41 protein-coding genes and 1 tRNA gene (1 of these 42 cut by a window edge) are annotated in these 41,983 nt (G+C 65.0%); 15 read left to right on the top strand and 27 right to left on the bottom strand.

The window, feature by feature from the left end:
* Window positions 1–318: 318 nt before the first annotated feature.
* On the bottom strand, window positions 319–1,224 hold the full coding sequence (locus tag BMW72_RS06945) for an HNH endonuclease (protein ID WP_166787727.1): 906 nt from the start codon (window positions 1,222–1,224) through the stop codon (window positions 319–321).
* 460 nt (window positions 1,225–1,684) lie between these two features.
* On the opposite strand from BMW72_RS06945, the gene BMW72_RS18675 reads away from it, so the two are divergent.
* On the top strand, window positions 1,685–1,996 hold the full coding sequence (locus tag BMW72_RS18675) for a chondroitinase-B domain-containing protein (RefSeq protein ID WP_166787726.1): 312 nt from the start codon (window positions 1,685–1,687) through the stop codon (window positions 1,994–1,996).
* Window positions 1,930–2,592 (top strand): right-handed parallel beta-helix repeat-containing protein, encoded by a 663-nt coding sequence (locus tag BMW72_RS06940; protein WP_166787725.1) that lies wholly within the window; start codon window positions 1,930–1,932, stop codon window positions 2,590–2,592. The genes BMW72_RS18675 and BMW72_RS06940 overlap by 67 nt, the downstream gene beginning before the upstream one ends.
* Window positions 2,593–2,658: 66 nt before the next feature.
* On the opposite strand, the gene BMW72_RS06935 is transcribed toward BMW72_RS06940, so the two are convergent.
* The 7 genes from BMW72_RS06935 to BMW72_RS06905 all read right to left on the bottom strand — a co-directional run bounded on the left by BMW72_RS06935 (window position 2,659) and on the right by BMW72_RS06905 (window position 8,801).
* Complete coding sequence (locus BMW72_RS06935; RefSeq protein ID WP_134450372.1) at window positions 2,659–3,174, bottom strand: hypothetical protein; 516 nt, start codon at window positions 3,172–3,174, stop codon at window positions 2,659–2,661.
* Window positions 3,171–4,130, bottom strand: coding sequence for a hypothetical protein (locus tag BMW72_RS06930; RefSeq protein ID WP_134450371.1), 960 nt, complete (start codon window positions 4,128–4,130; stop codon window positions 3,171–3,173). Before BMW72_RS06930 ends, BMW72_RS06935 begins: the two co-directional genes overlap by 4 nt.
* A gap of 304 nt (window positions 4,131–4,434) precedes the next feature.
* Complete coding sequence (locus BMW72_RS06925; protein WP_092108605.1) at window positions 4,435–5,640, bottom strand: tyrosine-type recombinase/integrase; 1,206 nt, start codon at window positions 5,638–5,640, stop codon at window positions 4,435–4,437.
* A complete protein-coding gene (locus BMW72_RS06920) occupies window positions 5,633–5,827 on the bottom strand; it encodes a helix-turn-helix transcriptional regulator (protein WP_092108680.1) in 195 nt (64 codons plus the stop codon). The genes BMW72_RS06925 and BMW72_RS06920 overlap by 8 nt, the downstream gene beginning before the upstream one ends.
* 195 nt (window positions 5,828–6,022) lie before the next feature.
* A tRNA-Gln gene (locus tag BMW72_RS06915) sits at window positions 6,023–6,094 on the bottom strand.
* A gap of 104 nt (window positions 6,095–6,198) precedes the next feature.
* Entirely contained in the window at window positions 6,199–7,722 is a 1,524-nt protein-coding gene (gene gltX / locus BMW72_RS06910) for a glutamate--tRNA ligase (protein ID WP_092108603.1), read from the bottom strand.
* Window positions 7,723–7,847: 125 nt separating this feature from the next.
* Window positions 7,848–8,801 carry a LysR family transcriptional regulator gene (locus BMW72_RS06905; protein WP_092108601.1) on the bottom strand — a complete coding sequence of 318 codons (954 nt, stop codon included), beginning with the start codon at window positions 8,799–8,801 and terminating at the stop codon, window positions 7,848–7,850.
* 81 nt (window positions 8,802–8,882) lie between these two features.
* Between BMW72_RS06905 and BMW72_RS06900 the strand changes: the two genes are divergently transcribed.
* The gene (locus BMW72_RS06900; RefSeq protein ID WP_092108599.1) at window positions 8,883–9,971 is read left to right on the top strand and encodes an aminotransferase class V-fold PLP-dependent enzyme; all 1,089 of its coding nucleotides are present in this window, start codon (window positions 8,883–8,885) and stop codon (window positions 9,969–9,971) included.
* A 60-nt stretch (window positions 9,972–10,031) separates the two neighbouring features.
* On the opposite strand, the gene BMW72_RS06895 is transcribed toward BMW72_RS06900, so the two are convergent.
* Window positions 10,032–11,063 (bottom strand): NADP-dependent oxidoreductase, encoded by a 1,032-nt coding sequence (locus BMW72_RS06895; RefSeq protein ID WP_092108597.1) that lies wholly within the window; start codon window positions 11,061–11,063, stop codon window positions 10,032–10,034.
* Window positions 11,064–11,164: 101 nt separating this feature from the next.
* Between BMW72_RS06895 and BMW72_RS06890 the strand changes: the two genes are divergently transcribed.
* Window positions 11,165–11,770 carry a TetR/AcrR family transcriptional regulator gene (locus tag BMW72_RS06890; RefSeq protein ID WP_092108595.1) on the top strand — a complete coding sequence of 202 codons (606 nt, stop codon included), beginning with the start codon at window positions 11,165–11,167 and terminating at the stop codon, window positions 11,768–11,770.
* A 59-nt stretch (window positions 11,771–11,829) separates the two neighbouring features.
* Here BMW72_RS06890 and BMW72_RS06885 read toward each other — a convergent pair whose 3' ends face one another.
* From BMW72_RS06885 to BMW72_RS06875, 3 genes are read right to left on the bottom strand one after another with little or no spacing between them, the layout of a single operon-like run.
* Window positions 11,830–12,549, bottom strand: coding sequence for a fumarylacetoacetate hydrolase family protein (locus tag BMW72_RS06885; protein ID WP_092108593.1), 720 nt, complete (start codon window positions 12,547–12,549; stop codon window positions 11,830–11,832).
* A 34-nt stretch (window positions 12,550–12,583) separates the two neighbouring features.
* Window positions 12,584–13,687, bottom strand: coding sequence for a branched-chain amino acid aminotransferase (locus tag BMW72_RS06880; protein ID WP_092108591.1), 1,104 nt, complete (start codon window positions 13,685–13,687; stop codon window positions 12,584–12,586).
* Complete coding sequence (locus BMW72_RS06875; protein ID WP_092108589.1) at window positions 13,684–14,754, bottom strand: 3-isopropylmalate dehydrogenase; 1,071 nt, start codon at window positions 14,752–14,754, stop codon at window positions 13,684–13,686. The genes BMW72_RS06880 and BMW72_RS06875 overlap by 4 nt, the downstream gene beginning before the upstream one ends.
* Window positions 14,755–14,877: 123 nt before the next feature.
* On the opposite strand from BMW72_RS06875, the gene BMW72_RS06870 reads away from it, so the two are divergent.
* Window positions 14,878–15,129 carry a DUF6458 family protein gene (locus tag BMW72_RS06870; RefSeq protein ID WP_092108587.1) on the top strand — a complete coding sequence of 84 codons (252 nt, stop codon included), beginning with the start codon at window positions 14,878–14,880 and terminating at the stop codon, window positions 15,127–15,129.
* On the opposite strand, the gene BMW72_RS06865 is transcribed toward BMW72_RS06870, so the two are convergent.
* Window positions 15,130–16,647: an MFS transporter gene (locus tag BMW72_RS06865; RefSeq protein WP_241983914.1), complete on the bottom strand. Its 1,518-nt coding sequence runs from the start codon at window positions 16,645–16,647 to the stop codon at window positions 15,130–15,132.
* Window positions 16,648–16,867: 220 nt separating this feature from the next.
* Here BMW72_RS06865 and BMW72_RS19495 point away from each other — a divergent pair, with 220 nt between their 5' ends.
* Complete coding sequence (locus BMW72_RS19495) at window positions 16,868–17,431, top strand: TetR/AcrR family transcriptional regulator (protein ID WP_134450370.1); 564 nt, start codon at window positions 16,868–16,870, stop codon at window positions 17,429–17,431.
* A gap of 71 nt (window positions 17,432–17,502) precedes the next feature.
* On the opposite strand, the gene serA is transcribed toward BMW72_RS19495, so the two are convergent.
* Window positions 17,503–19,095 carry a phosphoglycerate dehydrogenase gene (gene serA / locus BMW72_RS06855; protein ID WP_092108583.1) on the bottom strand — a complete coding sequence of 531 codons (1,593 nt, stop codon included), beginning with the start codon at window positions 19,093–19,095 and terminating at the stop codon, window positions 17,503–17,505.
* A gap of 86 nt (window positions 19,096–19,181) precedes the next feature.
* Here serA and BMW72_RS06850 point away from each other — a divergent pair, with 86 nt between their 5' ends.
* Window positions 19,182–19,577 (top strand): DoxX family protein, encoded by a 396-nt coding sequence (locus BMW72_RS06850; RefSeq protein WP_092108581.1) that lies wholly within the window; start codon window positions 19,182–19,184, stop codon window positions 19,575–19,577.
* Here BMW72_RS06850 and BMW72_RS06845 read toward each other — a convergent pair.
* The 9 genes from BMW72_RS06845 to BMW72_RS06805 all read right to left on the bottom strand — a co-directional run bounded on the left by BMW72_RS06845 (window position 19,574) and on the right by BMW72_RS06805 (window position 30,128).
* Window positions 19,574–19,945: a hypothetical protein gene (locus tag BMW72_RS06845; protein WP_134450369.1), complete on the bottom strand. Its 372-nt coding sequence runs from the start codon at window positions 19,943–19,945 to the stop codon at window positions 19,574–19,576. The two genes, BMW72_RS06850 and BMW72_RS06845, sit on opposite strands and share 4 nt — an antisense overlap.
* Window positions 19,942–20,457: a hypothetical protein gene (locus BMW72_RS06840; protein WP_092108576.1), complete on the bottom strand. Its 516-nt coding sequence runs from the start codon at window positions 20,455–20,457 to the stop codon at window positions 19,942–19,944. The genes BMW72_RS06845 and BMW72_RS06840 overlap by 4 nt, the downstream gene beginning before the upstream one ends.
* 30 nt (window positions 20,458–20,487) lie before the next feature.
* Window positions 20,488–21,786, bottom strand: coding sequence for an Nramp family divalent metal transporter (locus BMW72_RS06835; protein ID WP_092108574.1), 1,299 nt, complete (start codon window positions 21,784–21,786; stop codon window positions 20,488–20,490).
* 156 nt (window positions 21,787–21,942) lie between these two features.
* Entirely contained in the window at window positions 21,943–22,599 is a 657-nt protein-coding gene (locus BMW72_RS06830) for a DUF998 domain-containing protein (RefSeq protein ID WP_134450368.1), read from the bottom strand.
* A gap of 74 nt (window positions 22,600–22,673) precedes the next feature.
* Window positions 22,674–23,702 carry a ketol-acid reductoisomerase gene (gene ilvC, locus BMW72_RS06825; protein ID WP_092108570.1) on the bottom strand — a complete coding sequence of 343 codons (1,029 nt, stop codon included), beginning with the start codon at window positions 23,700–23,702 and terminating at the stop codon, window positions 22,674–22,676.
* A 48-nt stretch (window positions 23,703–23,750) separates the two neighbouring features.
* Entirely contained in the window at window positions 23,751–24,260 is a 510-nt protein-coding gene (ilvN, locus tag BMW72_RS06820; RefSeq protein WP_092108568.1) for an acetolactate synthase small subunit, read from the bottom strand.
* Window positions 24,261–24,262: 2 nt separating this feature from the next.
* Entirely contained in the window at window positions 24,263–26,056 is a 1,794-nt protein-coding gene (locus tag BMW72_RS06815; protein ID WP_092108566.1) for an acetolactate synthase large subunit, read from the bottom strand.
* Between the two features lie 84 nt (window positions 26,057–26,140).
* Window positions 26,141–27,835, bottom strand: coding sequence for a dihydroxy-acid dehydratase (gene ilvD / locus BMW72_RS06810; protein ID WP_092108564.1), 1,695 nt, complete (start codon window positions 27,833–27,835; stop codon window positions 26,141–26,143).
* Window positions 27,836–27,866: 31 nt separating this feature from the next.
* Window positions 27,867–30,128 (bottom strand): bifunctional alpha,alpha-trehalose-phosphate synthase (UDP-forming)/trehalose-phosphatase, encoded by a 2,262-nt coding sequence (locus BMW72_RS06805; protein WP_370448767.1) that lies wholly within the window; start codon window positions 30,126–30,128, stop codon window positions 27,867–27,869.
* A gap of 129 nt (window positions 30,129–30,257) precedes the next feature.
* Between BMW72_RS06805 and BMW72_RS06800 the strand changes: the two genes are divergently transcribed.
* The 7 genes from BMW72_RS06800 (at window position 30,258) to BMW72_RS06770 (ending at window position 35,934) form a co-directional block, all read left to right on the top strand.
* Window positions 30,258–30,446, top strand: a complete 189-nt coding sequence (locus BMW72_RS06800; RefSeq protein WP_092108562.1) for a hypothetical protein — start codon at window positions 30,258–30,260, stop codon at window positions 30,444–30,446.
* Window positions 30,447–30,560: 114 nt separating this feature from the next.
* Window positions 30,561–31,004, top strand: a complete 444-nt coding sequence (locus BMW72_RS06795) for a hypothetical protein (protein WP_134361363.1) — start codon at window positions 30,561–30,563, stop codon at window positions 31,002–31,004.
* 41 nt (window positions 31,005–31,045) lie between these two features.
* Window positions 31,046–32,863 carry a glycoside hydrolase family 15 protein gene (locus tag BMW72_RS06790; protein WP_092108558.1) on the top strand — a complete coding sequence of 606 codons (1,818 nt, stop codon included), beginning with the start codon at window positions 31,046–31,048 and terminating at the stop codon, window positions 32,861–32,863.
* A 45-nt stretch (window positions 32,864–32,908) separates the two neighbouring features.
* Window positions 32,909–33,517 (top strand): biotin transporter BioY, encoded by a 609-nt coding sequence (locus tag BMW72_RS06785; protein ID WP_092108556.1) that lies wholly within the window; start codon window positions 32,909–32,911, stop codon window positions 33,515–33,517.
* Window positions 33,514–34,197, top strand: a complete 684-nt coding sequence (locus BMW72_RS06780) for an energy-coupling factor ABC transporter ATP-binding protein (protein ID WP_092108553.1) — start codon at window positions 33,514–33,516, stop codon at window positions 34,195–34,197. The genes BMW72_RS06785 and BMW72_RS06780 overlap by 4 nt, the downstream gene beginning before the upstream one ends.
* Entirely contained in the window at window positions 34,194–34,787 is a 594-nt protein-coding gene (locus BMW72_RS06775) for a CbiQ family ECF transporter T component (RefSeq protein ID WP_092108551.1), read from the top strand. The genes BMW72_RS06780 and BMW72_RS06775 overlap by 4 nt, the downstream gene beginning before the upstream one ends.
* Before the next feature lie 154 nt (window positions 34,788–34,941).
* Window positions 34,942–35,934, top strand: coding sequence for an FKBP-type peptidyl-prolyl cis-trans isomerase (locus BMW72_RS06770; protein WP_092108549.1), 993 nt, complete (start codon window positions 34,942–34,944; stop codon window positions 35,932–35,934).
* Window positions 35,935–36,003: 69 nt separating this feature from the next.
* On the opposite strand, the gene BMW72_RS06765 is transcribed toward BMW72_RS06770, so the two are convergent.
* From BMW72_RS06765 to BMW72_RS06750, 4 genes are all read right to left on the bottom strand, one after another.
* Window positions 36,004–36,900 (bottom strand): glycine betaine ABC transporter substrate-binding protein, encoded by an 897-nt coding sequence (locus BMW72_RS06765; protein WP_092108547.1) that lies wholly within the window; start codon window positions 36,898–36,900, stop codon window positions 36,004–36,006.
* 126 nt (window positions 36,901–37,026) lie between these two features.
* The gene (locus tag BMW72_RS06760; RefSeq protein ID WP_092108545.1) at window positions 37,027–37,962 is read right to left on the bottom strand and encodes an ABC transporter permease; all 936 of its coding nucleotides are present in this window, start codon (window positions 37,960–37,962) and stop codon (window positions 37,027–37,029) included.
* A complete protein-coding gene (locus BMW72_RS06755) occupies window positions 37,959–39,281 on the bottom strand; it encodes a quaternary amine ABC transporter ATP-binding protein (RefSeq protein WP_241983906.1) in 1,323 nt (440 codons plus the stop codon). Before BMW72_RS06755 ends, BMW72_RS06760 begins: the two co-directional genes overlap by 4 nt.
* A 338-nt stretch (window positions 39,282–39,619) precedes the next feature.
* The gene (locus tag BMW72_RS06750; protein ID WP_092108543.1) at window positions 39,620–41,026 is read right to left on the bottom strand and encodes a cation:dicarboxylate symporter family transporter; all 1,407 of its coding nucleotides are present in this window, start codon (window positions 41,024–41,026) and stop codon (window positions 39,620–39,622) included.
* 136 nt (window positions 41,027–41,162) lie between these two features.
* Here BMW72_RS06750 and BMW72_RS06745 point away from each other — a divergent pair, with 136 nt between their 5' ends.
* A protein-coding gene (locus tag BMW72_RS06745; protein ID WP_092108541.1) for a sensor histidine kinase crosses the window boundary here: on the top strand, window positions 41,163–41,983 show its 5' end (the start). The gene runs 838 nt beyond the window's last position; the window shows 821 of its 1,659 coding nt (coding positions 1–821); the start codon lies at window positions 41,163–41,165; its stop codon lies off the right edge, out of view.

The following is a 41,983-nucleotide window of genomic DNA, read 5'->3' as shown; positions in this document are numbered from 1 at the left end:
GCGGGTTGGAGCAAGCAGCGCACGAGTGGGACCTGATCGCGGCCTGCCACAACCTAATGAAGCTGCACACCTTGCAAACTAAGGCGCTTCTGGCCGCACCGGCCGCGCTGATAGCTCGGCCAGCAACCTAAAGAGCAGGGCGGAAGCGCCCTGCCGGCGGCGGGAGCAACCGCGCCTGCGCCGTCAACGCGACCGTGGCCCTCTTTTCGATCGGCACAACCACAATTCCCCCATTGGCTACCGGGCCAGCAACACCCAACCCACGCCGAGACATGGACCCGTATTCCGCGGTATCAAGCCGAAATAGGCGTTACTGACTCACGCTCCTAGGTTGCAGGACTGGCAGAGGGTCTGGAGATTTTCCGGCACTGTCCGGCCATCCAAGCTCACTGGGATGATGTGATCAACATGCAGGTTGGTAGTGCCGTCATTCGCGGACGCACCGCACATGCGGCAGCGGAAGCCGTCCCGTCGCAAGATCTTTGTTCGGAGTCCTGGCGTCATCAGGGTCCGCTCTCGCTGACGCAAAGCTGCAGTTGTCGACTGATTCGCTCGCGCCTTCTGCGCGACCGCGAGCGAATATCGGAGTTGTTCAAAGTTCCACTCGAGTCGGCTCGAGTAGGAGTTACGCCCCTGTGGGCTCGAGTACGTCATTCTCGTGCTGACATTCGCCGCTGGCACCGGGTCGTCGAGCTTCCTGTGCAAAAACTCTTTGCGTTCGATCGATGCGAATTTTTCAGCACTGACGCGCGGATGGCTACTCCGCCCAAGGAGCCCGTACTCAAGCGCCTCGAAATCGAAGCGATACATTGCGAAACGCGCCTGCGTCGCTAACCGCAGTTGGATCTCCTGCTCAAGCCACCCCTCCGACTCGAGGATACTCAGACTCATACGGGAGGCCAGATCGAGCCGATCGAACTTGGCCTTCGAGTCGACAGAAACCGCATAGTTGAGACGAATGGGAGTTTGCGGGATGACCTGCATCCGCCATCTTGAGTTCAGGTCATCGAGCTGTGCCAACGCTTGACTCGCGCTGCTGACAAACCGGCGTCGACTGAGCACCAATAGCCCCCAAGCAGCGGCGAGCGCGAGCCCTACAAGGACGACGAGCAATGCAGGCGTCACGAGGGATGTCGCGCTTTCTAACGAGATGGCGGCATCCCATGAATCGCGAGTTCCGGAACCGCCCCAGCTGTTCGCCTGCGCAATCGACTTGCTGATCATTCCCCCTTGCGCCCCATTCGTTTCCTGCCAGTGTATGGCGGTGGGCATAACGGCTGACGTCACTCTACCGCCCCGTGACTCGCGTACCGCTCGGCAGAGACGCCCGTGGCATCACACGGCTCGCCGAGCACACAGGAGTTCGCCTAGAACGGTTCCTAGGACGACAGTGCGGCCGGGGGAACACATTGCGCTCCTAGAGAGAAACCCATCCAGTCCGAAACTGGGTGAGGCCTCGACGAAGTTCAGCGCCGAAGCCGACAATCTCAAGGAGCAGCAACTTGCCCATTCGTCACTTCTGTACTTCGGTAATCGCAGTCACGGGCGCCGCCGCTCTTTTGGGGCGATTGCACCCCTGACTCCAGCTTCCGCGGCGGTACTGACCGCCACAGCTGAAACCAGTCCCGCACCGATATTGTTCGCTCAACCGACGCCCGAAGCGCCGCGGGCTACGATCACGATTGTGACCCCGGAGCTCAACCGATCGACCGTCACGGTCACGACGTCGGAGGAGCTGACCGCGGGGCTGGAGGCAGTCCAACCCGGTCAGAGCATCGCGCTGGCGGACGGAGTGTACACCAGCGACCAGTTCGAAGCCGCGGTGGACGGCACCGCATCCACTCCCATCACCCTGACCGGTTCGCGCGATGCGATCCTGACCACCGGTGCCGCGGCATCGGGCTCCACATCACCGGCGAACACTGGAAAGTGCTTGGCCTGTCCGTCACCAACTCGGGCAAGGGCATCGTGCTCGATGGACCGAATCACGCGCTGATCAGCGGGGTCGACGTCGGCAAGACTGGCACCGTTGGCGTGCACTTTAGCACCGGAAGCAGCGACGGCATCATCGAAAACTCTCACATTTACGACACAGGAACCGTCACCCCGGACTACGGCGAAGGCGTCTACCTCGGCAGCGCCAAGAGCAACTGGTCGAAGATCATGGGGTCGTCCAGGGTGATGGACCAATCCGACCGGATCATCGTGCGCAACAACCAGATCTCCAACACCTCAACCGAGGGAATCGACATCAAGGAAGGCACCACCGGCGGCCTCATCACCGGCAACCTCTTCACCAACGCCGGCTACTCCGGCGCCAACTACGGAGACTCCTGGGTCGACGTCAAGGGTAACGCGTACACGATTACCGGCAACAGCGGATCGGGCACCAAAACGGATGCCTTCCAAGTCCACTCGCAGCTCGATGGCTGGGGAATGGACAACACCTTCGCAGAAAACACCGTTCACGGCGGGGTCCCCGGATCTGAAGTCTGGTCGGAATCACCGTCGCTTGGAACAGTCATTAGCTCCAAGGTGTCCAAGGCCCGCAGCGGCCTTTCGAACGTCCCGGTAACGGAACAGCTTCGCTAAAAACATTGCCGGGCCTCGCCCTAAGGAACCGCAAGGCAAACCCCCGCTATTCTTTCAGCCCGAGTACTAAGAGCGCAGCTCCCGGTAGGCCGCGCCAGTGCGACGCAAGCACGTCAAAATCATCGCGAACAAATGAACCATTAAAGCAACCAGGCAACCCGACAGCCAAGGCTCAACGCCTAAATGAACCCCGAACATTGTCTGAGGCTCATTTGTTGCCGCAATGAGTGCTAACCCGGTTGCCGCCAGAGCAATAACGACGGAGTAGGTGACATTCGCAAATAGTTCATCGATCAGCCGCGGCAGCTGAATTGCAGTCTGGACGCGGGGATCGTTCGTAACCCTAAGCCGAAGCTCGAAGACAAATATCACTAACGCAAAGAGGAAGCCTGCCATCAGTGCGAGACCACCGACGATTTCCCCCAAGGCGCTGAGGCGGAGACCGTACAGCCACGTCGCAACGCCAATCAAAAGCGGCAGCACATACGACAGCAATATAGACGGCCAGAGAACGCGATGGGTGCGGTCATTTCTGAGCGTGCTGAAATGTGTAAGTGAAGATGCGCGAATTGCTGTGATCACCGTGGCTCCAGTCTGACTAACAGCGCTGTTGGGGACCATTGGCCGGTCAGCCACTGATCACTCCACGTGAAGCCCATGCGGTTGAAGTAGGTCTTGGCCTCATCCGCTGCTCTTCGTGCGAGGTCGATGTCCGTCAGTGACGGTTCTCCCTCATCGGTGACGACGACCCGAATGGACGGCTGCCGTTCCTTACCGAGGACGTAGGTCTTAGTCTGGTCCCCGTTGACCAGTTCCACAATGGTCTCGTCAGCATCTTGCCCATCGAATGCGAGAAATTCGCTGGACTTGATGCGTAGATTCCGGATTCCGTCCCAGAGAGCCCGAGGGAGGAAGCTGAATCCGGGACCAGGCTCCAACGTTTGCCGAACCACCCCTGCCTTGATCGGAATCGCGGTGGTCCCATCTGCAATATTCAAGGGTAGCGTGTATCTCACTGCGGTGACGGACTTCAGCCCGGCCGCGGCCGACCACGCGTCCGATTCGACGACGGTCTCGTCGGGGAAGAAGTGATCTGGGTAGGTCGAGAGCATTGCGCCCTTGAACAGGTCGATCAATTGAGTTCCGCCGGTTGCAGACCCTTGACGCTCAACAACGAACAAAGCAACTTCCGAACCCGGCGGAACCATGAAAAAAGTTCGTGTCATGGTTGTGGCCGACTCATTGTCCCCACGTACGTGCGAAACTTGGTGCGTATTTACGTCAATAGTCTGGCCAACTTCGCCGAACGGTCCGGACTCGGTTTTAACGAGCACGCTCCGACCCGACGCAACGATCGATTCGATCTTCGTGTAACGACCTTTGGCGTGATGAACCAGCTTGTCAGCGTCCAAGTTAGTCACTAGTCCGTGGAAAAGATGGAGCATGTCAGCGCCGTCCACATCCGTCACAGCACTGAGCTTGCTCTTCTTGTCGGGTTTGAACCTAATAGCCACTAGTCCGAGCGTGCGTCTGCTCACCGTACATCCCCCTGTTTCGAAATCCAATCTAAATAAATAGTGTCACGGCGGTGATCAGACGGCGACCAACCTTTAGGCAGTTTGACATTAGGGTCAGACGACGTCGGCCTACCAAGACGGTCGGCGACACCGCTGCACGGCGACAAGACTGACCGCCTCTAGGTGAAGCCCAGCGTCGCCACAGGCAACGTCATTTCGGTCGAAGCGTCATTGGGACCGACACGGTTTGAACACCCGCCCTCCCACGGGATGATGGTCAGCCCAGCTGCCCCTGCGGGCTCTCCGCTCCGCACCATTGAAGTGCTCAACCGCCGAGGACGGCGTCGAGGATCTCCGCCGTCACCGGGTCGACCATGTCGGCCGTGACCACGTAGCTGTTTCGGGTGGTCTGCTCGTTCGCGTGACCGAGCAGTCGGGAGGCCAGCGTGATGCCCGCCGCCCGCTCAATCAGCGTGGCGGCCGTGCGCCGATAAATGTGGGTCGTGTACTCGTCAACGTCGACACCCAGGTCAACAAGGTGTGTGCGCTCATCTTCGACGAACGCGCGCAGCAGTCGCTCGTAGTTGCTCACGCTCAACGAGCGACCGGTCTTGGTGGGAAACAGGAACGCCTCCGGATCCGCCTCGGAAAGGGCCAGCCGGCGCCGCACGGCCGCGGCGGCCATCGACGGCAGCGCGATGCTGCGCCGCTGCCGTGACCGCTTGGGCGAGTTCTTGCGGTGCGTTCCCTGCGCCTTGGTGCTGACGATCGTGCCGCTCACAATGAGGGTCGGCGGCAGCGTCGTCATGTCAACGTCACAGCGGCGCAGACCGATGCATTCACCGACGCGCAGCGAGGTTCCGATCATGATGTCCATTCCGTCGATCAGGGCACGATAGTTGGGCCGTGGGCCGTCGTCGCGGGTAATCCGCCACACCTGCATGCGCCCGCGGATGGCGGTGATTTGCGCGGGCGTAAGGGCGGATTCCTTGCGCGGTGACATCGGCAGGCGCTGTACGTCCCGCACAGGGTTCTGCATGAGAGCGTCGTCTCGAACGGCGTAGCCACACACGAGACTAAGCACCGCGCGCGCACGACGTGCTTTCGAGATCGTCTCTTCCTCCAGAATCCGCTGCAGAATGCGGTCGCAGCGACCGACGGTCAGGTGCTCGAGCCGTACTCCCCCGCAGCGCGGCACGATGATCACGCGGGCCGTGGTCTCATACGATTCGTAGGTCGAGTACGACAAGCTGCCAGCCTTGGCGCGGGTGAGCACCTGGGCCAGCCAGAGTTCTACTGCATCGGCGATCGTGCTCGACGGCGAGAGTGCCCCGCCGCCACCGGTGGCCATCGCCCTCGCTTGTCGATGGATCTCGGCGATGGCTTCGTCGCGGGTATCAGCCGTCACGGCATGGCGATGCCGGGTCCCACTGTCGTCACGGCTGGTGCCGCGGGCGCGGTATCGACCGCTCGCCAACTGTTGCACGTCGATTGAGCCCACTTCGCCAGCCGCGATCTGTGGCCTAGCCATGCCGGTGCTCGTGAACCCAGGTGAGCACGTCACGCACGTCGTATCGCACGAGCCGGCCGAGCTTTATATAGGGCGGCCCAGTCTGCGTCAGGCGCCAGTCCTCGAGCGTGCGCTCCGGCATTCGGAGCAGCTCAGCGAGTTCCCGCTGGGTGAGAAACGTGGGGGTGATTTGCGTCGTCGCGTCCATACACAACAGGTGCACCACGGGAGCCGTGAGCAGACCGATCAGGCCGGGACAGCCCCGTAAGGGGCCGGGCACAACGACGACCAAACAATCCCCGATAGGGTTTGTGGTGTAGTTTGTGGTAATTTGGCCCGTTTGGGCCTACTCGACAGGGTGGGCGATAAGTGATTTCGCCGCGGAATCCTGCGCCTTTTAGTGCTGGGGTACCTGGACTCGAACCAAGAACAAATGAACCAGAATCATCCGTGTTGCCAATTACACCATACCCCAATGCCTAATCCGAAGATCGGGCCGAGTAGTAGCCTAGCCCACTCGGGCCGGAGAGGCCAAACCGAGGTGTCCCCCGGCGAGTCGAAGCCCCTCCGGCCCCGCGATCACGCGGCCGCTACGACCGCGAGGGCCCGATCGAGGCGATCCAGGGTCTCGGCCTGTCCCAAAATCTCCATGGACTCAAATAGCGGCGGTGAGATCTTGCGGCCCGACAGCGCGACGCGCAACGGTCCGAAAGCGACGCGTGGCTTCAGCCCCAGTCCCTCGATGAGCGTGTCGGCGAGCAGCGCGTGCACCCGATCGGTGTTCCATTCCACTGACGGAATATGTTCGAGTGCGGTGCGCGAGGCGCCGAGAATGTCGGCGGCGTTCTGCGGGAGCGAGGCGAGGGCATCCGCTTCGAGAGTGAGGTCAGCGCCGGTCACGAAGAGAAAACCGAGCATGGCGGGTGCTTCGCCGAGCAGGGCGATGCGCTCCTGGATGAGCGGTGCGCCCTGAGCGAGCAGCGCCAGGTCTGCGTCGGTCGGCGTCTCGCCGAGCACGCCGGCCGACACCAGGTAGGGAATCAGGCGAGCGGCGAAGTCGGCTGCGTCGAGCTGACGAATGTGGTCGCCGTTGATCGATTCGGCCTTCTTGAGGTCGAAGCGGGCCGGGTTCGGGTTGACGTTCACGACGTCGAACGCGGCCGTGAACTCGTCGATCGAGAACACGTCGCGGTCGTGGGTGAGCGACCAGCCGAGCAGGGCGAGGTAGTTGAGCAGGCCCTCGGGGATGAATCCGTGGTCGCGGTGCAGAAACAGGTTCGCCTCGGCGTCGCGCTTGCTGAGCTTCTTGTTCTTGTCACCCATCACGTAGGGCAGGTGGCCGAAGCGGGGCACGAAGGTGGTCACGCCAATGTCGATGAGCGCGTGGTACAGCGCGATCTGGCGCGGGGTCGACGAGAGCAGATCCTCGCCGCGCAGCACGTGGGTGACGCCCATGAGCGCATCGTCGACGGGGTTGACGAACGGGTAGAGCGGATGCCCGTTCGGGCGCACCACCACAAAGTCACTGAACGAGCCGGCCGGAAAGGTGATCTCGCCGCGCACGAGGTCGACGAAGGAGAGCTCGGTGTCCGGTACCCGCAGGCGGAGCGCCGGGGACCGGCCCTCCGCGCGGTAGGCGGCCTTCTGCTCGTCGGTGAGGTCGCGTTCGAAGTTGTCGTAGCCCATTTTGGGGTCGCGGCCGAGGTCGCGGTTGCGGGTCTCGATCTCTTCGCCGGTGACGAAGCTCTCGTAGATGTGGCCGCTGGCCTTGAGCTGGTCGATGACACCGCGGTAGATGTCGTAGCGCTCGCTCTGGCGGTATGGCGCCTGGGGTCCACCGACGTCGACGCCCTCGTCCCAGTCCAGTTTCAGCCAGCGCATTGCCTCGACGAGCTGCAGAAAGCTCTCTTCGCTGTCGCGGGCGGCGTCGGTATCTTCGATGCGAAAGATCATCTTGCCACCGGTGTGCCGGGCGTAGGCCCAGTTGAACATGGCGGTACGAACGAGGCCCACGTGGGGGGTTCCGGTCGGCGAGGGGCAGAACCGCACGCGAACGTCGGATCCGGTGGCGGTGGAAAACGGGTGTGCAGTGGTATCAGACATTACTCACGATTCTAGTTGCGCGAGCCCTGCCCTACTTCTTTCCGGGCCCGGGCCCGGAAAATGGGCCCATGATCAATCGTGGTCCCGGTTCCGTAAGGTGGGCCCGAGATTCGGGCAGGCTCGACCTAGCCGACCTGCGCGATGGCGGCGATGGCGCGCAATGCCGCAGCCAGGGCGGGCACGCGCTCGGCCCGAGCCGCCGTCACGGCGTGCAGGGTGCGATGATCCTGCCCGGTTGTGGCGCGAATTGCGACGCCCGCGCGAACGCCGGCCGATTCGATCGCGAGCGCCGGCAGCAGTGCCACGCCGATGCCGGCCTCGACCAGGCCGAACACGGCGGCGACATTGTCGGTCTCATAGCTGATGCGTGGCGTGAATCCGCGGCGATCACACAGGTCGAGCAGGTGGCCGCGGCAGCGCGGGCAGCCGGCCACCCAATTCTCGTCGGCGAGGCCGCCCAGGTCGACTGGCGCACCGGTTTCGGGCTCAGCGCCGGCGAGCGGATGCCCGACCGGCAGCACGAGCATCATCTCGTCTCGCCGCAGGGTAGCCACCCGCAGCCCCTGCGCGCTCTCCCGGTGTGGATCCACCCGGTCTCCCGGGTAGCTGAACGTGATGGCCAGGTCGGCGCGGTTCTCGCGCACGGCTGCAACGGCTTCGGGTGGTTCGGCCTCGAGATAGGTGATGCTGATCTGCGCATGCTGCTGCTTCATGCGCGCCAGCAGGCTCGGCACGAGCGTAGCGGATGCCGACGGGAACGCCACCAGACGCACGAGCCCAGAACGCAACCCCTGCAGCTCGGCGATCTCCCCCGCCGCCGCATCGAGCGCGGTTTCCACGGTCACGGCGTGCCGGGCCAGCACGAGACCGGCCTCGGTGAGGCGAACGCCTCGTCCGACCCGCTCAACCACGGCGAGTCCGAGCCTCTGCTCGAGTCGTTTGAGCTGCTGGCTCACCGCCGGCTGGCTGTAGCCGAGGGCGGCTGCGGCGGCCGTGATGGAGCCGGTTTCGTGCACCGCCCGCACCACGCGCAGGGCAAGTGCGTCGAGGTCGGGGCCCTGGCCAGGGAGATGACTCATGCACCAATCATAACGGCGGCTTATGCGTTGCATCGAATACTGGCCATTGTCGCATGAATAGCCTCTGGCCAGACTGGAATCATGACTCCAGCACCGCTTCGCACCAGCAGCCCCGCTGTGAGCACCCTGACTCTCGCCGAAGCCCGTACCCGATATACCTCCGGTCGCGGTTACCTCGCTGCCTGCACCCTCGGGCTGCCGACGATCGACACAATCGCCGCGATGCGCGCCGACACAGAGGCCTGGGCGCGCGGTGAGTCCTGCGCCTCCCGCTACGGCGAGGTGGTCGAGCGGGTGCGCGCGGGATACGCCGACCTGGTCGGGGTCACGCCCGACCGCGTCGCGATCGGCTCGCAGACCTCGGTCATGGCGGGCTTGGTCGCGGCGAGCATTCCCGACGGCGCCGAAGTCGTGCTGCCGCGGGGTGACTTCAGCTCGATGGTGTTCCCGTTCCTCGCCCAGGCGCACCGCGGTGTGACCGTGCGGCAGGTAGACCTGGCAGACCTGGCCGCGAGCCTCACCGAGAACACCTGGCTCGTGGCGTTCTCGCTCGTGCAGTCCGCCACCGGAACCCTCGCCGACAGCGCCGCCATCCGGGCCGCCGCCCGTGCAACGAGCACCTTTACGCTGTGCGACACGACCCAGGCGGCGGGGTGGATGCCGGTGGACGCATCCGTTTTTGACGCCACCATCTGCCACAGCTACAAGTGGCTCGGCGCCCCGCGCGGAGTGGCCTTCTTCACCGTCTCCGACGCGTTCGCAGCGAAACTGCACCCGGTGTATGCCGGCTGGTACGCGGGAGACGACCTGTGGGCATCCTGTTACGGCCCCGAGATGGCGCTGGCCGCCGATGCCCGCCGCTTCGACGTGTCGCCGGCCTGGCCGGCCTGGGTCGGTGCCGAACCGGCCATCGACCTGTTCCGCAGCCTCGATCTGGCTGCGGTGGCCGCCCACAATGCGGGCCTCGGCGATGCCCTGTGCGACGGGCTCGGCCTGCCGCGACTCAGCCAGGCCATCATCAGCTGGCCGGATGCCGGTGGTCGCGACCTCGCACGCCTCACCGCCGCCGGCCTCACAGCTTCGGGTCGGGCCGGCCGCGCCCGCGTCGCATTTCACCTCTTCAACGACGAGGACGACGTGACCCTGGCTCTGAACGCGCTTCGTCCCTGACGCGAGCGGACGAGGAGTCCCCACAATCACCTCGGATGTCCGCGAGGTCGATGGTTCAGATCAGTTGACAACCAAATTGCCGGTGCGCACGATCATCTTGCCGGTGTTCTCGCCGCGCATGAGGCCGAGGAACGCGTCGACTGCGTTCTCGACGCCGTCGACGACTGTCTCGTCGAAGACGATCTGGCCGGATGCGAGCCAGTCCGCCATCTCAGCGGAGAATGCCGGGAGGTGCGACCAGAAGTTGCCGATGGTGAAGCCCGTGAGGGTCAGGCCGCGGGTGACGATGTTAGTCATGTTGTTCGGGCCGACCGGAGCATCCGTGCTGTTGTACAACGAGATCGCGCCGCACAGCGCCGCACGCCCGCCGTCGTTGAAGGAGGCCAAAGCTGCCTCGAGGTGCTCGCCGCCGACATTGTCGAAGTAGACATCGATTCCGTCGGGCGCTGCAACGGCCAGCTGATCCGTGATAGAGCCGTTCTTGTAGTTGAACGCGGCGTCAAAGCCGTACTTGCTCGTGAGCAGGGCCACCTTCTCGGGCGATCCGGCCGAGCCGATAACGCGCTTGGCGCCCTTGAGCCGGGCGATCTGTCCGACCATACTGCCGACGGCACCCGCTGCGCCGGAGACGAACACGGTGTCGCCTTCCTTGAGCCTGGCGACCTCGAGCAGGCCGACGTAAGCGGTCAGGGCGGTCATTCCGAGCACCCCGAGATAGGCGGAGAGCGCGACATCCGGAAGCTCGGGAACGACGCGGAATCCGGCGGCATCCTCCTGCACCAGGTCACGCCAGCCGTAAGCGTGGGTGACGACGTCGCCGACGGCGAACGCATCGGTAGCGGAGGCGACGACCCGGCCGACCGCCGCGCCGGTCATGGTCTCACCGAGCGCGAACGGCGGCACGTAGCTCTTCACGTCGTTCATCCGACCTCGCATGTACGGGTCAACGGATACGAATTCATTGGCGACGCGAACCTGGCCGGCCGTAAGCTCCGGCAGGTCGACGGTCACGGTGCGGAAGTCCGCATTCGTCGGCCAGCCGACGGGACGGTTCACGAGTTGGATCTGGGTGCTGACGGTGGATGAGGCCATGCTGGGCTCCTCTGCTAGTTTTAGAACGATCGTTTTACTATATATTGGACCAATCGGTACACAAAATTTGCCGATCGTCGAAGCGGATCCGAGGAGCGAACATGGGGCGGCTGCAAACCTTCGACAGCGGCGTGGTCGTGCAGGCTGCACGTGACCTGTTCTGGGATAAGGGGTATGACGGTGTATCCCTGGCTGAGCTGGAGTCGGCGACGGGCGTGGGCCGCTCCAGCCTCTACCACGCCTTCGGCAGTAAACGCGGGCTCTTTGACGCTGCGGTCTCCGACTATCTGCAGAGTGTTATTGGGCCTCGATTGGTCGGGCTGCGCGCGGGCGCAACGGATGCCTCGGCGCTGCTCGACTACTTCGACAGCCTCGCTCAGTCGACAGCCGCGCTGGCGGACGACTCGCCGCGTTCCGGATGCCTCCTGGTCAATTGCGCGGCCGGCCTCGGCGCCCACGACGACTCGGCTCGTACTGTCGTGGAAGGCTATCGCGCCGAACTGTCCGAGGCTCTGCGGCAGGCCCTCGCTGCCGTGTCATCCCACGCGGATGCCGCACCAGTGCGCATCGATGAGCGCGTGCGCACCCTGGCCTCCCTGTCGATGAGCGCGATGCTCGTCGCCCGGGTGAACCGGGATGAAGCGATCGCCCTGCTGAACACGGCGTCGAACCAGGTCAGGGCCTGGTTCCCCGACGCCATGGGCTGAGTCCCGCGGCCGGATCCGGCCCCGGATCTGTGTCTGGATCTGGGCACCCGCTGCGCGGGTCAGGCCGGGCGCACCACCGGGTTCACGAGCGTTCCGATTCCGGCGATCGACACCGTGACGGTGTCGCCGTCGACCACGTCGGCCGGGGTGTCCAGCGGTCCGGCCAGAATCACGTCGCCGGGCAGCAGGGTGGACACGCTCGAGGCGAACGCCACGAGTGCCGCAACGACGTCTTCGGTCGTCCGGTCGTCGTCGCCGAGCGAGAGAGCCTGAAATTCCTCATCGTTGATGAGCCCGCGCAGGGGCGACAAAGCCTCGTCGAACTCGGTCTCGACGACTGGGCCGAGCGGCAGGAATGTGTCAAAGGCCCCCGCTAACCCTGAAGCCAGGTCGGCCGCGGTCACGACCGTCGCGACCGTGTAGCCGAAGACGCGACCGAGGGCATCCGCTGCCGAGACGTTCTTGGCGATCTTGCCGATGACGATGGCGAGCTGGCCGTCGACTTCGACCCGCGAGGAGGCGGCCGGCAGCACGATGGCGTCGCCGGGGCCAACGACGGCGGTGTTGGGCCGAAGCACGAACGCCTCGGCCGACACCACTGCGACGATCTTCGAACGCGGAATCACCGGCGCGAGCAGCTTCACGTCGGCCAGGGCCACCCGGTCGCCGGTCGTGTCGAATCCGGCAAACATCGGGTCGTTTGTGAGCACGACCAGTTCGTCGCCGTCAACGATGCCGAACGCGATGGCGCCCTGGTAGCTGTAGCGTGCGATCTTCACGTGTCTCGATTCCCCCTATACAAGGCCAAAAGCTTCAGTCTAGGCGGGTGAGCCAGCCGTGCCGGTCGGGCACGCGCCCATACTGAATGTCGGTGAGTTCCTGGCGCAGCGACAGGGTGATCGCGCCGGCCGGGGCATCCGCTTCGCCGATCGTGAAGTCCCTGGCCTTCAGCTGGCCGATCGGAGTGACGACGGCGGCGGTTCCACAAGCGAAGACCTCGGTGATAGCACCCGATGCGACACCGTCACGCCACTCGCCCAGCGTCACGTCGCGCTCCTCAACGGTCATGCCGCGGTCGCGGGCGAGCTGCATGATGCTGTCGCGGGTGACGCCCTCGAGGATGGACCCGGTCAGGCGCGGCGTGACGATCGTGTCGGTGCCGTGCACGAAGAACACGTTCATGCCGCCCAGTTCGTCGATGTGGCTACCGGTTTCACCGTCGAGAAAGAGCACCTGGGCGCAGCCGTTCTCGTAGGCCTCCATTTGGGGCAGCAGGGACGCGGCGTAGTTGCCGCCGCACTTGGCGGCGCCCGTTCCGCCGCGGCCCGCGCGGGAGTATTCGGTCGACAGCCAGATCTTCACCGGGGCGACGCCATCGGCGAAGTAGGCGCCGGCCGGGCTCGCGATCACGTAGAAGCTCACCTTGTGGGCGGCGCGCACACCGAGAAAGCTCTCGTTGGCGATCATGAACGGCCGCAGGTACAAGCTGGTCTCCGGCGCGGACGGCACCCAATCGCCGTCGATGGCGATCATCTGCTTGACCGACTCGATGAAGTCTTCCACCGAGAGTTCGGGCAGCGCGAGGCGGTGCGCCGAGCGCTGCAGGCGCTGCGCGTTCTTCTCGGGCCGAAAGGTCCAGATGGAGTTGTCGGCGTGCCGGTAGGCCTTGAGGCCCTCGAAGATCTCCTGGCCGTAGTGCAGCACCGAGGAAGCGGGGTCGAGCAGCAGCGGGCCGTAGGGAGTGACGCGGGCGTCGTGCCAGCCGGCGTCGACCGACCAATCGATCGTGACCATGTGGTCGGTGAAATGCTTGCCGAACCCCGGGTCGGCGAGGATCTCGTCGCGTTCGGCTTCGGCGCGTGCTTCGGTCGACGGGGTCAGCGCGAAGCTCAGTGGAAATGTGTCGGTCTTGCTCATTTGAGTACCTTGTCTGTCAAAAGCGTCACGATGGCGTCCCCCACCTCAGCGGTGCTGCGTCGCACCGTCTCGGTGCGACGCGCCAGGTCGTCGGCCACGGCCTCGTTGACGCGAGTCGCGGCATCCGTCAGCCCGAGGTGATCGAGCAGCAGCGCCACCGAGAGGATGGCCGCGGTCGGGTCGGCGAGTTGCTGGCCGGCGATATCGGGCGCCGAGCCGTGTACCGGCTCGAACATGCTGGGAAAGCGACCCGTCGGGTTGATATTGCCGGAGGCCGCCAGGCCGATGCCGCCGCTGATTGCCGCCGCCAGGTCGGTGAGAATATCGCCAAAGAGGTTATCGGTGACGATCACGTCGAATCTACTCGGGTTCGTCACGAAGAAGATAGTCGCCGCGTCGACGTGCAGGTAATCCACCGCGACCAGGGGGTAGTCGGCGGCTACTTGGTTCACGATGCGCTGCCACAGGCTGCCGGCGAAGACGAGCACGTTGGTCTTGTGCACGAGCGTGAGCTGTTTGCGTTCGCGACCCTGAGCCACCTCGAAGGCGTACCGCACGACGCGTTCCACCCCGTAGGCGGTGTTGACCGAGACCTCGTTGGCGACCTCCTGCGGGGTGCCCCGGCGAATAGCGCCGCCGTTGCCGACGTAGGGGCCTTCGGTGCCCTCGCGCACGACGACGAAGTCGACCACGCCGGGAGCGGTGAGGGGGCTGGTGACGCCGGGGTAGATCGTGCAGGGACGCAGGTTGACGTAGTGGTCGAGCGCGAAGCGCAGGCCGAGCAGCAGTCCCCGCTCGATGTTGGCGCCTTTCAGGCGGGGATCGCCCGGAACGCCGCCGACGGCGCCCAGCAGAATAGCATCGTTCTGACTGATCGCCGCGAGGTCGGCATCTGTGAGCACGTCGCCGGTCTCGAGGAACCTCGCGGCACCGAGCTGAAAGGTGCTCGTCTCAATCGTGACCTCGTCACGGGCGGTTACGGCGCCGAGCACCTTCACAGCCTCAGCGACGACTTCCGGTCCAATCCCGTCTCCGGGAATGACAGCGAGTTTGATAGTACGAGACATGCGGCTCCGAACCAGTCAGCGAACACCTGAATTGCGTATAGTCAAACCTTACCTTTGTCGCTGAAGTGCCTAGGCTGGTCACCAGCGCATCACCACTGCACACCCAACGGAAAGAAGGACATCGTGAGTATCGGACTGGGAATCTTTCTGCTGGTGGTCGGCGCCATTCTGGTGTGGGCCCTCGACATCACGGTCACCGGAGTGGACCTGCAGCTCGTCGGTTACATTCTGCTCGCGGCCGGTGCCCTCGTGACGATCCTCGGCATCGTGCTGATGACACGTCGCCGCAACAGCGTGACCACCACACGCACCATCGCCGACCCGGTGAACGGCGAGCAGGTCACCCGTCGGGAGAACTCGATCGATGACCTGTAGCTAGCGGGCTCGGCGCAGCGCGACCAGCGCCACGACGGCCGCTCCGAGCACAAGGGCCACGCCGATCCAGGCGGTGAGGCCGACACCGCTGTCAAAAGCGTGCCGCGCCGAATCGAGCAGCTGCTCGGCCACCCCGGCGGGCAGCTGCTCGGCCACCCCGGCGGGCAGCTGCTCGGCCACGGCCACTGCTCCGCCGAGGGTCTCCCCCGCCGCCAGCCGTTCGGCGGTGGTCAGCCCCTCCGGCAGCAGCACGGCCGCGCGATACGACACGGTCAGGATCGTGCCAAGAACGGCCGTTCCGAGCACCGCGCCCAGTTCGTAGGCCGTCTCCGACACAGCGGATGCCGCGCCCGCCTTATCGGCCGGCGCCGTCGCCACGATCAGCTCGTTCGAGACGGTCTCGGCCGCACCGATTCCGATGCCGAGCAGAACGAAGGCCACGCCGATCCAGAAGGCGTCGATCTGCCCTCCGCGCAGGGCGATCGACGCGAACCCGGCGACCGACACCAGCAGGGCCGCCGGCACCACCCGTGACGGCCGCACCCGGCGGGCGATCGGCACGATCAGCAGTCCGGCCACGATCATCGCGGCCAGGCCGGGAACGAGCACGAGTCCGGCCGACAGCGGCGAGAGTCCGAGCACGAGTTGCAGGTGCTGGGAGATGAAGAACAGGCACCCGACGAGCGCCGTCACGCTGAGCAGGTTGACACCGACGGCGCCACTGAAGGCGCCGCGCCGGAACAGACCCATGTCGAGCATGGGGTTCGGCACCCGCACCTGCCGGCGCACAAACCACACGCCGAGGCCCAGCCCGAGCACGATCGGGGCCAGGGAAAGCCAGGAGACACCGTGCTCGGCGATGCTCTTGATGCCGTAGACGATCGGGAGCATGGTGCCGAGTGAGAGGGCGATGCTGAGAAAGTCAATGCGCCCGGGATGCGGGTCACGCGACTCCGTGACGAGAATGGGCGCCAGTACGAGCAGCGGCAACAGAACGGGAACGGCGAGCAAAAATACCGATCCCCAGGCGAAATGCTCGAGCAGGATGCCGCCGACGACCGGCCCGAGGGCGCTGCCGGCCGCGAATCCGGTGGCCCAGATCGCGATGGCGAGGCGCCGCTGGTCTCGGTCGACGAAGGTCGAGCGCAGCAGCGACAGGGTCGACGGCATCAGCATCGCGCCGAAGAATCCGAGTGCCGCCCTGGCAATGATGAGACCCTCGATGCTCGGGGAAAACGCCGCGAATACCGAGACCACACCGAAACCGGCCGAGCCGATCAGCAACAGGCGACGACGCCCGATGCGGTCGCCGAGGCTGCCCATCGCCACGAGCAGTCCGGCCAGCACGAGCGGATAGATGTCGACCATCCAGAGCAGCTGCACGCCGGTCGGCAGGGTGGCCGTCGAGATCGCCGGCAGGGCAAAGTTGAGCACGGTGTTGTCGATCGAGACGAGCAGCACCGGCAGCATCAGCACGGCCAGCGCCCACCAGCGGCGTCGGTCGTGCTGCCCCAGCAGAGCGGATGCCGCTCCCCCGCCCGCCTGCTCGGCAGCACGGGTCAGGTCAATGGGTTGGGTGGGAGCAGCGGGGGCAGACACGATCTCGTTCACTTTCCGGGTTCATTCTCGACCGCCATCGGCGGAGCAACAGAATCGACTGTACCGGCTAGACGGTATAGTTGTCTAGTCCGCTTGTCATGTTCAACCGACAGTCTGCGTGTTCGTTACCATGGCCCCTATGTCGAAAAATGCCGCCGCGCCTTCCGTTCCCACCCGGGATCGGCTGCTCGACGCATTCGAGGAGCTGCTGGTCGAGGGCGGCGAACGCTCGGCCACTCTCGATGCCGTCGCGGCGGCGGCCGCGGTGTCCAAGGGCGGATTGCTCTATCACTTCGCCTCGAAGGACGCCCTGGTCGGTGGCCTGCTGGCTCGTCTGGATGCGCTCGCCCTCGAAGACGCCGAGAACATTCGCACCGCCCCGGCCGGCGCGGTCGATTACCTCATTCGCACGTCGGTGCATACCGGCAGCCCGCTAGATCGAGCCTACATCGCCGGCTCCCGACTCGCCCAGGGGCGGGACCCCCGGGCCGTGCAGGTACTCACCGAGATTCGTCGACGCTGGCTTTCGGTGATCGAAGACGCCGTGCACGACGCTGACGTGGCCCAGGCGATCATGTTGATCAGTGACGGTCTCTACGTCAACAGCTCACTCGCCGAGAACGAGCTCGCACCGCAAAACCACACCGATGCCGCGATGACACGGCTGATCGCCCTGATCGGACGTCTCCTGCCGCACGAATAACGCTGCCCGGGTAGAAAAAACGAGTGGGCGCCTGCACTGCAGGCGCCCACTCGCATCCGTTCTGACGGAACCTACTCAGTGAGGTCGATCTCCACCATGATCTCGGCGTCGATCGCGCTGCGCACCGAGGCGAGCAAACCGGCTGGAACCTCGGTGTCTACGGTCAGCACGCTCAGTGCCTTGCCGCCGGCCACGTGGCGGGCGATCTGCATGCCCGCGATGTTGATGTTGGCCTCACCGAATTCGCGGCCGTAAACGGCGACGATTCCGGGGCGGTCGGTGTAGAGCATGACGATGAGGTTCTTGGCGAACTGAACCTCAACGTCGTAGCCGTTGATCTCGACGATCTTCTCGATCTGTTTGGTGCCGGTGAGGGTACCCGAGACGGAGACCTGCGAACCGTCGGCGAGGGCGCCGCGCAGGGTGATCACGTTGCGGTACTCGGGCGATTCAGCGTCGGTGAGCATGCGCACGGCGACGCCGCGCTGCTCGGCCAGCAGCGGTGCGTTGACGTACGAGACGGTTTCGCTGACGACGTTCGTGAAGATGCCCTTGAGCGCGGCGAGCTTGAGCACACTGACGTCGAACTCGACCAGTTCGCCGCGCACTTCGATGTCCACGCTCGTGAGCGGGCTGTGCGCGGCAAGGCCGGAGAACACCTGGCCGAGCTTTTCCACCAGCGGGATGCCGGGACGCACGTACGGGTCGATGACGCCGCCGGCCACGTTGACCGCGTCGGGAACGAGCTCGCCGGAGAGCGCGAGGCGCACGGACTTGGCCACGGAGACGCCGGCCTTCTCCTGGGCTTCGTCGGTCGATGCCCCCAGGTGCGGGGTCGTGATGATGTTGTCGAGGCCGAGCAGCGGCGAACCGGTCGGCGGTTCGCTTACGAAAACGTCGAGGCCGGCGCCGGCGATCGTGCCGGCGAGGAGGGCCTCGTGCAGCGCCTCTTCGTCGATGAGTCCGCCGCGTGCGACGTTGACGACGAAGGCGGTCGGCTTCATCAGCTTGAGCTGCGCGGCACCGATCATGCCGGTGGTCTCCGGGGTCTTCGGCATGTGGATCGTGACAAAGTCGGACTGCGCGAGCAGTTCGTCGAGGCTGACCGGGGTCACGCCGAGCTGCTGGGCGCGGGCGGAGGTGATGTAGGGGTCGTAGGCGATGACGTTGGTGCCGAAGGCCTGCATGCGCGCGGTGATGAGCGCACCGATGCGACCGAGGCCGATGATGCCGATGGTCTTCTCGTAGAGTTCGACGCCGGTGTACTTGGAGCGCTTCCACTGTCCGTCGGCGAGGGCGCCGGAAGCGGCCGGAATGTGACGGGCCAGGCTCAGGATGTGACCAACGGTCAGCTCGGCGGCCGAGATGATGTTGGAAGTGGGCGCGTTGACGACCATGACACCGGCCGCGGTGGCGGCTTTGATGTCAACGTTGTCGAGGCCGACGCCCGCACGGGCGATGACCTTCAGGTGCGGCGCAGCCTTGATGGCTTCGGCATCCATCTTGGTGGCTGAACGCACCAAAACGGCCTGCGCGGTGGCAAGCTCGGCGAACAGCGCGGAGCGATCCGTGCCGTCGACGTGGTGAATGTCAAAATCGGGGCCGAGGGCATCGACGGTGGCGGGGGAAAGTTCTTCGGCGATCAGGACGACGGGTTTCGACAATAAAATCGGATCCTTAGATTGCATTTGTCGGTGGCGCGACAAAGGGCGCTACTCGGCTTCCACCCTACCGGCTGCACAATAGACCAATGAGCAACGACATAATAGGCGGACTCCAGCTGGTGCTGCGAATAGTTCTGGCACTGGTCTTCATCGGGGCCGGTATCACCCACTTTCTGCCGTCGGTGCAACGCACCATGGCGGCGATGATCCCACCGCGGCTGCGCCGGAGCGGCCTGGCCAGCCCGATCAATCTCGTGCTGTTCACGGGGGTGTGCGAGGTGGCCGGCGGGCTCGGGCTGCTCTATCCGCCGACCATGGTGGTTGCGGCCGGCGCGCTCGTGCTGTTTCTGGCGGCGGTGTTTCCCGCCAACGCTTATGCGGCGCGGCACCCGAAACGGTTCGGGCGAGTGGCGATCCCATTCGTTCCCCGACTGATCGCCCAGCTGGTCTTGATGGGCCTGATTGTGGTGGCTGTACTCTAGACGATCAGTCTGGCGAGGCTGAACACCGCGGTGATGTCGAGCGACACGGCGGCCACCGTGCAGAGCCCGACGAACAGGGTGAGGGCCTGCACCCCGAAGGCGCGGCCCCGGCCAAGCCAATAGGTGAGGGCGTAGACCAGCACCGGCAGGATTACCGCGAAGATGAGCACGGTCCAGCCGAATCCGCTCAGCTTGGTGTCGAGGGACTGCGCCAGCCCGTTGAGCCCGACCAGGTTGCCGACGGCTTCCCAGACGTCGTAGGCGTAGAACAGCCCGAAGAAGGCAGCGATAGCGAACATGAGCCATCGTGGTGGTCGGCGTCGGGTCACAGTGGTGCTGTCCTGCTCGTTTCCGTGTGTGTCGCTCATGCGAGTGTCCCCGTTCCCAGGATGAACGGCAGCGGGGCGAGCACGAGGACGCCGATCAGTAGCCAGGCGCGGCGGGCGCGCGGACTGCCCGTGGTGAGCCAATAGGTCGCGCCGAACCAGGCCAATGGTGCGGCCACGGCCAGCCAGGCACCGAGCGAGAACATGAATTCGGCCACGGGGTCGCTGATGGGTTTCTCGATGCGTGCGACGCCGATGAACCAGCCGACCGTGTAGAGCAGGTACATGCCGGCGAGGATCCCCATGCCGACCAGGGCTGCCGAACTCGCTGCCGCGCTGTCGGGCTGCGCAGTGACATCGGCCCCGTCTGGTTCGGGGCTGGCGGCATCCGTTGTGCTGGGGACAGCGGTCGGGTGCGCGGCACCCTGCGGAATGGTCCACCCTGCCGGCAGCGCGGACGGTTCGGTCCTCGCCGGATCGGTGCTTCCGTTCTGCAGCGTCGGGTCGTCGTCACCGGCCCAGTTCAGTGCGTCTTCGTCGCGTGTCGGATTCATTTTTCCAGAGTATCCGGTTACGGGCTGAGGCTAGCCGAACAGCGGCTTGACCGCCGTGATCAGTTGCTGCACGCCCAGAATGATGAAGAGTAGGGCGCAGATGCCGAGGGCGATGTTGGTGAACCACCGGTTGCGCCATTCCTGCGGAATGCGCTTGCCGTTCAGCAGGCCCAGCAGAGTGATGGCGAGGAATGGCATGAACAGCGAGCCGAGTACGCCGTAGGCGAGGATCAGCCCGATCGGCGAGCCGAGCAGGAACAGGATCATCGGCGGAAAGGTGAGCCACAACAGGTAGAACTTGAAGTACTTGCCGCCGACCAGGGTGTCGCGGTGACCGGACTTCTTGCCGCGCATGTTGCCCCAGAAATCGGCGAACATGAGACTCACACCGTTCCACACGCCGATGATCGACGAGAAGGATGCCGCCCAGAAGCCCACCAGGAAGCCCGTGCCGACCACGACTCCGTACTTCTCGTTGAGCACCGTCGAGAGGTCGAGCAGGCCCTTGTCGCCGGCGCTCAGGGTGATGCCGGCGGCGGCGACCACCTCGGCACCGACGATGAGCATGGCGATGACGAAGATGCCGGTCATGACGTAGGCCATGCGGTTGTCGATGCGCATGACTTTCATCCAGCGCGGAGTTGACCAGCCCTTTTCGCGCAGCCAATAGCCGTAGGCGGCCAGGGTGATGGTGCCGCCGACACCGCCGGCCAGGGCGAGCGTGTAAAGCACACCGCCCTCGGGAATGATCGGCACGAGGCCGCGCAGCATGGCCGGAAAATTCGGCACGGCGATGACGGCGAGACCGACCACCGTGATGAACATGATGCCCACCAATACCGCCGTGATCTTCTCGAAGATGGCATAGCGGCCGAACCAGACCATGGTGAGCCCGGCGAGGCCCATGAGTACGGCCCAAACCGGCAGCGGAAGGACCGGGAACAGTGCCGCGAGCGGCAGGGCGGCCGAGGACATGGCGGTGGCACCATAGACGAAGCCCCACAGCATGATGTACGGGCCGAAGTACCAGGTGGTCCACTTGCCGAGCGACCGCCAGCCCTCAAAAATGGTCTTGCCGGTGGCGAGGGTGTATCGGCCGGCGCCCTCGACCAGCACGATCTTGAGGATCACACCGAGGATGACCGCCCAGAGCAGGGCGTAGCCGTAGCGGGAGCCGGCCACCAGGGTCGCGACCATATCGGCCGCTCCCACGCCGGTGGCGGCCACGACGAGGCCGGGGCCCACGATCTTCCACTTGGGGAGTTTTCCATCCTCGAGGTCGACCGGTGCTACCAGCTTCGAATCGTCGAGGTTTCTGCCTGAGGTCATGGTGGTGCCGGCCTTACGCGTGTGGAGCGGGCGGCCCCACCGGCATCGTTCTCGAGACGACCAGTGGCGAAGCTGTGCGTCGGTGCACAGGACCAGGTGAACCGGTGGTTACACCGGGTATTGCTCGACTCTACCGGGTTGGGGCAGACTCTTCGTCTACTGCAGACGACGGATGCCGACGCTGACCGAGAACGTCCACCCCAGAATGCCCGCCAGGGCGGCGCGTTCGGCGAGACCGACGACGCCGGGCAACCACGCATTCGCGGCGACAACCAGCAGCAGCCCAGCCAGGGTGAGCGCCGCGAACGCTATCGCCCACGGCGCCGCCCGTGGCAGCACGCGGCGAATCCGCAGCCAGATGGTCAGCAGCAGAATCGCGGCGAGGGCGGTGAGGAAGCCGAAGGAAGCCACGGCGAGATGGATGGCACCGCTCAGAGTCGAAGTCTGCAGGGTGCTCGTGTGTTCTGCGCTGACGTCGGTGGGAAAGAAGGCGAGCACCGCCGAGCTGGCTCCCCCGAGGAGCAACAGCCCGAGGCCGGTGCCGAGCAGCGGGTCCTTGCGGCCAAACGCCGGTGTCGGCGCCGCCCCGGCGAGTGCGACGACGACGGCGACGCAGAATACCGCCCGGCCCAGAAAGTTGAGGTTCATCACCCAGCCGTACGGGCCGACGGCGAGGTTGCTCTCGGCGTCGCTGATCGGGCTGTAGTGCGGCGGCAGAAACTGCAGTACCACGTCGATGAGCACGTAGAGCACGACGCCGACCATCGCAGCCGTGGCGCTCCACCGGCGCAGGTTCATGCCGTGCGCTGTCATGATCACCGGTCCTGGGGAAAAAATGAAGGGGTCCCCGCGAACGAGGGCCCCTTCACTGATTTAAACGGATGCCGCTAGCGCGAGACCGAGCCGTCGGTGTAGTCGTCGTCGTTCGAGGCGTTCCACGCGAAGAGTTTGCGCAGGCTGCGGCCGGTGGCCTCAATTGGGTGCTCTTCGCCCTTCTTGCGGAGGGCGAGGAACTCCACGCCGCCGTTGTCCTGGTCGGCGATGAAACGCTCGGCGAACGCGCCACTCTGGATGTCAGCGAGAACGGCCTTCATGTTCTCCTTGACGCTCGGGTCGATGACGCGCGGTCCCGAGACGTAGTCGCCGTACTCGGCGGTGTCGGAGACGCTCCAACGCTGCTTGGCGATGCCGCCCTCCCACATGAGGTCGACGATGAGCTTGAGCTCGTGCAGCACCTCGAAGTAGGCGACCTGCGGCTGGTAACCGGCCTCGGTGAGCACCTCGAAGCCGTACTGGATCAGCTGCGAGGTACCACCGCAGAGCACGGCCTGCTCGCCGAACAGGTCCGTTTCGGTCTCTTCGGTGAAGGTGGTCTTGATGCCGGCGGCACGCAGGCCGCCGATCGCCTTGGCGTAGCTCAGGGTGAGCGGCCAGGCCTTACCCGACGCGTCCTTCTCCACGGCAACAATCACGGGAACACCGCGACCGGCTTCGAATTCGCGGCGCACGGTGTGCCCGGGGCCCTTGGGCGCGACCATGACGACGTCGACGCCGTCGGGCGCCGTGATGTAACCGAAACGGATATTGAAGCCGTGGCCGAAGACGAGCGCCTTGCCGGCGGACAGGTTCGGAAGCACGTCGTCCTTGTACAGGTGACGCTGCACCTGGTCGGGCGCGAGGATGACGATGACGTCAGCCCAGGCTGCGGCATCCGCTGTGGACAGCACGGTGAAGCCGGCTTCTTCGGCCTTGGCCTTGCTCTTGGAGCCGTCCTTCAGGCCGATCTTGACCTCCACGCCGGAGTCGCGCAGGTTCTGAGCGTGGGCATGACCCTGCGAGCCGTAGCCGATGACGGCCACCTTCTTGCCCTGAATGATCGACAGGTCGGCGTCTTTGTCGTAGAAAATCTCAGACAATGTGTTTCTCTCCTCGTGGATTGATTGTTAGAAAAAAGCTGAAAAACGTTAGTTTTTGAAGACTCGTTCGGTGATGGACTTGGAGCCGCGGCCGATGGCGAGCAGACCCGACTGGGCGAGCTCGCGAATGCCGAACGGTTCGAGTACCCGCAGCAGCGCCTGGGTCTTGCCGCTGTCGCCGGTGACCTCGATGACGACCGCATCGGTGGCCACGTCGACGACGCGGGCGCGAAACAGGTTGACCGCTTCGAGCACCTGAGACCGGGTCGTGTTGTCGACCTTGACCTTGATCAGCAGGTGTTCGCGCTGCACCGACTGGGCCGGATCGAGCTCGACGATCTTGATGACGTTGATCAGTTTGTTGAGCTGCTTGGTCACCTGCTCGAGCGGCACGTCTTCAACGTCGACGAGAATTGTGATGCGGGACAGGCCGGGGATCTCGCTGTGGCCAACGGCCAGGCTTTCAATGTTGAAGCCGCGGCGCGCGAACAGGCCGGCGACGCGCGTGAGCAGGCCCGGCTTGTCCTCGACGAGCAGACTCAGAACGTGGCTCGTCACGGTTACTCTTCTCCCCAGGTCGGTGCATGGTCTTTGGCGTACTGAACGAAACTGTTGCTCACTCCCTGCGGAACCATCGGCCAGACCATGGCGCCGGGGCTCACGATGAAGTCGATCACGACCGGACGGTCGTTGGTGGCCAGGGCCAGCTTGATGGCATCATCCACCTGGTCCTTGCTGGTGACCCGAATGCCGAGCGCGCCATAGGCATCCGCCATTTTGACGAAGTCGGGCACCATAGCGGTGCCGTGGCCGGTGTTGAGGTCGGTGAAGGAATGGCGTCCGTCGTAGAACAAAGACTGCCATTGGCGCACCATGCCGAGGGAAGAGTTGTTGATGATCGCGACCTTGATCGGGATCTTGTTGATCGTGCAGGTGGCGAGTTCCTGATTGGTCATCTGGAAGCAGCCGTCACCGTCGATCGACCAGACCACGCGGTCGGGTTCGGCGACCTTGGCGCCCATCGCAGCGGGGATGGAGTAGCCCATGGTTCCGGCGCCGCCGGAGTTGAGCCAGGAGTTGGGGCGTTCGTACTTGATGTACTGCGCCGCCCACATCTGGTGCTGGCCCACGCCGGCCGCGTAGACCGCCTCAGGGCCGGTGAGCTCGCCGATGCGCTGGATCACATACTGCGGGGCGAGCAGGCCGTCGGTCGGCTCGGTGAATCCGAGCGGGAACTCCTCTTTCAGGCCGTGCAGGTAGGTCCACCACTCGCTGGTATCGGGTGCGGCGCCCCGGGCAGCATCGGCCCAGGCGAGGGTCAGGTCGGCAATGACATCTTTGGCATCACCGACGATGGGTACATCGGCGAGGCGGATCTTGGAGATCTCGGCCGGGTCGACGTCAACGTGCACGATCTTCGCATTGGGGGCGAATTCGCTGATCTTTCCGGTCACCCGGTCGTCGAAGCGCGCTCCGAGCGAAATGATGAGGTCACTCTCCTGCAGCGCGAGTACGGCCGGAACCGTACCGTGCATACCCGGCATGCCGAGGTGCTGCGGGTGCGAGTCGGGAAAGGCGCCGCGAGCCATGAGTGTGGTGACGACGGGGGCCCCGGTCGCTTCGGCGAGCACGAGCAGTTCAGCGGATGCGTGCGCGCGGATGACTCCGCCTCCCACGTACAGCACGGGCTTCTTCGCGGCCAGCAGCAGTTGGGCTGCCGCCTGCACCTGCTTGCCGTGCGCCTTCACGATCGGCCGGTAGCCGGGCAGGTCGAGCTTGGGCGGCCAGATGAACGGTGCCAGGTTTTGCTGCGCGTCCTTGGTGATGTCCACGAGCACCGGACCGGGCCGGCCGGTGGAGGCGATGTGATATGCCGCGGCGATTGCGGCGGGAATCTCTTCGGCACGGCGGGCGAGGAAGGAATGCTTGGTGATCGGCATGGTGATGCCGATGATGTCGGCTTCCTGGAAGGCGTCCGTTCCCATCGACGTCGAGAACACCTGGCCGGTGATGGCGAGCAGCGGAACCGAGTCCATGTAGGCATCCGCTATGGCGGTGACGAGGTTGGTGGCACCGGGACCGCTCGTGGCGATGGCGACGCCGACGCGACCGGTTGCCGAGGCGTAGCCCTCGGCTGCGTGGCCGGCGCCCTGTTCGTGGCGCACCAGGATGTGGCGAATCTTGGTCTGCGTCATGAGCTCGTCGTAGAGCGGGATGACGGCGCCGCCGGGAATGCCGAAGACGTCGGTGACACCGAGCAGTTCGAGGGTGCGAATGATTGCACCCGAACCGGTGAGCATTTCCGGCTCCGCAGACGCGGGCGCCGCGGGCACGGGAGTGGTTTCCGTGGTCATGATCGTTGAATCCCTACTTCGAAATCGGTCGTTTCGACATTGAACCGGTTGCCCTCACGGGCCACCAGGGTAGCCCGTGCGCTGCTAGCCGGTAATGGCGCCTTCGGCAGCGGAATGCACGAGCTTCGAGTACTTTGCGAGTACGCCACGGGTATAGCGCGGGGGAAGGGGCGCCCAGCCATCTCGGCGGGCGGCCAGCTCTGCATCGGTAACCAGTAGGTCAAGCGTGCGAGCTGCGATATCGACCCGTATCAGATCCCCATCGCGCACGAAGGCGATTGGACCTGCGTCCACCGCTTCGGGTGCTATGTGGCCGATACACAGTCCGGTTGTGCCGCCTGAGAATCGACCGTCCGTTAACAGTAGTACATCGGAGCCGAGGCCTGCGCCCTTGATGGCGGCCGTGATGGAGAGCATCTCGCGCATGCCCGGCCCACCCTTGGGACCTTCATAACGGATGATGACGACGTCACCCTGGTAGATCTTGCCCTCGGTCAGGGCGTCCATCGCGGCGCGTTCCCGCTCGAACACCCGGGCGGGGCCTTCGAAGACGGCGGCGTCGAAGCCGGCGGTCTTCACGACGGCACCCTCGGGGGCGAAGGTGCCCTTGAGGATGGTGATTCCGCCGCTCTTGTGAATGGGGTTGTCGAGGGTGCGCAGCACCTCACCGTCGAGGGCCGGCGGGTCGATCTCGGCGAGGTTCTCGGCCACGGTCTTGCCGGTGACGGTGAGTGCGTCGCCGTGGATGAGGCCGGCTTCGAGCAGCGCGCGCATGACGGCGGGAACGCCGCCCTGGCGGTCGACGTCGTTCATGACGTACTTGCCGAAGGGCTTGAGGTCACCAATGTGCGGAACCTTGTCGCCAATGCGGTTGAAGTCGTCGAGGGTGAGTTCGACCTCGGCTTCGCGGGCGATCGCGAGCAGGTGCAGCACCACGTTGGTCGATCCGCCGAACGCCATGGCCACGGCGATCGCGTTCTCGAACGCCTTGCGGGTGAGAATGTCGCGGGCGGTGATGCCGAGGCGCAGCATGTTGACGACGGCTTCGCCGGAGCGGTGCGCGAAGTAGTCGCGGCGACGATCAGCGGATGCCGGGCTCGCCGAGCCAGGCAGGCTCATTCCGAGGGCTTCCGCAACACTCGCCATGGTGTTGGCGGTGTACATGCCGCCGCAGGCGCCCTCGCCGGGGGCGAAGGCGCACTCGATGCGCTTGGCATCTTCGATGCTCATCCGGCCGGCCTTGACCGCGCCGACCGCTTCGAACGAGTCGATGATGGTGATGTCTTTTTCGGTGCCGTCGGAAAGCTTGACCCAGCCCGGGGCGATCGATCCGGCGTACAGGAACACGCTCGCGAGGTCGAGGCGGGCGGCGGCCATGAGCATGCCGGGCAGCGACTTGTCGCAGCCGGCCAGCAGTACGGAGCCGTCGAGGCGTTCGGCCTGCATGACGACCTCGACCGAGTCGGCGATGACCTCGCGGGAGACCAGGGAGAAGTGCATGCCCTCGTGACCCATCGAGATGCCGTCGGAGACGCTGATGGTGCCGAACTGCAGCGGGTAACCGCCGCCGGAGTGTACGCCTTCCTTGGCGGCCTGGGCCAGGCGGTCCAGCGACAGGTTGCACGGTGTGATCTCATTCCACGAGCTCGCAATGCCGATCTGGGGTTTGTCCCAATCGGCGTCGCCCATGCCGACAGCACGGAGCATTCCCCGGGAAGTGGTGGCCTCGATCCCGTCGGTGACGTCGCGGCTACGGGGTTTCACATCGATCTCAGACATGCTTCCGAGTCTAGAACCTTGGCGCACCCGGTCAATGCAGCCGTCCCGAGCGCAGGGCGGCGATGCGCACGAGCACCTGGGTCACCTCGTGCGGGCTGCGCACCCGGAACCCGGCGAGGGTGGCGCCCTGGCCGATCTTAAGCCCCACGTCGTCCTCTCGGAGAACCGCGAAGGCATCCTCGTCGGTCACATCGTCGCCGGCGTAGAACACCCGATCGGCGCCGGTGTACTCGAGCAGCTGGGTGACGGCATCACCCTTGGTGCTCGAGCGCACCGAAAATTCGAGCACGTTTTTGCCCTCGCGAACGGTGAGTCCGGGCAGTTGCTCACCGAGTTGGTCGCGCGCCGCTCGCTCGGCCCGCTGGCCGTCCTTCTCGGTGGCGAGGCGGGTGTGCAGGGCGAGACCGGCGGGCTTGCGCTCAATCGTGGTGCCGGCGATCGACCCGGAGATGCTTTCGAGGACGCGGGCGAGAATATCCAGTTGCTCCAACTCGCTGGAGAGCAGGTTGAGCTCTATCTCGGGGGTGTCCAGCTGTACCTCGATGCCGTGCGAGCCGGTGAGCAGCACCGAACTCTGCGGCTGCGCGACGTGTTGCAGGCTCACCAAGGCGCGGCCGGAGACAAAGGCCACGCGCACGCCCGGCAGGTCGAGCAGGGCCTGAACGGCTTCCCGGGTGCCGGCGATGGCGCGAGCGTCTTCGGGGTGATCGACGTGCGGGGCCAGGGTGCCGTCGAAGTCGAGGGCGATGAGCAGGTTCTCGGCGCCGGCAATGCTCTTCAGGGCCAGATCGAGAGCGTCGGGGATCCCGGCCGGTACGGCTGCTCCGCCGGTGAGTGCGCGCAGGAACGACGCGGACCAGGCAGCCACATCGTTCTCGGCGACCGTGCGGCGCAGCGACCGCATGCGCCTCGTGCGCTCCCGTTTGGGCATCTCGACCGCGCGCACGATGGCGTCCTTGGTGCCGTCGATGTCGTGCGGGTTGATCAGGATGGCCTGTTTGAGTTCGTCAGCGGCGCCGGCGAACTCGCTCAGAACCAGCACCCCGTCAGCGTCGAAGCGCACGGCCACGTATTCCTTGGCCACGAGGTTCATGCCGTCGCGCAGCGCAGTGACGAGCATGACGTCGGCCGCCAGGTACATCGCGACCATTTCTTCGCGCGGATAACTGTGGTGGTGATAGCTGATAGCGGTGTGACTGATCGTGGAGAAGTCGCCGTTGAGCCGACCGACGGCCAACTCGATCTCATCACGCAGGGCCATGTAGGTACCGACACGTTCGCGGGACGGGCTCGCGACCTGCACGAGAGTGACGTCTTCAACGCTCAGGCGACCCTCGGCGAGCAACTCCCCGAACGCTTTGATGCGGTGGCCGATGCCCTTGGTGTAGTCAAGCCGGTCGACACCGAGCATGAGGGTCTTGGGGTTGCCGAGGTCCTCCCGAATCTGTCGAGCCCGCGCCTGAATCTCGGGACGCCGAGCCAGTTCTTCGAAGGCGGCCGCGTCGATCGAGATGGGAAAGTGCTTGGCGATGACCCGGCGGCTGTCGCCCTTCTCCCCCGCCGGCACGTCGATGACGACGCCGCGGGTCGGATAGCCGTAGAGGCGACGAACGGCTTGGGAGAAGTTGCCGGCATCCGCTACCCGCTGAAAGCCGATCACGTCGGCGCCGAGCAGGCCGTGCAGAATCTGTTTGCGCCAGGGCAGCTGCGCGTAAATGCCGTACGGCGGAAACGGGATGTGGTTGAAGAAGCCGATGACGAGGTCGGGGCGGGCTTCGCGCAGCATGCGCGGCACGAGCTGCAGCTGGTAGTCGTGCACCCAGACCGTGGCTCCCGGGGCGGCGACGGCGGCGGCCGCCGCGGCGAATCGGCGGTTGACGCGCACATAGGCATCCCAGGTTTCGCGGTGAAAGCTCGGCGGCGCGATGACGTCGTGGTACAAGGGCCAGAGGGTGTCGTTGGAGAAACCCTCGTAGTAGTCCTCGATGTCGTCTTCATTCAGCCGCACCGGAACGAGGGAGATTCCGTCGTTCTCAAACGGTTGGAAATCGCGGTCGGCGACCCCCGGCCAGCCGACCCAGGCTCCATGCGAGGAACGCATCAGCGGTTCGAGGGCGGTGACCAGCCCGCCGGGAGACGTGCGCCAGATGATGGCGCCGTCGTCGGCTTCTTCGTAGTCGACCGGCAACCGGTTCGAGACGACGACGAGCCTGTACGTGCCGGCCATGGCATCGGCGGGCACGACGGGGGCAGGGTGGGTCTGGGACCGGGTGGGTTCGGCTGAAGAGTTAATGGATCATCCGTTCCGGGCACACTCGAAGTGCACACCTGTGTTGCCCTCCCAAGGTTACCAGTCGTTTTTTACACCCGTTCGGGGCACACTGTGCGCGAGCGGGCGGGTACTCTGATGCCGGAGGTTTACATGCGAAAGTTCATTTTCAGCAGTGCAATGGTCGGCGTGATCGCCGGCGGTTGGAATACCGTGCAGGCCACGCGGCACGGTCCGCGTGACTGGCGCCTCATTATGCTGTGGCTCGGCTGGGCGTTGAGCGCCGCCGTAGCCGTCGGCACGGTCATTGAAGACGCGAACAAGCGCAAAATCGAAAGCTGACTTCGACTCGTTAGCGGCGTGTCCCCGGGCGAGTCGGCCCCAGGTCACCGAAAATAGGCACAGCGGCTGTTTCGGCTGCACCTGTTCTCACTGTGCACCTGAAAGGGGCTCGTCATGTTTGGTCGTCGACGCCGACGTTTGGCCGCAAGTGCGGCGCTGAGCGTCGCCTCCGCTCCGATACTGCGCGACGAACAGATTTTCGACCTGCTGCACGACCGGCTGGGCGCCCTGGTCGGCGAACACGGTGCCTATACCCTGGTACCCCGCACCGGTGACGACACCGAGGTGATCTTTCACGCGTTGAAGGCCCGCGAGATCGCAACCGAGCTGACCGCCGCGATCACGACGGAGCAAGCTGCCCTGCGCGGCGAGAGCACCGGCGAGCCGACCGCTTTGTCGTGGACTCCCGCGCCGATCACAACGTGGAACGAACCGGCTGCGACCGGCGTCCCGGCGGTCGCAACAGCAGATGCCGACGCGGACGACGCGGCTGCGGCATCCGCTGCCTGGATCGAAAAGGCGTCCGCGACGCTCGCATCGGCTCGTCTCGTCGCCTGATTCTCGCACCGAGCGAACCCAGCTGCTGCCAGAATGGCCTGATGGCACTCCCCATCGAGGACTACGCACTCATCAGCGACTGCCACTCGGCAGCGCTCGTCGGCCGTGACGGAAGCATCGACTGGCTCTGCCTGCCGCGCTACGACTCCGCCTCGCTGTTCGGTGCGCTCCTCGGCGACGAGAACCACGGCCGGTGGCTGCTGGCCCCGTCCGAGGCGCAGGCCACGGCCACCCGCAGCTACCAGGGCGACACCTTTGTGCTGTCGACCATCTGGACCACGTCGACCGGCCAGGTCGAAGTGCTCGACTTCATGCCGCACGGTGACCGCCGAGCCGACCTTGTGCGTCGCGTGCGCGGAATCAGCGGCAGCGTGCACATGACCCAGGACCTGCGCATTCGTTTCGGATATGCCACCACAATGCCGTGGGTTCGCCAGCTGCAGGGTGAGTCGATGCGTGGCCTCGTTGCCATTGCCGGGCCCGACGCCATCGTGGTGCGCGGACCGGAGCTGCGCGCTTCCGACCACCGTCACGTGTCCCACTTCGACATAGTCGCCGGACAGACGATTGACGCGCAGCTGAGCTGGTACCCCGCGGAGGGCGAGATCCCACCGGCCGTCGACATCGACGCGGCTCTCGCCTCGACCTCGCGCTGGTGGCAGAATTGGGCTTCGAGTTGCAGCCATGAGGGGCCACTCCGCGCGGAGGTCGTGCGTTCCCTTCTCGTGCTGCGCGCGCTGACCCACGAAAAGACCGGCGGAATCGTCGCCGCGGCGACAACTTCATTGCCCGAACAGACCGGCGGAATGCGCAACTGGGATTACCGCTACGTCTGGCTGCGTGACGCCTCACTCACGCTCGAAGTGCTGCTCAGCCACGGCTACGAGGTTGAGGCCAACGACTGGCGCGCCTGGTTGCTGCGCGCCATTGCCGGCGATCCGGCCGACGTGCAGATCATGTACGGACTCTCCGGCGAGCGCTACCTGCCCGAGCGTGAGCTGACCAGCCTGCCCGGCTACAACGGTTCGTCCCCCGTGCGGGTCGGCAACGGCGCGGTCGACCAGTTCCAGTCCGACGTGATCGGCGAGGTCATGGTGGCCCTCCACGCCGCACGCGCGGCGGGAGTGCGCGAAACCGAATTCTCCTGGCCGCTGCAGCGGGCACTCATGAGCTTTCTCGAAAAGAACTGGCGCCGGGCAGACCAAGGCATCTGGGAAGTCCGCGGCCCAGCCCGCGAATTCACCCATTCCCGCGTCATGGTGTGGGCAGCATTCGACCGTGCAGTGCGCGGCATCGAAGAGTGCGGGCTCGATGGTCCGCTCGAGCGGTGGAAGACCCTGCGCGACGAGGTTCGCGCCGACATCGAAACCCGCGGTTTTGACGCGGGACGAAACAGCTACGTGCAGTATTACGGCAGCACCGCATTGGACGCCTCCCTCCTCGTGCTCCCGCAGGTCGGCTTCTGCGCAGCCACCGATTCGCGCATGCTCGGCACCGTGGCCGCGATCGAGGCCGACCTGCTGCACTCGGGCCTGCTGCTGCGCTACCGCACGGTTTCCGCGGTGGACGGCCTGCCGCCGGGTGAGCATCCGTTTCTGGCCTGCTCGTTCTGGCTGGTCGAGCAGTACGCCCGTTCGGGGCGACTCGATGATGCCACCGAGCTCATGAACACCCTGGTCGGCTTCGTGAATGCTGTCGGGCTGCTCTCCGAAGAGTACGACGTGACCAACGGGCACCAGATGGGCAACACCCCGCAGGCGCTCTCGCACCTGGCGCTCGTGCGAGCAGCGGATGCGATCGTCGCCGGCCTGGCCGCTCAGAAAACCAGGACCTCTACAGTTCGCGGTGTTTTGTTGTAGGTATTGTTCAGCGGCGGGTGGACGCCGAATTCTAGATTTGGAATCATGACCGACACCGTTCGTACGAGCACTCCGACGAGGCGTATTCTGCCCGCCCGTGACCTTGCCCAGATCGCCATTTTCGCGGCCCTCATCGCCGCCCTGGGCCTGCCGGGTCCGCTGAACATCGGTCCGGTGCCGATCACCCTGCAGTCGCTCGGCGTGATGTTCGCCGGGGCGATTCTCGGTCCGCGCAAGGGATCGCTCGCCGTTCTGCTCTTTCTCGTTCTGACGGCCGTTGGCCTGCCCCTGCTCGCCGGCGCGCGCGGCGGCATCGGGGTGTTCACCGTGAGCCCGGCGGCCGGCTACCTCTACGGCTGGCTGCTCGGCGCCTTCGTCACCGGCTACCTCACCGCTCGCCTGCTGCCGAAGTACCCATTCTGGCTGGCGCTCGGCGCCACCATTCTCGGCGGCATCGTCGCCGTCTATGCGGTCGGCATTCCGGTGATGGCTCTCAACCTCAGCCTGCCGCTCTGGACCACGCTCGGCCTCAACGTGGTGTTCATCCCCGGCGACCTGATCAAGGTCGTGCTGACCGTGCTCGTCGCCGGCCAGGTGCACCGGGCCTACCCAGGGCTCATCGCGCTGCCGAGGGGTCGGCGCCCACACCAGTGAGCAGCATCCGCTTTGAGCAGGTTTCGCAGTCGTTCGGCAACCGCACGGTGCTGCGCGATATCACGCTCCACCTGACCGAGCACCGCATCGGCATCATCGGTGCGAACGGTTCCGGTAAGTCCACCCTCGTGCGCATGATCAACGGGCTCATGACACCGACATCCGGCACCGTTTCGGTTGACGGTCAGAACGTGGCCCGCCATGCTCGCGAGGTGCGCCGCAAGGTGGGGTTCATCTTCACGAATCCCGACAATCAGATCGTGATGCCGACCGTGCAGGAGGATGTCGCGTTCACCCTGCGCCGTCGCGGCCTCTCCCCTGCCGAAATCGCGCGGCGCACGGCGGCCGCTCTCGACCAGTTCGGGCTGAGCGAGCACGCCGAGCATCCGGCACACCGTTTGTCTGGCGGGCAGAAGCAGCTCCTCGCCCTCGCGGCGGTTCTGGTGGCAGAGCCGGCGACCATCGTCGCCGACGAACCGACCACCCTGCTCGACGCCCGCAACGCGCGCCGCATCAGCGACCTGATGCAGACACTTCCACAGCAGGTCATCGTGGTCACGCACCACCTGAACCTGGTCGAGGATTTCGACCGGGTGATCGTGATCGATGAGGGCTCGGTCGTCGCCGACGGAGCGCCGCAGCAATCGCTCGCGGCCTACCGCGCCCTGTTGCTCGCATGATCGGCCTGTATAGCCCGGGCAACTCCGCCGTGCACCGGGCGCCGACCCTGCTCAAGCTGTTTCTGCTCTCGCTCTGCGTTGTACTGATCGGCACCTCGCCCGACCCCTGGGTCATCGGCGGTGCCGCGGTCGTCGTTCTGTTGTTGTTCGTGGTGGCCCGAGTTCCGGTGCAGGCGGCCGCAGCCCAAGTCGCGCCCATTCTGCTGATTCTGCTCGTTGCGGTGCCGATCCAGGGTCTGCTCTCGGGCTGGCTGATCGCCGCCCTCATGGCCGGTCGCCTGCTCGTAGCCGTGGCTCTCGCCGCTCTGTTCACCATGACCACCACGGTCACCGCGGTGCTCGAAGCCTTCCAGACGCTGCTGCGCCCGTTCCGGCGCTTCATCGACGCCGATCGGGTGGGGTTGCTCGTTGCCCTGACCATCCGCTGCATCCCCCTGGTCGCCGACATAGTGCGCGAGGTGCTCGAGGCCCGCACCGCCCGCGGCACGCAGGGCTCGCTGTTGTCGATCGCCGTGCCGGTGGTGGTGCGCTCCCTCTACGCAGCGGATGCCCTAGGCGAGGCCCTGATCGCGCGCGGGCTCGACGACTGAGCGTTCTTCTGCGGCGCAGTTTCAATCAGCCACGCGGCATCCACTCAGCCCCTTCATAGGCGAGGCGTGGCAGAGTAAGGACTTGGCTCGTCGAGCCACACCGCCTTCACCGCATTGATCGCCTGCCCGCAGCTACGTACTCGAAAGAGGCCCCGTGTCGAAAATTCCCGCCCTGCTCACCATTGTGGGACTCACGCTCGCGCTCACCGCTTGCGGCACCAGCGACACCCCCAAAGCAACGGATGCTGCGGCCGCCAGTTCCCCTTCGGCGGACTGCACGGAGCCGGGAAAGCTCTCGGACAGCGTGAAGGTCACCGGTGATTTCGGCGCTCCCCTCGATATCTCGATCGACGCTCCGCTCGAGCCCTCGGCCACCGAACGCACGGTCGCGATCGAGGGAACCGGAACCGACACGGCTAAGAAGGACTCGATCGTCGAGGTCGCGATCACCCTGTACAACGCCAAGACCGACGAACTCGTGCAGGCGACGACCTACTCCACCGACGGAGCCAGCCTCGTCATTCCGATCAATGACACCGGCCTGCTGCACGGTCTCGTGCGGTCAGCGAACTGCGCCGTCGAGGGCGACCGCATCGTGACCGTGAGCACCGCAGCGGATGCCTTCGCCGACCAGGAGACCACCGGCGTGGCCGTCGGCGATCCCGTCGTTTTTGTCATGGACGTCATCAAAGTGATCGCCGACGTGCCGACACAGGCGTCTGGTGACGACCAGCCCGTCGAAGACGGCTTCCCCACCGTGGCTCTCGCCGACGACGGAGCTCCGACCATCACGATTCCCGCGACGGATGCTCCCGCCGATCTGAAGATCTCCACCCTCAAGAAGGGCGATGGCGAGGTCGTCACCGACGGTGCGAGCGTGGCCGTCGCGTACACCGGAGCCCTCTGGGCAACCGGTGAGACCTTTGATTCGTCGTGGGGCAGCGCTCCGTACGCCGTCTTCCCGACCGGCGGCGTGATCGCCGGCTTCACCCAGGCACTCGTCGGCCAGACCGTCGGTTCCCAAGTCATCGCCGTCATTCCGCCGGAGTTCGGCTATGGCGCCGAGGGCACCCAGGGTATTTCGGGCACGGATACGCTCGTGTTCGTGATCGACATTCTCGCCGTCGCTGGCGGCCCGGAGGCCTAGCATCACAGTTTCAAGCAGAACGGCCCGCATCCGAGGATGCGGGCCGTTCGTGGTTCAGAAGGTCAGTGACTAGCTGGTGAGGCCGTCCACGTACTCCCGGTTGTCTTCGATCCACTGGGCGACGATGGGCTCGTAGTCCTGGCCCTCGTAGTCGACGAACATGGCGTTCTCGAGCGAGTACAGCAGGTCGAGATCCATCTCGAAGCCTTCAACCCAGCCGGCAGCCGTCGGGAAGTCGGTCTTGAAGTCGCTCTTGGCGTAGGAGTGGATGCTCTCGACACCGCCGAGGGCGCCCTGCGGGTCCTCGAGGTTCTTGAGCGGAAACACACCGTACGCCCAGTGCGGCTCCCACAGGGTCACAACGATGTTCTCGCCGTTATCGGTGGCCGTCTGCAACTCGGTCAGCATGGCCGCCGTCGACGAGGTCAGGTATTCCATGCCCTCGAGGCCGTAGCCGGGGATGACGTTGTCGGTCGTGGCTTCGGTCAGGCCGGCGCCGGGCTCGATGCCGACGATGCGGTTGCCGAACAGGTCGGCGTTGGCCGCGAGTTCCTCGAGCGAATCGATCGGGGCATCGGCGTTGACTGCGATGGCGTTGCGTGACTCCTCGTTCCAGGCACCGAGGTCGATCATGTCGTCGCCGTACTCTTCGAGGTAGGACGCGTGGGTGACGGGCAGCCAGACGTCCATGCTGAGGTCGTAGTCGCCCTCGGACAGGCCGAGGTACACCGGAGCCGGGTCGGCGTACTCGAGTTCAACGCTGTAGCCCTTCTCCTCGAGAATGGCCTTCCACAGGTGCGACGCGGCGATGCCTTCGTCCCAACCGTTGAACACGGCAATGGACATGTCCTTGTTGTCATCGTTGCCGTTGCCGACGGTTTCGGTCTCCCCGGAGGCGGCGCAGCCGGTGAGGGCCAGAATGCCGACGGCGCCCAGAGCGAGAATTGATGTGGAGCGGTTCTTCATAGGTCTTCCTTTCGTGCCACCTGCTGTGGGTGACTGGGTTGACTCGAGGTGCATACGGCGTGAGCCGCACTGTGAAACGGATGCGGACGCATCCGTAAATCTGTGAGGTGCGTCAGAATGATCGCGTCAGACGCGAGAGGGCTGCGGTGCGCTGGCGGTGCGGGGAGCGGATGCCGCGGCATCCGTCACTCGGCGGGCCCGCAGAACGCGGCGAAGGCTGCCAAAGAAGCCCGCCGATTCGCTGCTGCCGAGTGACGCCGTGATGCGGTCGAGGAAGATCGCGAGAATCACCACGGCCAGCCCGGCTTCGAATCCGAGGGCGATGTCGATGCGATTCAGGCTCGCGATGACCTGCGCGCCGAGCCCGCCCGCTCCGACCAGGCCGGAGATGACGACCATGGAGAGCGAGAGCATGATGACCTGGTTGATGCCGGCCATGATGGTCGGGGTCGCCAACGGCAGTTGAATTTGACGCAGGATGCGCCACGGCGATGCGCCGAAGGCCTGGCCGGCCTCAACCACCTCTTTATCGACGCTGCGAATGCCCAGCTCGGTCAGGCGCACGCCGGGGGCCATCGCGAAGATGATGGTCGCGACGATTCCGGGTACCACCCCGATGCGAAACAGGATGAGTGCTGGAATGAGGTAGACGAACGCCGGCATGGTCTGCATGAAGTCCAGCACCGGGCGAATGATGTTCGAGGCGAGCGTGGACTTGGCCGCGAGGATGCCGAGCGGAACGCTGAGCGCAATCGCCAGCACACTCGCCACGAGCACGAGGGCGAGGGTATCCATGGCGTTGTCCCACTGGTCCACCCCAAGAATGACGAGCAAGCCGACGATGGTGCCAACGGCAAACTTCCAGCCGCGGATACCGAACGCGAGAACCCCGAGCACAAGCATGATCGCCCAGAACGGCGGTGCACCGAGCAGAATTTCGACCCCGTCGTAGGCGCCGGCGAACAGGGCGCGGATGAAGTCGAAGATGAAGCCGAAGGTGTCGGTGATGTAGTCGACGAAGGATTCAACGAGGGAACCCAGGGGTAGGCGAAAGTCGGTCATGCGCGGACTCCTTCGGCGTCGATGGGCATATCTTCGGCGGTGTCGCCCAGAATCTTCGTGATCTGGCTGATCGAAATCGTGGCCGGCGGCATCACGATGGGCAGGGCGCCGGTGTTGGTGTTCACGTTGCCGATGGCGGCCAGCAGGGTCACCCGCGGAATCACACCGAGCAGGCGGTTCTTCTCGTCGACGACGGCTATGGGCAGTTCGCTCCCCACCGACGGCTCGACCAGGTCGACCAGCGCGGTTTCGGGCAGCACCGAGGTGGCGTCGTCCCGAATGATGCCGCGCAGGTCGGTCTCGCCGTTTTTGACGAGCCCCAGCACGTCGCGGTCACGCACGATCCCGGCGAAGCTGCGGTCGCGGTTGAGTACGAAGGTGACGGATGTCTGCAGGTCGCGCATCGTGCGCAGCGCGGCCCTGGGGCCGGCCGTCTTGGTGATGACCGAACGCACCGGTTCCATCACGCTCGCGGCGGTAAGCACGCGGGCTCGGTCGACGTCCTGCACGAACTGGGCCACGTAGTCGTTGGCCGGGTCGGTGAGAATCTCCTCCGGCGTGCCGATCTGCACGATGCGGCCGTCGCGCATGACCGCGATGCGGTCGCCGAGGAACATGGCCTCGTTGAGGTCGTGGGTGATGAAGATGATCGTTTTGCCGAGAGCGGCCTGCAGCTCGATCAGCTGCTCCTGCATTTCTCGGCGAATCAGCGGGTCGAGGGCGCTGAACGCTTCGTCCATGAGCAGCACGTCGGTGTCGGCGGCGAGGGCACGGCCGAGGCCGACGCGCTGCTGCATCCCTCCCGACAGCTCGGACGGCGAGTTGTCGGCCCAGCCGGCGAGGCCGACCAGGTCGATGATCGTCTGGGCTTTGGCGAGGCGTTCGGTGCGACCCATGCCCTGAATTTCAAGCCCGTAGGCGACGTTGTCGATCACCGTGCGGTGCGGCAGCAGGGCGAAGTGCTGGAACACCATGGAGATGCTCTTGCGACGTACGTCGCGCAGGTCTCTGGCGGAGACGCCGGTGATGTCGGTGCCGCCGACGGTCACAGTGCCCGATGTGGTGTCCCACAGGCCGTTGAGCATGCGGATAAGGGTTGATTTGCCCGAACCGGACAGGCCCATGACGACGAAGATCTCGCCCTTCTTAACCTCGAAGGAGGCGTCGATGACGGCGGCGACTCCGAGGTTCGAGATCTCGGCGCGGCTCTTGCCCGCCTTGAGTTTCTTGACGATCTCGTGCGGGCGGCGCCCGAATGCTTTGTAGAGGTGATCTGCCTTGACGGCAATGGTGGCTGGACGAGGAATACTCTCGGTCACGTGTTCTCCGGTGCACGTCGAACGTAGTCGATTTCACGGCTGACGAAGCGACATGCTCTCTTGTCGGACGGGTAGGCACCGAGCAGCCCAGACGCGTTCAGTGATTCAGCGCGGGCGTGGAGCAATCATGGGATCGCGTCCGTCGGCACCTCACCATACGAAGGCGGCCGTCCCATCTCAAATGGGGGCTACGCATGCGCGTCCTGGTGAAGGGTTGTAAGACCGTAAACAATCCTAACACACTGATATTTAGGCAGGCCGAAACCGAGAGACAAAAGGGGTGCCGCCCGGGAGGATTCCTCCGGACGACACCCTTAGCGTGAGTCTAGTAGCGCGCGCTATTTCAGCTGGGCGCGCTCCAAAACTTCGGACTGCGCTGCCTTCTCATTGCTGCGCTGCGTGTCGGCGGCGCTCACGTGACCGTGGGTGAGCATGGTGCGCTCGTCGAACGGTTCGAGCTTGTCGAGCACGCGGTCCACCTGCACGCGGTCCATCTCCTTGGTCCAGGAGCCGATCATGACGGTTGCGACGGCGTTGCCGGTGAAGTTGGTCAGCGCACGGGCTTCGGACATGAATCGGTCGATGCCCACGATGAAGCCGACACCGCCGACGAGCTGCGGGGCGTGGGCCTGCAGTCCGGCGGCCAGGGTAGCGAGGCCGGCGCCGGAAACTCCGGCGGCTCCCTTGCTCGCGATGATCATGAAGACGAGCAGGCCGATCTGCTCGCCGAGGGCGAGCGGCTGGCCGAGCGCATTGGCGATGAACAGCGACGCCATGGTGAGGTAGATAGCGGTGCCGTCGAGGTTGAACGAGTAGCCGGTGGGCACGGTCACGCCCACGACGGGCTTGGAGATGCCGAGGTGTTCCATCTTCGCGATGAGTCGCGGCAGGGCGGCCTCTGAGGACGAGGTCGACACGATCAGCAGGTATTCGCGGCCGAGGTAACGCATCAGCTTGAAGATGTTCACACCGGTGACGAGCTTGAGCAGTCCGCCGAGGATGACCACGATGAAGACGATGCAGGTGATGTAGAACGCGACCATCAGGGTGAACAAACTGATCACGGCCTGAATGCCGGTAGCGCCGACGACGGCGGCGATCGCGCCGAAGGCGCCGATCGGGGCGAGCCACATGACCATGATGAGAATGCGGAAGACCAGGGCCTGAACGTGGGCGATTCCCTCGAGAATCGGCTTGCCGGCCGGCCCCATGCGCTGCAGAGCGAAACCGGCGATCAGAGCCACCATGAGTGTCTGCAGAATGTTGCCGCTGGTCAGCGACGAGAACAGGGTGGTGGGCACGATTCCGAGCAGGAACGACTGGGTGTCGGCGGATTCGGTGGCTTCGTACGTGGCGTCCGAGAGGTTGATTCCCTCACCCGGGTGGATCATGTTGCCTACGACAAGGCCGATACCGAGCGCGAAGGTCGACATGATCAGAAAGTAACCCAGGGCCAGTCCGCCGATCTTACCGACGGTGGCGGCCTTGGCGATCGAGCCAATACCGAGAATGATCGTGCAGAAGATGATCGGGGCGATCATCATCCTGATCAGGGCGATGAACAGGTCACCGAGTGGCTTGAGCGATACGGCGAAGCCCTTTTCGCCGCCCCAGACCAGTCCGACGACGATACCGAGCACGACGGCGATGATGACGGCCATGTAGAGGTAGTGCGACGAGTCGATTCTCTTCTTGGGCTTGCCAGATTTGTTAGATTTAGTACGGGTTGATGGCGTCGATGCCATGTCAGACTCCTATGTCTAGGCTTAACCTGGCCCACCACGGGCTCCGGCTGCTGCGATTCGTTCCACAGTGCCCGCTGCGGCTCCTGTATGCACGGTTGCGGTCATATTGTTCACGAACCCACGAGAGAGGCCGTTAGTGCGCAGGGAATGGAGCATTGCCCGGCGGCTGTTCCTCGCGCACGCCCTGTTCATCGTGGTGCTCACCGTCTTCGTCGGAACGGCCTTTTTCGTCGATGCCCGCGATCGCGGCTACGACGAGACCAGCAGCCGCATGCTCGCGGTCGCCACCGCCATAGCCGACAGTCCCCTCGTGCTCACCGCGAGCACATCGGTCGATCCGAGCGCGTCTCTGCAGCCATACGCCCTTGCGCTGACCAAGGATGCCGGACTCGACTTCATCACGATCATGGCCCCGGACCGCACCCGCTGGACCCACCCCACGGCGACGGAAATCGGCAAAGACTATATCGGTGCGATCGAACCGGCGTTGTCGGGAACGGCCTTCACGGAAATCAGCACCGGAACGCTCGGGCCATCCGTTCGTGCCGTGGTGCCGATAACGGATGCCGACGGCACCGTGCGCGGCCTCGTCGCGGTGGGCACCACGACGTCGAACATCACGATTGCCCTGAACGCCCGTCTCCCATCGGTGCTCGGTCTGGCGCTCGGTTTGCTCGCGTCGGGCTCCGTGGTGACCTGGCTGATCGGGCGCTATCTGCGCCGCGTGACGCTCGGCTGGGGCCCTGAACATCTCGCTCAGCTGTTCGTTTACTACGATTCGGTGCTGCACTCCGTGCGGGAGGGGCTCGTGCTGGTCGATCTACACGGAGACCTCGTGCTCTATAACGATCAGGCGGCGCGGTTGCTCGGCATTCCGCCGCGGCCGACGGCGGGCAGTACCACTGCCCCGCCGGCGCTGGCCGATTTGAGCCTGCCGCCGAGCCTTGGAGAGTTGTT

It is taken from the genome of Cryobacterium luteum (genome assembly GCF_900110125.1).
GTDB lineage: Bacteria > Actinomycetota > Actinomycetes > Actinomycetales > Microbacteriaceae > Cryobacterium > Cryobacterium luteum.
This window is presented reverse-complemented; position numbering and strand designations above follow the sequence as displayed.

Bases quoted from the DNA above. Each gene is read 5' to 3' on its own strand.
- BMW72_RS06945 (WP_166787727.1), bottom strand. From the start codon at position 1,224: ATGATCAGCAAGTCGATTGCGCAGGCGAACAGCTGGGGCGGTTCCGGA.
- BMW72_RS06925 (WP_092108605.1), bottom strand. From the start codon at position 5,640: ATGGCTAGGCCACAGATCGCGGCTGGCGAAGTGGGCTCAATCGACGTG.
- BMW72_RS06920 (WP_092108680.1), bottom strand. From the start codon at position 5,827: ATGGACGCGACGACGCAAATCACCCCCACGTTTCTCACCCAGCGGGAA.
- gltX (WP_092108603.1), bottom strand. From the start codon at position 7,722: ATGTCTGATACCACTGCACACCCGTTTTCCACCGCCACCGGATCCGAC.
- BMW72_RS06905 (WP_092108601.1), bottom strand. From the start codon at position 8,801: ATGAGTCATCTCCCTGGCCAGGGCCCCGACCTCGACGCACTTGCCCTG.
- BMW72_RS06900 (WP_092108599.1), top strand. From the start codon at position 8,883: ATGACTCCAGCACCGCTTCGCACCAGCAGCCCCGCTGTGAGCACCCTG.
- BMW72_RS06895 (WP_092108597.1), bottom strand. From the start codon at position 11,063: ATGGCCTCATCCACCGTCAGCACCCAGATCCAACTCGTGAACCGTCCC.
- BMW72_RS06890 (WP_092108595.1), top strand. From the start codon at position 11,165: ATGGGGCGGCTGCAAACCTTCGACAGCGGCGTGGTCGTGCAGGCTGCA.
- BMW72_RS06880 (WP_092108591.1), bottom strand. From the start codon at position 13,687: ATGAGCAAGACCGACACATTTCCACTGAGCTTCGCGCTGACCCCGTCG.
- BMW72_RS06875 (WP_092108589.1), bottom strand. From the start codon at position 14,754: ATGTCTCGTACTATCAAACTCGCTGTCATTCCCGGAGACGGGATTGGA.
- BMW72_RS19495 (WP_134450370.1), top strand. From the start codon at position 16,868: ATGTCGAAAAATGCCGCCGCGCCTTCCGTTCCCACCCGGGATCGGCTG.
- BMW72_RS06850 (WP_092108581.1), top strand. From the start codon at position 19,182: ATGAGCAACGACATAATAGGCGGACTCCAGCTGGTGCTGCGAATAGTT.
- BMW72_RS06845 (WP_134450369.1), bottom strand. From the start codon at position 19,945: ATGAGCGACACACACGGAAACGAGCAGGACAGCACCACTGTGACCCGA.
- BMW72_RS06840 (WP_092108576.1), bottom strand. From the start codon at position 20,457: ATGAATCCGACACGCGACGAAGACGCACTGAACTGGGCCGGTGACGAC.
- BMW72_RS06835 (WP_092108574.1), bottom strand. From the start codon at position 21,786: ATGACCTCAGGCAGAAACCTCGACGATTCGAAGCTGGTAGCACCGGTC.
- BMW72_RS06830 (WP_134450368.1), bottom strand. From the start codon at position 22,599: ATGACAGCGCACGGCATGAACCTGCGCCGGTGGAGCGCCACGGCTGCG.
- BMW72_RS06815 (WP_092108566.1), bottom strand. From the start codon at position 26,056: ATGACCACGGAAACCACTCCCGTGCCCGCGGCGCCCGCGTCTGCGGAG.
- ilvD (WP_092108564.1), bottom strand. From the start codon at position 27,835: ATGTCTGAGATCGATGTGAAACCCCGTAGCCGCGACGTCACCGACGGG.
- BMW72_RS06800 (WP_092108562.1), top strand. From the start codon at position 30,258: ATGCGAAAGTTCATTTTCAGCAGTGCAATGGTCGGCGTGATCGCCGGC.
- BMW72_RS06795 (WP_134361363.1), top strand. From the start codon at position 30,561: ATGTTTGGTCGTCGACGCCGACGTTTGGCCGCAAGTGCGGCGCTGAGC.
- BMW72_RS06790 (WP_092108558.1), top strand. From the start codon at position 31,046: ATGGCACTCCCCATCGAGGACTACGCACTCATCAGCGACTGCCACTCG.
- BMW72_RS06785 (WP_092108556.1), top strand. From the start codon at position 32,909: ATGACCGACACCGTTCGTACGAGCACTCCGACGAGGCGTATTCTGCCC.
- BMW72_RS06775 (WP_092108551.1), top strand. From the start codon at position 34,194: ATGATCGGCCTGTATAGCCCGGGCAACTCCGCCGTGCACCGGGCGCCG.
- BMW72_RS06765 (WP_092108547.1), bottom strand. From the start codon at position 36,900: ATGAAGAACCGCTCCACATCAATTCTCGCTCTGGGCGCCGTCGGCATT.
- BMW72_RS06760 (WP_092108545.1), bottom strand. From the start codon at position 37,962: ATGACCGACTTTCGCCTACCCCTGGGTTCCCTCGTTGAATCCTTCGTC.
- BMW72_RS06750 (WP_092108543.1), bottom strand. From the start codon at position 41,026: ATGGCATCGACGCCATCAACCCGTACTAAATCTAACAAATCTGGCAAG.